Raw genomic sequence first — 55,785 nt, 5'->3', positions numbered from 1 at the left:
CAGGATGCCCTTTTTGCGGTCGCCCTTGCTGGAGGAGAGCGCCCCCACGGCTGCGCCGGTCGCCGCACCCGCCAACGCGCCCCAGGCGCCCTTGGAGGTCTGGGATTCACCGGTATAGGGGTTGGTGGTACAGCCAGTGATGGCGACGGTCAGGGCAAGTGCAGGAACCAGTTTCTTGAAATGCATGAAAAAACCTCTGAAAAAGAACGACTCTAGCCGATGGCCGCGCATTCTAACCCAGAGAGGCGCCAGAGTGTGACGCGCGCATTGCGAAGATGGGCAGGGGGCAACACGCCCCCCTGCCCCTAGCGACTTACCCGGTGCAGGCCGTCTTCGGACGGGCCCGCATCAATATTTGATATCCCGGGCCTTGTCTCGCCCCTCCTGCTTGTTGTCACGATGCTCCTGGCGGCAGTCGGCATTGCCCACCACCCCCTCACGACACTCCTGTTTCGCGTCACGGGACTCCTGACGGGTATCCTGACGCACATCGCGGGCGTCACGGCGCTCCTGGGCCTGCTTGGTGGCCTGTGCAGGCAGGGCGGCCAGCAAGGCGGTGGCGGCAAGCAGCGCCAATACGGACTTCTTCATGATGGCTCCTTCGCCAGACAACCTGAACCGGTCCGGCGTCTTTCAATGATAGGGGAGGGGCAAGATCCCGGTAGCGCAGACTCGGCCCTCGGGGGCGTCGTCTGTGCAACCTCGGACCTTCTTGCACAGGGCCGGCTTCCCCTCATGTTTGCCCTGACGAGCAACGTCATCCCCAGAGTGCAGCCGATCAGGCCGGGGAAGAGAGGGCGAACGGCGCTCAGTGACACGGGACTCCCTCGTGATGACGATCCCGATGGTGAACCCGTGTGACTGTATCCCGGCTGTACCAAGGGGCGAAAAGGCCCCTGGCCCGGTGCAACGGCAACATGCTCCATGGGTCTGGCGCGATGGAGCCCCCCCATATGCGGGTTGTCTCATAAGAGCCCATGACCCCAGAGTGGGTGACATTTCTCACGGAGCCATGACCATGTCGTCCCTTTCCCGCCCCGCGCTGCTCATCATCGACATCCAGGTGGGCCTCCTTCACGGCCCGGAAGCCCCCCATGCCGGGGCCGAGACCCTGGCCAACATCAATCGCCTGAGCCAGGCGGCCCGCAGTGCCGCTCTCCCTGTGCTGGCGGTGCGCCACACGGGCCCGGCCGGCAGCCCCATCGCCGCCGGCAGTCCGTTCTGGCAGCTTGCGCCTGAGCTGGTCGTCGGCGAGGCCGATCGGGTGTTCGACAAGCAGCGCCCCAGCGCCTTCCATGGCACCGGTCTTGATGGCTGGCTGAAAGAGGACGGCGTGCAGACCCTGATCGTCACCGGCATGAAGACCCAGTACTGCATCGACACAACCTGCCGGGCGGCGGCAGATCTCGGCTACACCGTAGTGCTGGTGAGCGATGCCCACACCTGCATGGACACGCCGCAACTGACCGCCCCCCAGATCATCGCCCATCACAACGCCACCCTGGCCGGCCCCTTCGTGCGGCTGATGAGCAGCCACGAGGTGTGCGAGGCGCTCGACCGCACCCTTGAGCCCTGCTGATTCAGAGCAAAAAAAGAAGGGAGGCTTGAGCCTCCCTTCTTCGTGCATTTCCCCTTCACGTCGCCGCTGCTTGCTGGCACTCGGCGTGGCAGGGGCAGGTCACCAGATGATCGTTCACCATGCCCACCGCCTGCATGAAGGCATAGCAGATGGTGCTGCCGACGAAGGTGAAGCCGCGCTTCTTGAGGGCCTTGGACATGGCATCCGACTCCGGCGAGGTCGCCGGAATGTCGCCGTTGCCCTGACGCTGGTTGACGATGGGGGCGCCGCCCACGAAGCCCCACAGATAATCGACGAAGTCGATGCCTTCCGCCTCCAGCGCCAGATAGGCGCGGGCGTTTTTGATGATCGACTGCACCTTGAGCCGGTTGCGAATGATGCCGGTATCCTGCATCAGCCGTTCCACATCCTGGTCGTCGAACTGCACGATGCGCACCGGATCAAAATCCGCATAGGCGCGATGGTAGCTCTCGGTGCGCTTGAGGATGGTGATCCACGACAGCCCCGCCTGTTGACCATCGAGGCAGAGCTTGGCAAACAACTCGCGGGCGTCATACACCGGCCTGCCCCACTGCTTGTCATGGTATTCGATGTATTCCGGGTCTCTGGTCACCCAGGCGCAGCGCAGTTCCATTTCCTCTCCCCTGTTTTTCATCGGCCATCGGCAGGCCGCTTGCGTCGGCGACATCATAGGGCAAGCGGCAACATAGCCCCACTAATCCCCTGTAATTTCGCCTATTATCCGACCATGCCAGACGGTATACTCCCTCGGTTCACATTCAGCAAATCTTGCTCTGATTTCATTTCGCGCGAAAAACACTATGCAAAAATTCGATGTCAAAACCTTTCAGGGCCTGATCCTGCAGTTGCAGGACTATTGGTCCCGCCAGGGCTGTACCATCATTCAGCCGCTGGATATGGAAGTGGGTGCCGGTACCTCCCACCCCATGACCTGCCTGCGCGCCCTGGGCCCGGAGCCCATCGCCTGCGCCTACGTACAACCGTCCCGCCGTCCGACTGACGGCCGCTACGGTGAAAACCCGAACCGCCTGCAGCACTACTACCAGTTCCAGGTGATCATCAAGCCCTCCCCCGACAACATTCAGGAACTCTATCTGGGCTCCCTGAAAGAGTTAGGTCTGGATCCCGAGATCCACGACATCCGCTTCGTGGAAGACAACTGGGAAAACCCGACGCTGGGTGCCTGGGGTCTGGGCTGGGAAGTGTGGCTGAACGGCATGGAAGTGACCCAGTTCACCTACTTCCAGCAGGTTGGCGGCCTCGAATGCAAGCCGGTCACCGGCGAGATCACCTACGGTCTCGAGCGTCTGGCCATGTACATCCAGGGCGTCGACAGCGTCTACGACCTGGTCTGGTCTGACGGCCCCCTGGGCAAGACCACCTACGGCGACGTGTTCCACCAGAACGAAGTGGAGCAATCCACCTACAACTTCGAACACGCCGATGTGGAGTTCCTGTTCCACTGCTTCGAGCAGTACGAGAAGGAAGCCCAGAACCTGCTGGCACTGGAAAAACCGCTGCCGCTGCCTGCCTACGAGCGCATCCTCAAAGCCGCTCACTCCTTCAACCTGCTGGATGCCCGCAAGGCCATCTCGGTCACCGAGCGTCAGCGCTACATCCTGCGCATTCGCACCCTGACCAAGGCCGTGGCAGAGGCATACTACGCCTCCCGCGAAGCGCTGGGCTTCCCTATGTGTCAGCGCAGTGAGAACAAGCAAGGTTAAGGAACGGACATGGCACAACATACATTTCTGGTAGAGATCGGTACTGCTGAGCTGCCGCCCAAAGCCCTGCGCTCCCTGGCCGAAGCCTTTGCCGACAACTTCAAAGCCGAACTGACCAAGGCCGATCTGGCCTTCGGCGACGTCGAGTGGTTTGCTTCACCGCGCCGTCTGGCGCTGAAGGTAAGCGAGCTGGCTGGCGAACAGCCGAGCAAGAGCGTCGAGAAGCGCGGCCCGGCCGTGGCCCAGGCGTTCGATGCCGAAGGCAAGCCGACCAAGGCTGCCGAAGGCTGGGCCCGTGGCAACGGCATCACCGTTGAGCAGGCCGAGCGTCTGGTCACCGACAAGGGCGAGTGGCTGGTTCACACCGCCAAGGTTGAAGGTCGTCCGGCCAAAGAATTGCTGGGCGAGCTGGTTAGCCAAGCACTGGCCAAGCTGCCGATCCCGAAAATGATGCGCTGGGGCGACAAGACCATCCAGTTCGTGCGTCCGGTCTTCACCGTGACCCTGCTGCTGGATGGGGATCTGGTGCCCGCCCACATTCTGGGTATCGACTCTGCCCGCACCATCCGCGGCCACCGCTTTATGGGCGAGAGCGAGTTCACCATCGACAACGCCAGCCAGTACCCGCAGATCCTGCAGGAGCGCGGCATGGTGATTGCCGACTTCATGGCGCGCAAGGCCAAGATCAAGGCTGACGTCGAAGCGGCCGCTGCCGCCTTCGGTGGCGTGGCCGATCTGGACGACGCCCTGCTGGAAGAAGTGACCGCACTGGTCGAGTGGCCGGTGGTGCTGACCGCCAACTTCGAAGAGAAGTTCCTGGCCGTGCCGGCTGAAGCGCTGGTGCACACCATGAAGGGTGACCAGAAGTACTTCCCGGTCTACGACAAGAACGGCAAGCTGCTGCCGAAGTTCATCTTCGTCACCAACATCGAGTCCAAAGACCCGAGCCAGATCATCAGCGGCAACGAGAAAGTGGTTCGCCCCCGTCTCTCTGACGCCGAGTTCTTCTTCAAGACCGACCTCAAGCAGACCCTGGCCTCCCGCCTGCCGCGCCTTGAAACCGTGCTGTTCCAGCAACAGCTCGGCACCGTCAAGGCCAAGGTCGAGCGCATCGAGACCGTTGCCGGCTTTATCGCCGAGCGCATCAGTGGTGGCGATAGTGCCGACGTGGCTCAGGCCAAGCGTGCCGGTCTGCTCTCCAAGTGTGACCTGATGACCAACATGGTCGGCGAGTTCACCGACACCCAGGGTGTCATGGGGATGCACTACGCCCGTCACGATGGCGAAGACGAAGCGGTTGCCGTGGCCCTCAACGAGCAGTACATGCCGCGCTTTGCCGGTGATGCCCTGCCGTCCGGTCTGGTTGCCTGCGCCGTCGCGCTGGCCGACAAGTTCGACACCCTGGCCGGTATCTTCGGCATCGGCATGCTGCCTAAAGGCGACAAGGATCCCTTCGCCCTGCGCCGCGCCGCCATCGGTGCCCTGCGCATCATGACCGAGAAGCAGCTGGATCTGGATCTGGTTGAACTGGTGGAAGAGGCGGTACGCGTCTACGGCGACAAGCTGACCAACAAGACCGTCGTCACCGACGTGGTCGACTTTATGCTGGGTCGCTTCCGCGCCGCCTATCAGGACGAAGGCATCGGTGCCGACGTGGTGCTGGCCGTACTGGCCCGCCGCCCGACCCGTCCGCTCGACTTCGATCGTCGCGTCAAGGCCGTCAGCCACTTCCGCACGCTGGATGCCGCCCTGGCACTGGCTGCCGCCAACAAGCGCGTGAGCAACATTCTGGCCAAGGTCGAGGTTCCACTGCCCACTACCGTCAAACCGGAACTGCTGGTCGATGCCGCCGAGAAGGCGCTGGCCACCCAGGTTGCCGAACTGCAAGCCGAACTGGCCCCGCTGTTCGCCGCCGGTGACTATCAGGCTGCCCTCACCCGTCTGGCCGCCCTGCGCGAGCCGGTCGACACCTTCTTCAACGAGGTGATGGTGATGGCCGACGACGAAGCCCTCAAGGCCAACCGTCTGGCGCTGCTGAACAACCTGCGCAACCTGTTCCTGCAAGTAGCGGATATCTCCCTGCTGCAGTGATGTTGGTTGGGTGAGTGATATAAAAAACGGCGCCGTTAAGGCGCCGTTTTGTTAGCAATAATAATTCAAAATGGAATTTCATCATTTAACCTCTCAACCTCTACAAAATATATTATCTGAGATGCTGCAACACCGAGAATATATTCAGCCACCTCTAATGTAGCAACGCCACCTTCTGCTCCACCATGCCCCACTCCATTTCCACCGCTGCGATAGGCATAAATCCCTTCTATTGTTTTTACCAATGCTTTGGGTATTTCATAGTCATTAGTTTTCAAAAACCATTTTGCCAAGTCACCTAAAGTTGCAGCTTTAGATGCGGGAAATAATGCTTTCCCGGCTGCCTCGACTGCACAAACAGCCTCTTTCACGCAATTCTCATAATCAGGAGCAGTAGGATTTCTGAAAAAATTAAGAGCTTTTGTATAGTGTTTTCTTGACTCATTTAACCTACTATCACCCATGACAACATGTGCTCTAGTTACTTTATCTTCGGTATGCCTGCGACCGCGGCGTCTCACAACACCATCAGAAAACTCAAATGCCAAATTCTCCTCAAGAATAAGACGTTCAATTTCACTTGCTATATATATTTGAACATCTCTTTTCTCTTTGACTAACTCTATATTTACATAACCCTGAAAAACATCCTGAGCTAGGTACTCATATATTCTTTCACAAAAATCAAATGCCTTATCCCACGCCAAAGAAAATAAAAGTTCCTCTACGTCAGATTTTGCTTTCTCAATGTCTCTGACTAATGATCTGTCATATAAAACAGGTTGAACTCTAGATATCCTTTGCAACTCCTTAGCTATAGTTGGCCAGCTTGGTATATATCCTTTCTCTTCCAGATCGTAAAGCATATGAAGAACAGCCACCTTGGCACTATCGGGAAAAGAATTATCTATATGTTGATATGCCCCACGATTTCTAGCTGAAAATGGTGCTTTTGTTTCTGTCACAACAATCACCTTCCTATATTGCACGCTGAATATTAAGTCCATTCGTCTGACAACAGAATAATCTGTTTTATCATAAAGTTAACTCTTTTATGATTGGTTATTGACGCTCGTTGCTTGATTAGATGGTAAGAATCTGTAGGTTCGATTAGCCGTCAGGCGTAATCGGACGTTCGCGTAAATGAATTCACCCGCTATCACGGCCACCCATATTTCCACTCCGGCTGGCCGCCGCAGGCTCACAGGAACAACCGAAACAAAAGCATCTCGTTCGTCCGATTACGCTGCGCTAATCGAACCTACGGGGCGACGGAAGCCTACGGAGTATGCTGCTTGGTATTGATCGGTCATTGTCGAATCCATCATGGCCCCGACTTTGCCACACAATCCTCTACCCGATACCCGCCAGCCCCAAGGAATAACCTCTGCCGGCGAGAGAGGAGCTGTTATCCTTTGAGGCAATCTCTCGCGACCCCACGCCTTGAAAGGAACGTCATGGACATACCTGCCGCCCCGTCCTCCCCCCTCTGCCAGCAGTGTCATGAGCAGGTGGATCTCGACTTCGATTTCACCATGGCCTTCCAGCCCATCGTCGATTGCAGCCAGCGCACCCTCTTCGGCTATGAGGCCCTGGTGCGGGGGCTCAACAACGAGCCGGCGCAGAGCGTGATTGCCCGGGTCAACGACGGCAATCGCTACCGCTTCGACCAGCTGTGCCGGATCAAGGCCATCGCGCTGGCCGCCCGGCTCGATATGCGGGGCATGCTGAGCATCAACTTTCTGCCCAATGCGGTCTATCGCCCGGAGCGCTGCATCCGCACCACCCTGCAGGCGGCCCGCGAGCATCTCTTTCCCATCGAGCAGATCATGTTCGAGTTCACCGAGGTGGAACAGGTGCAGGACAACCGCCATATTCGCGGCATCGTGGATCACTATCAGGCCCTTGGCTTCAAGACGGCGATCGACGACTTTGGCGCCGGTTACTCGGGCCTGAGTCTGCTGGCCGATTTTCGCCCCGACATCATCAAACTCGACATGCACCTGCTGCGCGGCATCGACCAGGACCCGATCCGTCAGGCCATCGTTCGCCACTGTCTGGCGCTGTTTACGGAGTTGCAGATCACCCCGCTGGCGGAAGGGGTCGAGACCCGCGACGAGATGGCCTGCCTGCGGGAGATGGGCGTCAGCCTGATGCAGGGCTATCTGTTTGCCCGCCCCGGCTTCGAAACCCTGCCCGAAGTGGATTTCGCCAGCCTGTGAGCGGCGCTGGCCATCTCCCTTGGTTGGCGTTCATTCGGGCAAGGCGGGACGGGAGGCGGCCTGGAGGATGTCCACGGGCGGACGGCAGAAAGCGCTGGACCGGGCAACCCCCTGGGCTAGGATGGGACTGTCACCCTTTGCAACCACCGCTCTGACAGGGACACCATGGCGCAGGTTTCAGGATACCGCTTCTTCGCTCTTTCACTGCTCTTGCTGCTGGCCTTCCAGGTATGGGGGGCGCAAGGCAGGGGCAACATCACACTGGTGAGCTCCCTTGAAACCAGGGAGTCCCCCTATGGTCGCTGGCTCGATCTCATCTATCGGGATGCGTTCGCCCGCCTGGGCTATGACTTCCAGTACCAGGGCTACCCCGGGGGACGGGCCCCCCTGCTGGCAGAGCAGGGACAGGTCGATGGCGAGATCCACCGCGCCGCCAGCTACCAGCAGCAGACCCGCACCCTCCAGCGCGTGCCCGAGCCCCATTTCGCCGTCTCCTATCAAGCCTATGCCCACCAGCCCGGGATCCAGTTGCAGGGGTGGCACAGCCTGCAGGGCACCGGTTATCGGGTCGAGTTTCGCCGTGGCGCCAAGCTGCCGGAGATGATGCTGGGCAAGGTGGTGGCACCGGACCGGCTCTTTGCCATCGCCACCGCCGAGCAGGGGATGGGCAAGCTGCTCAAGGGGCGCAGTGACCTCTATGTGGAGCAGACCCTGATTGCCAGCCAGGCCCTGGCCGCCCTGACGCGCCAGGACCCGGGCTATGCCGGCATCTACTCCGCCGGGGTGATGGAGCTGGCCGATTCTTACGTCTATCTGCACGAACGGCATCAGGATCTGCTGGCCCCCCTTGCCGGCGTGATCCGGCAAATGAAGCAGGACGGCACGGTGGCGCGCTATGAGCAGCAGGCCATGGCGGCTGAGGGCACCAGCCAACCTTAACGTCCTCTTTTTCCGCAAGCCCTCCCGCGCCCTGACCATGCAGGAGACCCGGGGCGATCAATTCTGTCGCAGACTCATGGCCGCAGCGGGCACCCTGTTCGTCAACACCACGTTGACAAAAACGCCCCCTGTATCAGGGAACTCGCCATATAAAACCCCATCGACCTTGTGTTCATCTGGCTTGTGGCCAAAAGGCACCATGTCCGTCTGTGCATACCCCAAATCTTGCAACATCCCCCGCTCCGACCGCCCCATCATTTCGATGGAGTCGCGTCATCGTTCAGGCATATCTTCCCCTCGAGGCCCGTGCCAGGGCCCGATCACAGGAGCAATACATAATGAAAAAAGCAGTAACGGCCGCCTTGCTGGCCATGATGATGGCGGCCTCGGTTCAGGCGGCAGACAAGGTGACCACGGTGCCGGTGCACTTCGCCAAAGGCGCGCACAGCGCCAAGGTTGACGGCACCTTCTCCGGTTATGACACCATCAACTACACCCTGGGCGCCAAAGAAGGCCAGACCATGACGGTCGCCATCACCGGCAGCACCAATGCCAACTTCAACGTCTTCGCACCGGGCGCCATCCCGGGTCAGGCCGAGGCACTGGGCGGCGGCAACGTGGACACAAAATGGCAAGGCACCCTGCCCAAGTCGGGCAAGTACCTGATCCAGGTCTACCAGATGCGCGCCACCGCCCGTAAAGGCGCCAAGGTCCCCCACTCCCTGTCGGTCGGCATTCAGTAACCGACGCCAATATTGCCTGTGTGACAAGCAAGAAGGAGCCCATGAGGCTCCTTCTTTGTCATTGTGTGCTGGCACTGCGACCCGGGTAACGGCTCAGCCCTTGTAGGCGGGCAGCAGGTCCACCATGTTGAGCAGGTGGAAGGCGGCGGTCAGCACGCCGAACAGGATCACCAGGACGATCATGAAGAGGCCGCCGGGGGCGCGGAAGCCCTCGCCACCGTCTTCGCGCCGGGCCGCCCGCACCTTCCAGGCCAGCAGGGGCGGGATGATGCAGGTCCACAGGGTCGCTACGGCGCCCGCATAGCCGATGGCCACCAGGAAGCCGAACGGGAACAGCAAGGAGAGCACCAGGGGCGGCAGGAAGGTCACCGCCCAGGACTTGGCGCGGCCACCCCGGCTATTGTCGAACTTGAACAGATCCGCCAGGTAGTCGAACACCCCGAGCCCCACCCCGATGAAGGAGGAGAGGATGGCCGCCATGGAGAAGGCGTTGAGGGCGCTGGCCACCGCCTTGGACTCGATCACCGAACCGAGAGCCTTGAGCAGGGCATCCACGTTGCCCCCCTCTGCGATCACCGGGCCGAACTCGCTGCGGGGCAGGTTGCCAAAGACGCTCACCAGCCAGATGAGGTAAAACGCGAGCGCGATCAGGGTGCCCCCCAGAATGGCGCGGCTGGCGCGACGCTCTTCACCGTAGTAGGCGCGCATGGAGGAGACCGAATGGTGGTAGCCGAACGAGGTGAGCGCCACCGGCAGCATCACCAGGGCATAGGGGGCGTAGCTCACTTCGCTGCCCACCCGGTCGAGCAGCAGATCGAGGCGCACGTTCATCGACAGGCCCGAGATGCCGAAGGCAAAGCTCAGCCCCATCAGGATCACCAGCAACACCGAGATGCGGTCCACCGCCCGGGTGGAGTGCCACACCAGCAGGGAGAAGGCCAGGGTAAAGAGCACGGACGCCCACTGGCTGCCCATCCCCGTCATGCCGTCAATGATGAGACCGGCCGAGGTGATGTAGGCATAGAGCAGGATGCCGCCGACGAAATAAACGCTGAGATTGTTGAGGGCGTTGACCTTCTCCCCCAGCAGATCCCGGGTCACGGTATCGAAGGAGACGCGCAGAGGATAGCCCCGATAGGACTCCAGCAGCATCCAGCCGGAGACCGTCATCACCACCATGGTCAGTGCCACCGCGAGCATGGACCAGAGGGTCCAGGCGCCCGCCCCCGCACTCGGCAGCCCCAGCATGCCGGCCCCCACACAGACGCCGGCAATGATGCATGCCCCGCCCACCAACGATGGTTTCTGTTCCATTACTCCCCCAAACGGATTGTCGACTGGTCACGGCACACCGCCGTGCTTCTCCTGCGTTCGCCACTGCTGGCGCCGGGGGACTTTACCCTGCATGCCTTCGGGTATCAAATCCGGAGGGAAAATGGGGGGAAACGGGCCGGATCCTGCGCCCCATCCGTGGAATATGCTCGGGATGGGGCCAGGTTCAGCACACCAGGGTCAGCCGGTGTAGACGGGCAGCAGACCCGCCATGGCCATCAGGTGGAAGATGGCGGTAAGCACCCCGAAGACGATGACGGCCACCACCATGGGCTGGCCGCCGGGAGCCTTGAACCCCGCCTCGTCCGGGGCCAGCTCCCGGGACTTCTTCGCCAGCAGGGCCGGGATGATGCAGGCCCAGACGGTCGCCGCGGCCCCGGCATAGCCGATGGCCACCACGAAGCCGAACGGGAACATCAGGGAGAGCGCCAGGGGGGGCAGGAAGGTCACCGCCCAGGACTTGGTGCGACCGGCGCGGCTGTTGTCGAACCGGAACAGATCCGCCAGATAGTCGAACACCCCGAGCCCCACCCCGATGAAGGAGGAGAGGATGGCCGCCATGGAGAAGAGGTTGATGGCCTGGGAGACCTGCCTGGACTAGATCACCGAGGCCAGCGCCCCGAGCAGCACATCCACGTCGCCCCCCTTGGCGATGACGGGGCCGAAGGCGGGACGAGGCAGGTTGCCGAAGATGCTGAGCAGCCACAGCAGATAGAGCGCCAGGGCGATCAGGGTCCCCCCCAGGATCGCCTGCCTGGCTTTCTGCTCCTCGCCGTAGTAGGCGCGCATCGATGCCACCGAGTGGTGGTAGCCAAACGAGGTGAGCGCCACCGGCAACATGGCCAGGGCGTAAGGGGCGCGGCCCAGCTCCTCGGCAAAGGAGTTGAACAGCTTGGCGGTGTCGACCTTGCTGGCAAGCCCGGAGACCCCGAACACGAAGCTCAGCACCATAAAAACGATCAGGACGACCGAAATCCTGTCCACCGCCCGGGTCGAATGCCAGACAAACCAGGAGAACACCAGCACAAACAACACCGAGGCCAGCTGGCTATTGATGCCCAGCAGGCCGCCCAGGATGAGACCCGACGAGGTGATATAGGCATAGAGCAAAATGCCGCCCACGAAATAGACGGTGAGGTTGTTGAAGAGATTGATCCTGCGACCGAGCAGATCCTTGGTCACCGAGTTGAAGGAGGCAGTCAATGCGTAGGGTTTCAGGGCTTCCAGCAGCATCCAGCCTGAAACCGTCATGATGACCATGGTGAGAATGATGGCGAGGGTTGACCAGCTGGTCCAGGCCCCGGCTCCCGCGCTCGGCAGCCCCAGCATGCCGGCACCGACACAGACGCTGGCAATGATGCAGGCCCCTCCGATGACGGACGGTGTTGATGTCATGTGTGTCACTCCAAATCTTTCACAGAGCAGTGAAAAAAAAGGGCACAGAAAAATCTGTGCCCCTGACTCGTTATGCTTCTATCAATTTTTTCTGCGTCTTGCCGGCTGACGGGTCGTTATGCTCGACCTCTTTCAGTCTGGCGGTGAAGTGACGCAGCACGGCCGGCTCGTAAATGAAGTCCAGCCCCTTCACCCGGTGGGCGTTCTTCTTCACCTCGCCGAAGGCCTCGATGACAAAGTCCATGTGGGTCTGGGTATAGGTGGCACGGGGGATGGTCAGGCGCAGCAGCTCCGCCGGGCAGGGGTGCTGCTTGCCGGTGGCGGGGTCGCGCCCCAGCAGCAGGGAACCTATCTCCACCGCGCGGATGCCGGCGACCTTGTAGAGCTCGCAGGCCAGGGCGTGGGCCGGGAACTGATCCGCCGGGATGTGGGGCAGCAGCTTGCCCGCATCCACGAAGGCCGCATGGCCCCCTGCCTGCTGGCACACCACGCCGATGGCCTCCAGCCCGTCCACCAGGTACTGCACCTGGCCGATGCGATAGGCCAGCCAGTCCTGGCGCATGCCGTCCCGCAGGCCCACCGCCAGGCGCTCCATGGCGCCCCCTTCCAGGCCGCCATAGGTCGGGAAGCCTTCCTGCACCACGCACAAGGTGCGGCACTCGGTGTAGACGTCCAGCATGCTGTCATCCTTGAAGCACAGCAGCCCCCCCATCTGCACCATGGCATCCTTCTTCGCCGACATGGCGAGGCCGTCGGCGTACTTGTAGGACTCTCTGGTAATCTCCTCGATGGTCCAGTTCGCGTAGCCAGGCTCCCGCTGCTGGATGAAGTAGGCGTTCTCGGCGAAGCGGGCGGAGTCCATGATGACCGGGATGTCGTACTTTCTGGCGATCTCGTACACCGCCTTCAGGTTGGCAATGGAGACCGGCTGCCCCCCGGCGGAGTTGCAGGTGATGGTGCTGACGATGTAGGGCACGTTGGCGGGGCCCGCCTCCAGGATGGCCTCTTCCAGCTTCACCAGATCGAAGTTGCCCTTGAAGTCGGCGGTGACCGAGGTATCGAACGCCTCCCTGGTGTAGACGTTCTTCGCCACGCAGCAGTTGATCTGGGTGTGGCCCTGGGTGGTGTCGAAGAAGTAGTTGGAGAGGGCCACCATCTTCTTGCGATCCAGCCCCTTCTCCTGCTCCCGCTTCTTGATGAGCACGGGGATGTAAATCTGCTCGGCGCCGCGCCCCTGGTGAGTGGGGATGGTCAGGGAGTAGCCGAAGATCTCCTGCACCGCCTGTTGCAGGGCATAGTAGCTGCGGCTGCCGCTGTAGGCCTCGTCACCGCGCAGCATGGCGGCCTGCATGTCCTGGGTGATGGCGCCGGTGCCGCTGTCGGTCAGCAGGTCGATGAAGACGTCTTCGCTGTCCAGCAGGAAGGGGTTCATGCCCGCCCGGACAATGGCCTCTTCCCGATAGGCACGGGTGGTGCGTTTGACCGGCTCGATGACACGAATACGGAAGGGTTCGGGCAGATGCTTGAAGTTTTCCATAATATAAACACCCCAGATTTAAATATTCAGAATGAGTCTCTTCCCCCGCCGAAAATAGAATGTCCGGCAGGTGGGAAATATTGGTAAATAGGTGCACGACATCGCCTCGCCAGAATAAACAGGCGAAGACGGGTGCAGCTATTTCAGTTCAGGAATGGAGGCGGGCTCGTGACATGGCAGGCATGCCGCGCCGCCGCGGGGAATTACAGCGGGAAGAAGAACGCGATCTTATGGTCCAGGGTAAACCACTTGGGATAGCTGACCTTGATATTCATGTTGTTGCTCATCCAATTGATATTAACAACGCCAAATAACAGCACCCATTATGGTGGGGAGCGCTATATGATCAATTGCAATATGAGCAAAGTGGGATGGCGCTAACAATTTGGCGGGGGATTTTTATACAGCTTTTATCGCCAATCCGAAAGATCCCCCCATCATCCACCTTTTGCCCTTTCCCCCCTCAGTGGCTCAACCAGGGCAGCCGCTGCAACAGCTCGTAGCGGTCAGGGATCGGTGTCTGGCTGACCCAGAGATCCAGCAAGCCGTAGGAGAGCAGCGGCAACACCAGCAGCAACAGACAGAGCAGTCCCAGCAGTTGGCGGGGGGCGAGCCGGCGCCCCTGGGTGCCCAAGTGCAGCGCATCAGCCCGCTTGGGGCAGGCGGCCACGCAGCTCTGGCAGCTGGTGCACTCGAGACTGCGCACCGCGATAAGCTGGTGTACCTGGATGCGAGACGGGCAGGCCCGGCTGCACTTGTCGCAGTCGTGGCCCAGGCTTCGCAAGCAACGGGCCGGGTCACGGCGAATGCGCAGCGGGGTCAGCAGGCCGAGCAGGGCCATCCAGGCGCCATAGGGACAGAGGTAGCGACAGAACCCTTGCCGGAAGGTGGCGGTGAGCAGCAGCACCCAGCCAAGGCACAGGCCCGAGATCAGGGTCAGGTTGAAGAAGAAGGCCCCCATCTTCATGTCCGCCGCCTGATGGTAGGGGCTGGCAAGGTAGCCGGGCAGGGCGGCGGCGGGTACCGCCAGCAAGATGATGAAGAGCAGAAAACCGAGCACCAGAAACTTCTGGCCGCGCAACACGGCATCGAGCCAGCGCGGCGGGGTCCACTCCCCCGGCAACAGGCGCGAGCGCAGGCCGTGCAGCGACTCCCCCACCAGCCCGAGCGGGCAGAACCAGGCACAAAACGCCCGACCCAGCAGCAGGGCCGACAGGGAGAGCACCAGCACGGTGACGGTGGCCGCCGGGTGATGGGGGTCCGTCAGCCCCTGCCCGAGCCAGGCCCGCAGCCCGAGACCACCTGCGATGGGCAGGAAACCGTCCACCACGTCAGGGCGTACCAGCCAGGGGGTCATCCCCAGCCCCAACTGTCCGATATGAACAACATATTGAACCGCCACCAACACCCAACACAGCAGCAATAGCTGCCTGGTGGCCGTTCTGAGACGTTGACTGTCTATGTGGGCCAGCATGAGTAGGGGGCGATAGCGCAGCCAGAGCGCCAGAGTCGTGGCCACCAGCCCCAGTGCGAGCCAGAGTACCGAATCCGCCACCAGCAGCCAGAGCGCGGCGGCCAACAGCAGAGAGAGCGTCCAGCCCCAACCGCTGCGGCCCTGCCACAACAACAGAACCAGATAGACCAGACCCGAGGTCATGGTCAGGGCTTCCAACAGGCTCATGTTTCCCTCACTGTGCTCATCCGAATCGAGGGGGCAGGATAACCAACATCTGAGTTGATGATTTTGATCTGCATGGGCAGAGGGGGCATTTGCCCGCTCCGCCCCCTCAGCCTTAAACCCCGTTATTTGCGGCTGTGGAACAGCGGCTGGTCGGATTCGGCCTGCTCGGCCCAGAAGTGGATGTTGAAGCGGGCATCCTCCGACAGCTCAACCCTGTGCCAGTACTGGGGCGGGCTGGTGGCAAACTCCCCGGCCCGGATCACCAGGCTCACCTCGGGCTCCTCGGCCTGTTCGTCGGCAAAGCCGTGATAGGTGACTGTGCCCTCCATCACGCAGAGTTGGCCGAACACCCCGGCCGCGGTGTTGTGGTGGGTGAGCAGGGCCTAGGGCACATTCTCGCGGGTAAAGAAGGGAGTGGAACGGCGCACCACCCAGTGAGACGGGATCAGTTGCATGGCCATATCGGTTCTCCTCGTGTGGCCGGGTCGACCCGGCCGGTGCAATGAAAGGGGTTAACGGGGCAGCTGACGCAGCAGCGGGAAGGCGGCGCTCATCTGGTCACCCCCCACCACGAAGCCGCACAACTCGCCGGCTTGGTCGCGCGCCTCGGCCACCATGCCGTGGCTGTTCCAGCGGCACTGCCAGGCGAGATCCTCGCCCCGGGTGCGGCCAGCCAGTTGCAGCGGGTAGCGCGGCGTCTTCACCTTCACCAGCATGGGGGGCAGGGTCAGCGGGGTCGGTGTGCCGAGCAGGGTACGCGCCAGCGCATTGGCGCCCAGCACGATGGGTTGCAGGAAGGGGAGCAGCTGACCTTGCCACTGCACGCAATCCCCCAGCGCGAAGATATGGGGATCGCTAGTCTGCAGCCGATCATCGACCAGGATGCCGCGATCCACCTCCAGCCCGGCCCCGCGGGCCAGGGCCAGATTCGGCCGCAGGCCGATGGCGGCGATCACCAGATCCTGCGCACTGACGCGCCCGTCGGTCAGGGTGACGCGCCAGCCATCCCCCGGCTGGGCATCCACCCTGGCGAGACCCGTCCCGAACTGCAGACTGACCCCCTGGCTGCGCAGCGCCTGTTGCAGTGGCTGGGTCAGGGTGGCGGGCAGCAGGGCGCTGAGCGGGCTATCGGCCAGATCCAGCAGGGTGACCTCGCGGCCATCGCTCGCCATGTCCATCGCCAGCTCGCAGCCGATAAGGCCGGCCCCCAGCACCAGGATGCGGCGGGCCTGGCGCAGTTGCGCCTCGGTGGCGGCGTACTCCTGCTGGCTGTTGAGGGTGACCAGGTGTTCGCTGCCCGGCAGATCGGGGCGCACCGCGCTCGCCCCGGTGGCCAGCACCAGCTTGCCGTAGGGGAATTCCCCCTGCTCGGTCAGCACCAACCGCCGGGCTGGATCGATGCCGAGCACCGGGCTGTGGGGCAGCAGCGCGATGCGCTGCTGCTCGGCAAAGTCGCTGCCGCTAAGACGGGTCATGGCTGCGGCGGCGCAGCCCCGGCTCACCACATGGCTCAAGTCCGGCTTGTTGTACTCGTCGCCGCTGTCGGCGGTGATGAGGCGGATGGGCTGCTCGGCGTTAAGCTTGCGCAGGCTCTTGACCAGCTGCTGGGCAGCGAAGCCGCTGCCGATCACCACTATCTCGTCGCGCTGGGGGATGGCACTCATACGCAAGCCTCCACGGCGCAGGGTTCAAATACCTCCTTGCCGATGCCGCAGCCGGGGCAGAGGAAACTGTCCGGCACCTGGGCCCAGGGGGTGCCCGGCGCCACCAGCTGATCCGGCTCGCCCTGGGCCGGGTCATAGACCCACTGGCAGACCGTGCAGAGCATGGCCTGGTCGTCATCCCATTCGGCGGCGGCCGCTGCGGCTTGCGGCTCAACAGCAGGCATCGCGGGGACGGGCGTCACGGTTGTCTGGGTTGTGGTGATCGGGCGGGGTGCGTCCAGCGGGTGCAACGCCCACTGACGGGCGAGCTGGCGGCCGTGTTCGCGGCATTCCGCCAGCGCCGAGCCATCCGGCCGCCACTTGGCCTTGAGGGAGAGGCTGATGTCAAAGCCTGCATCCATCAATCGGGTCTGGATCCGGTCCACCGCACCACCTGTCCAGCCGTAGCTGCCGAAGGCCGAGGCGCGCTTGTTACGGAAGCGCAGGCCGGTGATCTCTTCGAGCATGCCCGCCACCTTGGGCATCATGACGTTGTTCATGGTGGAGGAACCCACCAGTATCCCCTTGGAGCGGAACACCTGGGTCAGGATCTCGTTCTTGTCGTGGCGGGCCACGTTGTAGATCTTCACCGCCACACCGGGGTCCACCTCGTGGATGCCCTGGGCGATGGCGTCCGCCATCATGCGGGTGTTGTTGGACATGGAGTCGTAGAAGAGGGTGATGCGGTCTTCCTGATAGTGGTCGGCCCACTCCAGGTATTTCAGGATGATCTGGGTGGGATCTTCGCGCCAGACGATGCCGTGGGAGGTGGCCACCATGCTCACCGGCAGGTTGAAGCCCAGCACTTCCTTGATCTTGGCGGTCACCAGGGGGCTGAAGGGGGTGAGGATGTTGGCGTAGTAGCGCTGGCACTGCTCCATCAGCTCGGTCTGATCCACCTCGTCGTTGAACAGGTGCTCGTCGCAGTAGTGCTGGCCGAAGGCGTCGTTGGAGAACAGCACCGCATCCTCGGTCATGTAGGTCATCATGCTGTCGGGCCAGTGCAGCATGGGGGTCTCGATGAACACCAGCTGCTTGCCGTTGCCGATGTCCAGGCTGTCACCGGTCTTGACCGGGTGGAAGTTCCACTCCGGGTGGTGATGATGGCCGGTGATGGAGTCGATGGCGTTGTGGGTGCAATAGATGGGGGTGCCTGGGATACGGGCCATCAGCTCGGTCAGGGCGCCGGCGTGATCCTCCTCGGCGTGGTTGATCACCACGTAGTCGATGGAAGCGAGATCGATCTCGGCCGCCAGGTTCTGCACGAACTCACGGCTGAACTTGTGATCGACGGTATCGATCAGCACATTCTTCCCTTCGCGGATGAGGTAGCTGTTGTAGCTGGTGCCCTTGTGGGTCTTGTACTCGGTGCCGTGGAAGTCGCGTACCTCCCAGTCCCGTTGGCCGACCCAGTGAATGTTGTTCTTGACGTGAATGCTCATCAGGCAGTTCCTCGGATGCAATAGTGGATGTTCAACTGAACCAGCTATTGCAGCGGACGTGCCAAAATGTAACTCGTTGTTTTTAATGGCTTCGCATATCACTCGTTGTCATTAAGACACCACACCTTTATAGTCAAAATCACAAATACACTGTCATTTGGACAATCATCGTGATCTCGACCGACAGCCTGGCGCGCATCGCCCTCGACCTGCAACTCGGCATCTCTCATCAGGACCGCTTCCACCGCCTGATCCAGAGCGTTCGCAGCCTGCTGAACTCGGATGCCTCGGCCCTGCTGCGCTACGAGGGGGGCCAGTTCATCCCGCTGGCCATCGACGGCCTGATGCAGGACGTGCTGGGTCGCCGCTTCGCCCTCAAGGATCACCCGCGCCTCGAGGCCATCGCCCGCGCCGGGGATGTGGTGCGCTTCCCCGCCGACAGCGCCCTGCCCGACCCCTATGACGGCCTGCTGCCGGATCACGACGACTTCAAGGTGCACGCCTGTGTCGGCCTGCCGCTCTTCTCGGATCAAGCGCTGATCGGCGCCCTGACCATAGACGGCATGAACCCGACCCAGTTCGACGGCATCAGCGACGAGGAGCTGCGTCTGGTGGGGGCCCTGGCCGCCGCCGCCCTCGACAACGCCCTGCTGCTGGAGCGGCTCGCCCGCCAGAGCAGCGAGCCCCTGGTCCCCGGCACCCGGCCCGGCCCTGAGCAGCCGGAGATGATAGGCCACTCCCCCGCCATGGCCCGGTTGCGCCACGAGATAGACGTGGTGGCCAGCTCGGAGCTGAACGTGCTGATTTTGGGGGAGACCGGGGTCGGCAAGGAGCTGATCGCCAAGGCGGTGCATGGCGGCTCACCCCGCGCCCATGCCCCCCTGGTCTACCTCAACTGCGCCGCCCTGCCGGAATCGGTGGCCGAGAGCGAGCTGTTCGGTCACGTGAAGGGGGCCTTCACCGGCGCCATCCACAATCGGGCGGGCAAGTTCGAGCTGGCGGACAAGGGCACCCTGTTCCTCGACGAGATAGGGGAGCTGTCGCTTGCGCTGCAGGCCAAGCTGCTGCGGGTGCTGCAATACGGCGATCTGCAGCGGATCGGTGACGACACCCCGCTCAAGGTGAATGTGCGCATCCTGGCGGCCACCAACCGGGATCTGAAACAGGCGGTGGTCGAGGGGCAGTTTCGGGCCGACCTCTACCACCGGCTGAGCGTGTTTCCGATCCACGCCCCGGCACTGCGGGAGCGCCCAGGCGACATTCCCCTGCTGGCCGGTTACTTTTGCGAGCGCTGCCGGCTCGGCCTGGGGCTGGAGCAGCTGCGTATCCAGCCACAGGCGCTGCAACTGCTCGAGCGCCACGACTGGCCCGGCAACGTGCGGGAGCTGGAGCACGCCATCCACCGCGCCGCCGTGCTGGCCAGGGCCGAGCAGGGCAGCCCCTCGCCGACCCTGGAGCCCCACCACTTCAACCTGGGGCCGACGGGCTCATCCCTGCCCGCCGACACCGTCAGCCAGCCCGCCTCCCCGGCCATTGCCGGCCTCGGCCTTCGCGCCGCCACCGATCTGTTCCAGCGCCAGCTGATCGAGCAGACCCTGACGGCCCATGACGGCAACTGGGCTGCCACTGCCCGGGCACTGGATCTGGACGGCGGCAACCTGCACCGCCTCGCCAGGCGGCTCGGCCTCAAGGCCTGACGCCCCCAGATACGAGAGGGGCCCAAAAACAGAAACCCCCTCGCTGGCGAGGGGGTTTCTTGTTCATGGCACCCGTGGCGCCGTCAGCGCAGGGACTTGACCGAGCGGCGGACAATGAGCTCGGGCTGCACCGTCATGGACTCCACTTCCAGCTCCTTGTTGCGGATCCGGCTCACCAGTTGCTGCACCGCCAGCAGACCGAGCTCGGCCTTGGGGTGGCGGATGGTGGTGAGCGGCGGGCTGGAGAAGCGCGCCATCTCCACGTCGTCATAGCCGATCATGGAGATATCGTCCGGCACCTTGACCCCGGCCTCCCAGGCGGCGCAGATGGCACCGATGGCCATGGGATCGTCGAAGGCGAAGACCGCAGTCGGGCGAGGGGTGAGGGCCAGGATGCGCTGCATGGCATCGAAGCCGCTCTGGCTCTCGTAGTCCCCTTCGAAGATCTGCTCTTCTTTCAGGGTCATCCCCTGTTCAGCCAGGGCATCGCGCACCCCGTCCAGCCGTTGCTGGGTAGTCGGCTTGGCGAGATGGCCGGTGATGCAGACGATGTTGGTGTGGCCCTGCTCCAGCAGATGGCGCACCGCCAGACGCGCGCCGATGCGGGCGTTGTCGTTGATCACGTTGGCGAAATCGCACTCGTTGCCCCAGTCCAGCACCACTTGCGGCACGTTTTTGTGGATACGCAGCATGTCCCTGAACTGGGTGTCGATATCGGTCCCCAGCACCAGCAGACCGTCGACCCGCTTCTCCATCAGCATGCGCAGATAGTGCTGCTGGCGGGGCGGCTGGTTCTCGGTGTTGCACAGGATCAGGCTGTAACCCTGCTCGAAGCAGTAGGCTTCCACCCCCTGTACCACTTCCGCGAAGAAGGGGTTGGCACTGGTGGTCACCAGCATGCCGATGGTCTTGGTCGAATTGATCTTGAGACTGCGCGCCACCGAGTTGGGCGCGTAGTTCAGCTCTGCCACCGCCTCAAGCACTTTCTGGGTTGCGTCTTCGCTGACCCGACGGGTGTGATTGAGTACATGTGAGACGGTGGAGATGGATACGCCTGCGCGCGAGGCGACATCCTTGATAGTTGCCATCTCTGTCTCCTGAATAACAAAGGCGGAACAGTAGCAGATTTCCCGAATAAAGGCTTGGTTTTAACGGGCGCTGCCAGTGAATTATCAATGCTGGCTAATCTATGCGGTCATTTCTTTTTGCGCAAACGGATTTTGGTCAAAATGAGAGCGGACGCAGAATGAAATATCGTCAGTTTTTTACTCTGTAAATTGTCACCATGACAATTTGTTATCTGTATGTTGCACCACCTTTACAACATTAAACTCCGATAAACAGCAATAAACTGCGCGTTAGTTTCACAAAACCCCTCTCGCGCCTGCTCCGGTTAGTATCTTTAACATCTTGTTATTGCCCGGCGAGGAATGATAGAACCTTATCTATCGCCGGGCTGGCGGGACACAGGCTCGGTATGACGTGCATAAAATGAAACAATTCACTGATTAAGGGACGAATCAATGCATAACTTCAGTAAAATGGCAGTCAGAGCAGCGGTTTCTTTGGCTCTGTTTGGATCAGTTTCCATGGCCAATGCGGCGGATACCATCAAGATCGGCATCGCCGGCCCCCTGACCGGCCCGGTCGCCCAGTACGGTGACATGCAGTTCACCGGCGGCAAGATGGCGGTCGAGCAGATCAACAAGGCGGGCGGCATCAAGGGCAAGCAGATCGAAGCCGTCATCTATGACGATGCCTGCGATCCCAAACAGGCCGTGGCCATCGCCAACAAGGTGATCAACGACGGCGTCAAGTTCGTGGTCGGCCACCTCTGCTCCGACAACACCCTGCCCGCCTCCGACATCTATGAAGATGAAGGGGTCCTGATGGTCACCCCCGCCTCCACCAACCCCAAGATCACCGAGCGCGGTTACCAGCTGACTCTGCGCACCATCGGTCTGGACAGCGACCAGGGCCCGACCGCCGCCAAGTACATCATCGAGCAGGTCAAACCCCAGCGCGTGGCCGTCATCCACGACAAGAAACAGTACGGTGAAGGCATCGCCTCCAGCGTGAAAGCGGCCCTGGACAAGGCAGGCGTCAAGGTCGTGGCCTATGAGGGCATCACCGCCGGCGACAAGGACTTCTCCGCCCTGATCGCCAAGCTGCAAAAAGAGAACGTCGACTTCGTCTACTACGGCGGCTACCACCCGGAGCTGGGTCTGATCCTGCGCCAGGCTGGCGAGAAGGGTCTGAAGGCCAAGTTCATGGGTCCGGAAGGCGTGGGCAACAAGGACATCTCCGCCATCGGCGGCCCGGCTTCCGAAGGCCTGCTGGTGACCCTGCCGAACAAATATGACCTGGTGCCGGCCAACGCCCCCATCGTGGAAGCGTTCAAGGCCAAGGGTCAGGACTCCTCCGGTCCGTTCGTGTGGACCACCTACGCCGCCATGCAGGCCCTGGCGGCCGGTATCGCCAAGGCGGGCGAGGATGATCCGGCTGCCGTCGCTGCCGCCATCAAGGCCGCACCGATCGACACCGTGATGGGCCCCCTGACCTGGGCACCGAACGGTGACCTGAAAGGCTTCGAATTCGGTGTCTTCCAGTGGCACGCCGACGGTACCTCCACTCAACTCAAATAATCTGCCGGTCGGGGTGACGTGAGTCACCCCTCCTTTCTTTGCGGGCAAGTACACAGGGAACGCGGTATGTCCGAACACCTTCTTTATCTGGTTCAGCAGTTGCTGAACGGATTGACCATAGGCAGCACCTATGCGTTGATCGCCATCGGCTACACCATGGTCTACGGCATCATCGGCATGATCAACTTCGCCCACGGCGAGGTCTACATGATCGGCTCCTATGTCGCCTTCATGGTGATGGCCGGGCTCATGATGATGGGCATCGACAGCACCGTGCTGCTGCTGGGGGGCGCCTTCCTGGTCAGCATCATCATCACCGGCAGCTATGGCTGGTCCATAGAACGGGTGGCCTATCGTCCACTGCGGGGCGGCAACCGCCTGATCCCCCTCATCTCCGCCATCGGCATGTCGATCTTCCTGCAGAACATGATGCGGATGGCCCAGGGCTCGCGTGACATCGCCATGCCCACTCTGATCTCCGGGGGCTGGACCCTCGGCGGCGAGGATGGCTTCCAGGCCAGCCTCTCCTACATGCAGCTCATCATCTTCGTGGTGACCTTCGTCACCATGCTGGCGTTGACCCAGTTCATCGGCCGCTCCCGCATGGGGCGTGCCTGCCGTGCCTGTTCCGAAGACATCAAGATGGCCAACCTGTTAGGGATAGACACCCACGTGGTCATCTCCATCACCTTCGTGCTGGGGGCCGCCCTGGCCGCCGTCGCGGGGGTGCTGCTCGGCATGTACTACGGTGTCATCAACCCCTATCTCGGCTTCATGGCGGGCTTGAAGGCCTTCACCGCTGCGGTATTGGGCGGCATCGGCAGCATTCCTGGCGCCGTGATCGGCGGCCTGTTGCTCGGCGTGGTAGAAGCGCTCACCGCCGGTTACCTCAGCACCGAATACAAGGATGTGATGGCCTTTGCCCTGCTTATCTTTGTGCTGCTCTTCATGCCCACCGGCATCCTGGGTCGTCCGGAGGTCGAGAAGGTATGAAAAACCAATCTATGCATGCCCTCGTGCTGCTGTTCATGACCATCACTGGCATTCTCGGCCGTCCGGAAGTGGAGAAAGTCTGATGAAACGTCAATTTATCCATGCCTGCATCGCCAGCCTGGTGCTGCTGGTGCTCTCCTTCTGGCTGCTCGGCTTCAAGCTGGAGACCGATGGCTCCCGCCTGCTGGTGGTGAGCCGCCTCGATGTGTCGCTGGCCTGGCTGCTGGGGGGCGCCACCATCGTCTTCTGGTTCCAGATGCTGCGCGGCCAGATAAGCCGGCTGTTCCAGGCCTCCATCAGCGGCTTCTCCGTCGGCTTCACCAAGCTGGTGCTGCCAAGCCCCGAAGAGGCCCCCAAGCTCTATAACCTCACCGCCGTGCTGGTGCTGCTGTTTGCGGTGAGCTGGCCCTTCATGGCCTCTCGCGGCGCCATCGATCTGGCCACCCTCACCCTGATTTACATCATGCTGGGGCTGGGACTGAACGTGGTGGTGGGCCTCGCCGGTCTGCTCGACCTCGGCTATGTCGGCTTCTATGCGGTCGGCGCCTACAGCTACGCCCTGCTCAACACCTACTTCGGTCTGAGCTTCTGGGAGTGTCTGCCCATCGCAGGTCTGCTGGCGGCCACCTTCGGCTTCCTGCTCGGGTTCCCGGTGCTGCGGCTGAGGGGGGACTACCTGGCCATCGTCACCCTAGGCTTTGGCGAGATCATCCGCATCCTGCTCAACAACATGACCACCCTGACCGGCGGTCCGAACGGGATCTCCGGCATTCCGAAACCGACCCTGGGGGGGCTCGAGTTCAACCGCACCGTCAAGGATGGGGGCTTTGGCACCTTCCACGACTTCTTCGGCATCGCCTACAACGCCAACCACAAGGTGATCTTCCTCTACCTGATGGCCCTGGTGCTGGTAGTGGCGACCCTGTTCGTCATCAACCGCCTGCTGCGCATGCCGCTCGGCCGTGCCTGGGAGGCGCTGCGGGAAGACGAGATCGCCTGCAAGTCCCTGGGGCTCAACCCCACCATCATCAAGCTGACCGCCTTCACCATAGGCGCCTGCTTCGCGGGCTTTGCCGGCAGCTTCTTCGCCTCGCGCCAGGGCTTCATCAGCCCGGAATCCTTCGTCTTCATCGAGTCGGCCATCGTCCTTGCGATTGTGGTGCTGGGAGGCATGGGATCCCAGATCGGGGTGGTGCTGGCGGCCATCGTGATGACGGTGCTGCCGGAGCTCGCCCGCGAGTTCAACGAATATCGCATGCTGATGTTCGGTCTCTTGATGGTATTCATGATGATCTGGCGGCCGCAGGGACTGCTGCCCATGAGTCGACCCCATATGGAGCTGCGTAAATGAGCAACAATCAACCATTGTTGGATGTCTCAGATCTGTCGATGCGCTTTGGCGGCCTGCTCGCGGTCAACGGCGTCAAGCTGGATGTGGAAAAGGGGGAGGTGATCTCCATCATCGGCCCCAACGGGGCGGGCAAGACCACCATCTTCAACTGCCTGACCGGCTTCTATCGCCCGAGTGGCGGTGTCATTCGCTACAAGGGTGAAGAGATCCAGGGGTTGCCCGGCCACCTCATCGCCCGCAAGGGCATTGTGCGGACTTTCCAGCACGTGCGCCTGTTCAAGGAGATGACAGCGGTGGAAAACCTGCTGGTGGCCCAGCACAGGCATCTCAATACCGGCTTCATCGCCGGCCTGTTCAAGACCCCCTCCTTCCGCCGTGCCGAGAAAGAGGGGCTGGAGCAGTCCGCCTTCTGGCTGGAAAAGGTGGGCCTCAAGGATCTCGCCAACCGCGCCGCGGGCAACCTGGCTTACGGCCAGCAGCGCCGGCTCGAGATCGCCCGCTGCATGGCGACCCGGCCCGAGCTCCTGATGCTGGATGAACCGGCCGCAGGCCTCAACCCCAAGGAGACCGACGAGCTCAACGAGCTCATCTCCAACCTGAGGGACGAGTTCGGGGTCTCGGTGCTGCTGATCGAGCACGACATGAAGCTGGTAATGGAGATCTCCAACCGCATCTTCGTGGTCAACCAGGGCACCCCGCTGGCCCACGGCAAACCGGACGAAATCCGCAGCAATCCGGCGGTGATCAAGGCCTATCTGGGCGAGTCGTAAGGACAAAAAGATGTTAGAACTTCGCAACGTATCGACCCACTACGGCAAAATTCAGGCGCTGCACGACGTCAGCGTCGAGGTGAAAGAGGGGGAAATCGTCACCCTGATCGGCGCCAACGGCGCCGGCAAGACCACTCTGCTGATGACCCTGTGTGGCGAGCCCAAGCCAAGCAGCGGTTCCATCTGGTTCGAAGGAGAGCAGATAGACTCCCTCACCACCGCCCGCATCATGCGCAAGGACATCGCCGTGGTGCCGGAGGGGCGCCGCATCTTCGCCCGCCTCACGGTGGAAGAGAACCTGCTGATGGGGGCCTTCTTCGTCGACAAGGCGGAGCAGCGCGGCCTGCTGGATCAGATTTTCACCCTGTTCCCCCGCCTGCACGAGCGGCTGGAGCAGCGGGCAGGCACCATGTCCGGCGGCGAGCAGCAGATGCTGGCCATCGGCCGCGCCCTGATGAGCAAGCCGCGCCTGCTGCTGCTGGATGAACCCTCCCTGGGACTCGCGCCCATCGTCATCCAGCAGATCTTCGACACCATAGAGCAACTGCGCCAGAAGGGGATGACCATCTTCCTGGTGGAGCAGAACGCGAACCAGGCGCTCAAGCTGGCGGATCGCGGCTATGTGCTGGAGAACGGCCGGGTGGTGCTGCAAGACACGGGAGAGGCCCTGTTGGCCAACCCCGCCGTCCGCCAGGCCTATCTCGGCGGCTGAGGATGCAGCAACCATCGTCACCCTTCCCCTGCCGCGCTCCCCGAGCCCGGCAGGGGAACAGCCCCCCGCCGAGGAGCACATCGTGAGCCGAGCGCGGGCGACACAGGATCAGCACCACTTCTGGCACGATCCCGCCCTGCCCTTCATCGAGGCGCGGGCGGTGCAGGATGGCCGGCGCGTCTGCTACGACAAGCACAGCCACCCCCACTTCTCCATCGGCGCCATCACCGGCGGCCACAGCCACTACCTCAACCAGCGCAGCCTGCAAGAGGTCGGCCGCGGCAGCCTGGTGCTGATGAACCCGGAAGAGGTGCACGCCTGCAATCCCGTCGCGGACCAGCCCTGGTCCTATCTGATGTTCTACATCGACAACCTCTGGTTGCAGCGCCAGCAGGAGGAGGCCGGGCTCGGCAACGCGTTTCGCCCCTTCGACATGACCGCAAGCCGGGATCCCCTGCTCTACCAGGGGCTCTGCCGGCTTCATCGGCAACTGGTGGAGGAGCCGGATCCCCTGGCTCGCGAAGTGGCCTGCCACCTCTTCAGCCGCCAGCTTCTGGCCAGGCTCACCCCGGCCAAGTGGGATGACCGCCCTCCCCAGCACCTGCAGCGAGCCGCCGAGCTGATGCAGGACGAGAGTGCCTGCGCCCTCACCCTGGCACAGCTGAGTGCGGTGGCCGGGCTGACCCCTTCCCACTTCGTGCGCGCCTTCAGCCGCCACTACGGCATGACGCCCCATTCCTACCTGCTCGATCAGCGCATTCGCCACGCCCGCACCCTGCTGCGCCAGGGGCAGCCCCTGGCGGAAGTGGCCCTTGCCAGCGGTTTTGCCGATCAGGCCCACTTCCAGCGCCAGTTCAAACGCCGGGTGGCCGCCACCCCGGGCCAGTACAGAGCGCAGCTCGCCCCTCAGGACGAGCGCACCAGATAGGCGGCGCTGAGCAGCAGCAAGAGCGCCATGGCCCGATTGAACCAGCGCAACCGGCGAGGAGAGACCAGCCACCCCTGCAATCGGCTGCCCGCATAGGCCCAACAGGCGATGGAGCCGAGGCAGATCACCAGATAGATGCCGGTAAAGAGGGCGATCTGGCGCATGCCGCCCGCGATCCCATAGGCTCCCATCCCCATGCTGGCGGCGAGCCAGGCCTTGGGATTCAGCCACTGCATCAAGGCCCCGTACCAGAAGGCGGGGGGCACGCCCTCCACTTCCTCCACCTCGCCGCTGTCCACCAGCAACTGCCAGGCCATCCAGCCGAGAAAGAGCACGCCGCCCCAGTGAATGGCCCCCAGCGCCACAGGCCAGCGGGACAGAGCGCCGCCAAGACCCAGCCCCATCAGCAGGAGCAGCAGGATGAAGCCGAGGGTGGCCCCCACCACGTGGCGCAGGCTGGCCGTGAAACCGTACCGGGCGCCGGTGCCAAGGGCGACCAGATTGACCGGCCCCGGGGAGATGGACATGGCCAGGGCAAACCCGGCCATGGATAACAGCAGACTGAATTCCATGGATGATGCTCGTTCAATTGAGGGAAGCCCGAGCCTACCCGGCCCGGGCGGCACGATATTGAAGAAAATTGCGATCCCCTGGATGCCGCCCCCATTGCACACTTAGCGCAAACCGCCGCTTGCGGTAAACTGCCCTTCAACCCTCCATTTTCAGGACATCTCAATGGACCAGTTTGCCCATATCAGCGCCCATGATGCCCACCAGAAGCTGAGCGCAGGCGAAGCCCGTCTCGTGGACATTCGCGATCCCCAATCCTTCGAGACGGCCCACGCGGTCGGCGCCTTCCACCTCACCAACGGCACCCTGGTTCGCTTTATGAACGAGGTGGACTTCGATACCCCCGTCATCGTGATGTGCTATCACGGCAACAGCAGCCAGGGGGCGGCCCAGTACCTGCTGCAACAGGGCTATGACGAGGTCTATAGCCTGGATGGCGGTTTCGAGGCCTGGCGCAGGGAGTTCCCCATCCAGACGGGGGACGCATGACAGAGGCGGGTCGCTCCTCCTCGACCGGCATGATCCAGCTGCTGGTGCTGGGCGACGCCCGCATGGCCCAGGCGCTGGTGGATTATCTCGCCACCCTGGGCATTCCGTGCGAGCTGACCCAGTCCGAGCTCGGCGTCTCGGTCTGGCTGGCGGACGAGCGGCGCCTCGCCCAGGCCCAGCAGGAGGTCAAACGCTTCCTGAGCGAACCCAATCATCCCCGCTACATGGAGGCCTCCTGGCAGTCCGGCCATGCCGATGCCCGGATCGACTACAGCAAGGGGATGACGGATCCGGTCACCGATTTCCTCCACCAGGCGGGCCCTCTGACCCTGGTGGTCATCATCGCCTGCCTGGCCATCTACGCTCTGGATGCCATCGGCCTGCCCATCTTCGACGAGCTCGCCTTCCACCCCACCCTGGCCCAGTTCACCGACTGGCAGGCCTGGCGCTACGTCACCCCGGCCTTTATCCACTTCTCGGTGGTGCACCTGGTGTTCAACCTGTTGTGGTGGTGGTATCTCGGTGGCCAGATAGAGCAGCGCCTCGGCAGCGGCAAGCTGTTCATCCTGCTCATCGTCGGGGCTGCCCTGCCCAATATCGCCGAGTTCTTTGCCAGCGGCCCGCGCTTTGGCGGCCTCTCCGGGGTGGTCTATGCCCTGCTCGGCTACAGCTGGCTGCGAACCAGGCTGCAACCGGATTGCGGCCTCGCCATGCCGCCAGCCCTGATGGGCTTCATGCTGGTCTGGCTGGTGCTCGGCTTCCTGGACATGCTCGGCACCCCCACCGCCAACATGGCCCATTTGGTCGGCCTGCTGGTCGGTCTTGCCCAAGGCTGGCTGGACAGGCACCACAGGCCGGAGTGAGGCCTGGTTGCCGGCAACGGCTCGGCAACCAAAGCGACCACCAACATGGCTCACCTGGCGGGTCTGCTGGTCGGCCTTGCCCAAGGCTGGCTGGACAGGCACCACAGGCCAGCCTGAGCCGATTTGCCATAAAAAACGCCGCCCCAAGGGGCGGCGTTTTTATTGGTCGGCCGGCTTACTGCTTGAGCAGGCTACCGTCGGTCACCTTGACCGCGGTACCGCCGCTTGCGAAGAAGCTGCCGAACTGGGTCTGCATCTCGGTGGTGACGGCGCCGGTCGGATCGAAGTTCTCGTCCGGTGCCAGCAGCGAGCTGTGACCCCCGGCCACGAAGCGGGCCGCTCTGTGGTTGGCGGCGCCGGTGGCGGTCAGCGGTTGCAGGGCCAGGACCTTGAACAGCGGCTCGGTGCCACCCAGGGGGGCGGTGGCGATGCTGTTCGGGATCACCCGATCCGACAGGCTCAGGGCGCCGTCGCCGACGATTTCGGTGGCAAACAGCGGGAAGTCCGCCGCGATACCGCTCCCCAGGTTGATGGGGTCGGCCGAATCCAGCACCGACTGCGCCGCGAAGCTGTAGCTCTGCAGGGTATTGGCCGCCGTGGCCTGGGTGGCCGCATCCTGGCTCGGCAGGAACTCGTTGACGAAGCAGGTCGGCACTGCCGTCTTGCAGTTCGGGGCGTAGGCGGTGAAGGCTGCCTTCAGGGCTGTACTGCCAGCGGTCAGCACGCTCATCTGGATGGTCGGACCGAAGGTCGGCGAGTTCAGCAGCAGCGGCGCTATGCCGCCACCCGGCATGGCCAGGCCGCCAGTGGTGAACTGGAACAAGGGGTCGATGGCAGGATTCAAAGGCTGGTTTGCGACCGCCAGCAGGTTGGCACCCGAGATGGCCCCCAGGGAGTGACCCAGGAAGTGCACCTTGAGACCGGCACCTCCTAATTTGGAAGGCTGGCCATTGGAGGAAAAGCCCTTGGCATTGGCCAGACCGACAGCCAGACGCAGGCCCAGCAGATCCGCCACACTCTGTTTCAGGTTGTCGCGGGCCACGGTCAGGTAGCTCAGGTTCAGGTAGGGGGTCGGGTTGTCGGAGGTGGTCACCGAGTCCATGCTGCCGGTCAGGGCGAAGCCGCGTTCACCGTGCAACGGATGGTCGATCACCACCACGGCCACGTTCTTGCTCGCCTGGGCACCGGCACCGATCTGGCCAAGGGCCAGGGCGTAGGCGTTCTCCTTCACCGAGGTGACGCCGTGCTGATAGATGATCACGTCGGTGATGGTCTTCAGGTCATTGGTAGCGGCGAAGATCCGCATCGGGACGGACTGCACCTCTTCCAGTGCCGGCAGCGGGTTGAAGCGCCCGATATTCATCTCGGGATCCAGCGCCTTGCCGCCGGAGGTGAGGGTCACCCCGATCAGCTTGCTCGCCTCCGCCAGCAGCTCGGCCTGACGGCTCGGATCGGCGATGAGTTCGCCCAGCAGGGCCGGATCCACGCCCGCCCCCACCAGGCCGCCGATCACTTCGGCATCCTGGGCCTTCAGGGCGTTCGCGATGGCGTAGAGGCTGGGGATGGCACCGTGCCAGGACTGGGTCTTCGCCTTGTCCCAGGAGCCGGCGGTAGCCGGGGAGGAGAGGAAGTAGGGCAGCTTGACGGTGCCGCTGTAGACGGTGGTACCCAAGGCCAGATTGTGGAGTGGAGTGCCGTCACCAAAAGCGGCGGCAATCGCATCCTTCTGCTCCTGGGGCAGGAAGTTCTCGGCGTCCAGCTGGGTCAGGAAGGGGCTGCCGCCGCTCACCGACAGGGTATAGGTGCCAGGCAGGCTGGTATTGCCCAGGGCGTCCTGCTTCCACAGGGCGGCGGCGTCCAGGGTCGGGCTCTTGAGCACGGATGCGGCCGCCCCTTTCACCGCCACCAGCACGTCGGCGCCGGACTGGGTACCGAACCAGTCGGAGAAGATCACGTGGTCGCTGGTGATGCCGGTGGCTGCCTTGAACAGCCCTTCCTGCAGCGCAATCAGGCCGCTGATGGTCTGCTCCTGGGCGTTGCTGCCGGTGCTGGTCTTGTAGTTGCTGTAGTCGCTACCCGGTCGCAGGGGGGCACCCGTGCTGTCTTTGAGGGTATCGGTCGCCACTATCATGTAGTAGGAAGAGGGGTTGAGCGGCTTGAGCGGCACCAGATTCAGCTTGCCGGTCGTCTCGGCCACCACGAAGTCCACCCCGTAGGTCAGCACCTTTTTCACGCCGCTCGGACGCAGGGCCGCACTGTCAAACTCCAGCTCCATCAGGTAGAGGGGTGCCACGGAGGCTGCGAATTCAGCAGCGGCCGGCGCCTTGACCTGGATGCCGGAGGCCGTCACCGGCACTATCTGGATCGCCTGGGTAGTCGACCAGCCATCCAGGGTGGAGAGGGCGGACACCGGGTTGGAGAGATCCGCCGTTTCCGTGGAGAATTTCAGGGTACCGTCGGTCGCACGGGCTGCCAGGGCGCTGGGTCGGACTGCATTGGAGCCGCTCAGCAGATAATCGAGATAGCTTGAGGTATCGCCTGTGTTGTCGTCACTGCCACCACAACCGCTCAGCAGCGCACTGACGACGGCCGCGTAAATTAGCTTTTTCTTCATATCCTTATCTCTTTTATGTTGTTATCCATGATGAGCCTGACGGGGTAGGGTTCAAACCCGACCGAATCATATTAACAGCAACGCAACAATTAATAAGCCTCTGGTCAGTCATCTGATCTGATTTTTTTGTGTACACCATCAAGGAATTGGAATTGATTCCCGGTGTCACAGGGTAGCAGCCAGGGTGCATCAACCAGACCCGACCAGAGCCCGATGGGATCCATGGCGCAAAAAGCCGCCCCGATCTCGGCAAAGGGGACGATTTGTCGGTAGAATGGCGCCATTGCTTAAGGAGACCCCCATGATCGACCCGAAAAAACTGGAAGAGATCGCCAAACAGATACACAACGCCCTGCCCCCCGGCATTCGCAGCATGGGTGAAGAGGTGGAGAAAAAGACCCGTCAGGTCTTGCAGGCCCAGCTCAACAAGCTGGATCTGGTGAGCCGCGAGGAGTTCGACGTGCAGACCAAGGTGCTGCTGCGCACCCGGGAGAAGCTGACCGCCCTCGAGGCCAAGCTGGCCCAGCTCGAGCAGCAGCTCGCCGCCAAGGGCGAATGATCCGGCGTGACCCGCCGTAGATAGCACAAACCCCAGCCTGGCTGGGGTTTGTCGTTTTTATGGGGACAACGAGTTTCTCATCCCCCCTTCTCTCGCAAGACGATAAGGGGGCAGATCGACGCACTGCGGTTGGCCGTGGTCAGATAAACTCGTAGGCATCGCCGAAGATGCGCTCGGGCTCGGCGCCCAGCACCTTGAACTCTTCCCGCGCGGCACCGGCCATCTCGAAGCGGCCCGCCACATAGATGTCGTAGTCATGCAGGCTGACGAAGTCATCCATGATGGCCTTGTGCACCAGCCCGGTCCTGCCGGTCCAGTCGCTCTCGGGCTCCTGCACCACGGGAATGAAGGTCAGCGGCGCATAGTCGCGCTCCCACTGCTGCATCTGCTCCAGCTCGTAGAGCCAGTGCGCCTGGCGTACCCCCCAGTAGAGGAACACCGGACGCTTGCTGCCGCTGCCGATCAGGTATTCCAAGATGGCGCGGGCATAGGAGAAGCCGGTGCCGCCCGCCATCAGGATCAGCGGTCGGGGGGATTCGTCGCGCAGGAACGCCTTGCCGGCGGCCAGCTCGACCTCGATCTCTCCCTGCTCGCGCATGCGGGCCAACACCTGACCGGCATAGGCATTCTCGGGAGTGGCACCGATCTGCAGCTCCAGCACGCCGGAGCGGGTCGGCGAGTTGGCGATGGAGAAGGGGCGCTTGTCCGAATCGCTCATCACCACCAGCAGATACTGGCCCGGCTTGAAGCTCACCTCCTGCTGCGGCGCCAGCGCCACGTGCCAGATGGTGTCGACATATTCGCGCAGTTCCTCTACGCGGCACTTGATACGTTGCATTCTTGTCCTTGTGAGGGGCCTGCCCGGCCCGCTTCGCTCATGGTTTCACTGTTTTTATGGCGACCAGTTGGTGGTCAGGTCCGTCGAGCATACCCAATTCGGCACGGCAATACCGCACTTTTGCGTCACAATGGCCGCGCCGCATCGGGGATCCCTCAGTCGAGGATCTTCAGCTCGTCCCAGATGGCATCGATCTTCTGCTTTACCGCCTCGTCCTGGACGATGGGCTGACCCCACTCCCGGTTGCTCTCCCCCGGCCACTTGTTGGTGGCATCCAGCCCCATTTTGGAGCCGAGCCCGGAGACCGGCGAGGCGAAGTCCAGGTAGTCGATGGGGGTGTGCTCGATCAGGGTGGTGTCCCTGGCCGGATCCATCCGGGTGGTGATGGCCCAGATCACGTCCTTCCAGTCCCGGGCATTGATGTCGTCATCGCAGACGATCACGAACTTGGTGTACATGAACTGGCGCAGGAAGGACCAGACTCCCAGCATCACCCGCTTGGCGTGGCCAGGGTAACGCTTCTTGATGGTCACCACCGCCATCCGGTAGGAGCACCCCTCCGGCGGCAGGTAGAAATCCACGATCTCGGGGAACTGCTTCTGCAACAGCGGCACGAACACCTCGTTGAGCGCCACCCCGAGCACCGCCGGCTCATCGGGCGGACGGCCGGTGTAGGTGCTGTGGTAGATGGCATCCCGGCGCATCGTCATGTGGGTGATGGTGAAGACCGGGAACTCGTCCACTTCGTTGTAGTAGCCGGTGTGATCGCCGTAAGGCCCTTCGGGGGCAATCTCCCCCGGCTCCAGATAGCCTTCCAGCACGATCTCGGCGCTGGCGGGCACTTCCAGATCGCAGCTCAGCGCCTTCACCACCTCGGTACGGCTGCCCCGCAGCAGACCGGCAAAGGCGTATTCGGAGAGGCTGTCCGGGACCGGCGTCACCGCGCCCAGGATGGTCGCCGGATCGGCGCCCAGCGCCACCGCCACCGGGAAGCGTTCGCCCGGGTGGGCCTCCTGCCACTCGCGAAAATCGATGGCGCCGCCCCGGTGATCCAGCCAGCGCATGATCAGCTTGTTCTTGCCGATTTTCTGCTGGCGATAGATGCCGAGGTTCTGCCGCTTCTTGTAGGGACCGCGGGTGATGGTCAGACCCCAGGTGACCAGGGGCGCCACATCCCCGGGCCAGCAGTGCTGGATGGGGATCTGATCCAGATCCACCGCGTCCCCTTCCAGCACCACCTGCTGACAGGGGGCCGAAGAGAGCCGCTTGGTCGGCATGTTGAGCACCTGCTTGAAGATGGGCAGCTTCTCCATCAGCTCCTTGAGCCCGCGAGGCGGCTCCGGCTCTTTCAGATAGGAGAGCCAGGTCCCCACCTGGCGCAGGGCGCTGACGTTGGGCTGGCCCATGCCCATGGCAACCCGGTCCGGCGTGCCGAACAGGTTGGTCAACACCGGCATGGTGTAGCCCTTGGGATTCTCAAACAGCAGGGCAGGCCCCCCCGCCCGCAGGGTGCGGTCGCTGATCTCGGTCATCTCCAGATAGGGGTCTATCTCGCGACTGATGCGCCTGAGCTGTCCGTTTTGTTCCAACTGCGCGATAAAATCACGCAAGTCCTTGTATTTCATGCAAGTACCCCAGCGGGATCAGGTGGTCCCGCATTATAACCCTGGCGGCGTATCCGGTGTACCCGTATCGGACCTCATGACGGACGAGGCGTGTCGCCGCTCCTGAAGCGTCAGCCGGTTTGCCAATTGACCCAGGAGCCTGGGCTCGTCCATCTGCAACAACAGGCCGGCCACCAGCCCGCCATACTGGTGCTTGCCGAGTTCGGCCAGGAGGAACTGCTGGGCCCCGTCCGGCAAGGGGGAGAGGCGGCTGAGCTGGTGCAGGGCGGGGACCATCAGGCGGCTGTTCTGGCTGGCGGCGATCAGCAGATCGCTCGCCTCCTGACCTGAATAAAAGCGGGAAATGGTGTGTAGCGCAGTCAGGCTATCGTGATCCACTGGCTGACGCCACAGCTTGAGGTAGAGTGCCGTCTCCCCGGTCTGTTCGATGAAGTGCAGCAGCAACTGGTTGTCCGGCAGGAAGAGATTGAGGGCGGCAAGCCGCTGCGCCTCCCGGCGCAGCACGGATACCGGCTGCCGATCGAGCACCGCCAGCAGGGCCTGCTGCTGCTGTGCCAGCTCGGGATTGCGGCTGTAGTAGACCTGCTTGAAGTCAAAGCGATCCTGCTCCAGCAACTGGCGATAGTTGTCCTGCCAGGCCAGCTGCTGCCAGTGGCTCAGCACCAGCCGGGCCTCGGCGGGGAAGTCATAGGCGGGTAGCTGCACCAGGAAACCGTCCACCTTCCCTTCCACCAGCCATTGTGGCGCCTTGGCCGCTTGTGCCCGTACCCAGGCCAGCAGCGCCGGGCTCGGTGCGCCCGATGACTTGAGCTCACCCAGCAACTGGAACAACAGGAACTCCCGCTGCCCCACCGACAGGGTCTCGAGCAACGAGTCCATGGCATCAAACTGTCCGAGCGCCATGCGGCCGTCCAGGTACGCCCGATGCCCCTCCAGTCCCTCGTCCGCCACCAGGGGAGCCTGCAATTGCGGCGGGGAGTCGGCATGCACCGGGGCCGCCAGCCACAACCAACCCATCCATATGAACAACACCAGCTTCATGACGTCCCTTTCCTTGTGACATCGAGGCTTCATACTACTAAGCCAGCCGTGAAATAGATAAACAAAAACCGCGACCTGGGCCGCGGTTTTGTCATTGAAGAGACTGTTACTTCTGTTGACGCTTCATGGAGTCGAAGAACTCGTCGTTGGTCTTGGTCGCAGCCAGCTTGTCGATGAGGAACTCGATACTGTCGATCTCGCCCATGGGGTGAATGATCTTGCGCAGGATCCACATCTTCTGCAGCTCGTCCGGGGCGGTCAGCAGCTCTTCCTTGCGGGTGCCGGAACGGGTGATGTCGATGGCCGGGTAGACGCGCTTCTCGGCAATCTTGCGCGAGAGGTGCAGTTCCATGTTGCCGGTACCCTTGAACTCTTCGTAGATGACTTCATCCATCTTGGAGCCGGTATCGATCAGCGCGGTGGCGATGATGGTCAGGCTGCCGCCCTCTTCGACGTTGCGCGCCGCACCGAAGAAACGCTTCGGACGGTGCAGGGCGTTGGCGTCCACACCACCGGTCAGCACCTTGCCGGAAGACGGGATGACGGTGTTGTAGGCGCGGGCCAGACGGGTGATGGAGTCCAGCAGGATCACCACGTCCTTCTTGTGCTCGACCAGACGCTTGGCCTTCTCGATCACCATTTCGGCGACCTGGACGTGACGGGAGGCCGGCTCGTCGAAGGTGGAGGCGATGACTTCGCCCTTCACCATGCGCTGCATCTCGGTCACTTCTTCCGGACGCTCGTCAATCAGCAGCACGATCAGCTCACAATCCGGGTGGTTGTAGGCGATGCTCTGGGCGATGTTCTGCAGCAGCATGGTCTTACCGGCCTTGGGCGGTGCAACGATGAGACCGCGCTGGCCCTTGCCGATCGGGGATGCCAGATCCAGTACACGGGCGGTGATGTCTTCGGTGGAACCGTTGCCACGCTCCATGCGCAGACGCTCGTTGGCGTGCAGGGGAGTGAGGTTTTCAAACAGGATCTTGTTGCGGGAGTTTTCCGGACGGTCGTAGTTGACGTCGTTGACCTTGAGCAGGGCGAAATAGCGCTCGCCCTCTTTCGGCGGCCGGATCTTGCCGGAAATGGTATCGCCGGTACGCAGGTTGAAGCGGCGGATCTGGCTCGGGGAGACATAGATGTCATCCGGACCAGCGAGATAAGAGCCGTCTGCACTGCGCAGGAAACCGAAACCGTCGGTCAGGATTTCCAGCACACCGTCGCCAAAGATATCCTCGCCGCCCTTGGCGTGCGCCTTGAGGATTGCAAAGATAATGTCTTTCTTGTGCGCCCGAGCCAGATTTTCCAACCCCATGGATTCGCCAAGCTGGACCAGCTCGGACACAGGAGTGTTCTTAAGTTCAGTCAGATTCATAGTGGTGAAAGTCTGTAAGCAAGGATTGAAATGAGGAGACAGTCTGCTGGATTGATGCTGATCGGATTTGACTTGCCAGGCTGGTAGTTAAGCAAAGAGTCAGGCAAAAAGGTTAGCAAACGAGCGATAAACTAGCACCAATCAGGGTGAGCGTCTAGGTGATAAAACACAAGGAGCGCATTATTGCAATGCGCTCCTTCTTGATTATTACAGGTTGCCGTCCAAGAACTCTTTCAGTTGGGTCTTGGACAGGGCGCCGACCTTGGTCGCTGCCACTTCACCATTCTTGAACAGCAGCAGGGTCGGGATACCACGAATGCCGTACTTGGGCGGAGTGTCGGCGTTATGATCGATGTTCAATTTCGCCACGGTCACGCGACCTTCATATTCCTGAGCAACTTCGTTCAGGATCGGGGCAATCATCTTGCACGGTCCACACCATTCGGCCCAGAAATCGACCAGAACAGGGCTGTCGGCGTTGATTACATCGGCCTCGAAGCTGGCATCGCTCAGCTGAACAATCTTGTCACTCATCTCCAACTCCAGTCAGTAATTAAGGCTTTATTGATGGTTCAACAAAGGCAATAGTTGCCCTATTTGAAATGATCCTGTTTATTATTGCAAGCCTAACCTGATAACCTACCGCCATGAGCAAAACACATCTAACGACCGAAAAATTCGCCCAAATGGGCCTCGAACCCGAAGTTCTGGCTGGTCTGGAATCAAAGGGATTTCACTATTGTACGCCCATCCAGGCACTCTCCCTGCCCCTGCTGGTTGAAGGTCATGACCTCGCCGGTCAGGCCCAGACGGGGACCGGTAAAACCCTGGCTTTCCTGGCGGCGACATTCAACTATTTGCTGACCCATCCGCTGACCAGGCCGCGCCTCGTCAACCAGCCCCGCGCCATCATCATGGCCCCGACCCGGGAGCTGGCCGTCCAGATCTATAACGATGCAGAGAGCATGTCCGCCTCCACCGGGCTCAAGCTCGGTCTCGCCTATGGTGGCGAAGGCTACGACAAGCAGCTGGCCGTGCTGGAACAGGGCGTCGACATCCTGATCGGCACCACCGGCCGCATCATCGACTACTTCAAGTCCAAGGTCATCGATCTCGGCAACATCCAGGTCGTGGTACTGGACGAAGCGGATCGCATGTTCGATCTGGGCTTCATCAAGGACATCCGTTTCCTGTTCCGCCGCATGCCCCCCGCTACCGAGCGTCTGAGCATGCTGTTCTCCGCCACCCTCTCCCTGCGGGTGCAGGAGCTGGCCTATGAACACATGAACCACCCGGAACATGTGCAGGTCGAACCGGAACAGATGACGGGCGTGCGGATCAAGGAGGAGCTCTTCTACCCCTCCAACGAAGACAAGATGTTGCTGCTGCTCTCCCTGATGGAAGAGGAGTGGCCCGAGAAAGCCATCGTCTTCGCCAACACCAAGCACGTCTGTGAAGACGTTCACGCCTGGCTGGAGAACGACGGCCACCGCGTCGGCCTGCTGACCGGCGACGTGCCGCAGAAGAAGCGGATGAAGATCCTGGAAGAGTTCACCAAGGGTACCCTGGATATCCTGGTCGCCACCGACGTGGCCGCCCGTGGTCTGCACATCCCCGACGTGACCCACGTCTTCAACTACGACCTGCCCGACGATGCCGAAGACTATGTCCACCGCATCGGTCGTACCGGCCGCGCCGGCAGAAGCGGTCACTCCATCAGCCTGGCCTGTGAAGACTATGCCTTCAACCTGCCGGCCATCGAGGAGTACATCCACCACCCCATCCCGGTCAGCAAGTATGACCGCGAGGCGCTGCTGGATGACGTCACCGCACCAAAACGGGTGTTCCGCAACCGCCAGCCGGTGAACCGCAACATGCGGGATCGCCAGGGCGGTGGCAACAGCAACAACCGTCGTCGTCCCCCCCGCAAGAACTGAGGGATCGGCCAAGTTGCACAACTCGCCTCTCTATGCCGCCATCGACCTCGGCTCCAACAGCTTTCACATGCTGGTGGTGCGCGAGGTCGCCGGTGCCCTGCGCACCGTCACCAAGGTCAAGCGCAAGGTACGCCTCGCCGCCGGCCTCGATGCCGATTTTCGCCTCAACCGTGCCGCCATGGAGCGGGGCTGGGATTGTCTGCGCCTCTTCTCCGAGCAGTTGCAGGACATCCCGTCCGACAACATCCGGGTAGTGGGCACCGCCACCCTGCGCCTGGCCACCAACGTCGACGAATTCATCAGCGAAGCGGAACGGGTGCTCAACCACAGCATCGAGATCATCTCGGGCGAGGAAGAAGCCAAGACCATCTATGAAGGTGTCTCCTGGACGTCGGCAGGGGAAGGCAACCGGCTGGTGATCGACATCGGCGGGGCCAGCACCGAGCTGGTGATCGGCGAGCAGAGCGAAGCCAAGCTGCTCAACAGCCTGCACATGGGCTGCGTCACCTGGCTCAACAACCACTTCGGTGATGGCGAGCTCTCCGAGACGCGCTTCAACCAGGCCATTGCCGCCGCCAAGGCGGTACTGGAGAAAGTGGCTGCGGACTACCGTGTCCTCGGCTGGCGCACCTGCGTCGGCGCCTCCGGCACCGTCCAGGCGCTGCAGGAGATCATGCTGGCCCAGGGCAAGAGCGAGCGGGTCACCCTGCCCAAGTTGCAAGAGCTGATGGGTCAGGCCATCGCCTGCGGCAGACTCGATAAGTTGCAGCTCGAAGGGCTGGCGGCCGAACGGCTGACCGTGTTCCCCTCCGGTCTCGCCATCCTGATCGCCATCTTCGAGACCCTCGACATCGAGAGCATGACCCTGGCGGGTGGTGCCCTGCGTGAAGGGCTCATCTACGGCCTGCTCGGCAACAATCACGATTGTGATGCCCGGGATCGCACCGCCGACAGCCTGATCAGCCGCTACCAGCTCGACAAGGAGCACGCCGAGCGGGTCCGCGACACCGCCATCGAGGCGTTCACCCAGTTGCAGCCGGCCTGGCGCCTCTCCAAGCGCTACGGTCGCCCGATCCTGCGCTACGCAGCCCTGCTGCACGAAATCGGTCTGTGCATCGAGTACAAGAAGGCGCCGCAGCACGCTGCCTACATCATCGACAACATCGACATGCCTGGCTTCACCCCCGCGCAGAAGAAGCTGCTGTCGGCCCTGCTGTTCAACCAGCGGGATGAATTCAAGCTGGAGCCGCTGGAGAAACAGGGCGCCGTCACCGGTCGCCAGGCGATCCGGCTGGCTCGCATCCTGCGCATCTCCCTCATCCTCTGCATGCGCCGGACCCAGGGCACTGTGCCCAGGTTCATGCTGCAAGCCGATGAAGATGCCCTGACCCTGACCCTGCCCAAGGGGTGGCTGGACGAGCACTACCTGCGCGCCAGCGAGCTGCGCCTCGAGGTGGAACGCCAGCAGAAGATGGGCTGGTCCACCCGGCTGCTGGAAGCCTGAGGCGCACACCCCATGGCCGATTACCAACCCATCAGCTGTGACCTGTACGACTGGCTGGAGATCGCCGCCAGCTGGCAGCTGCCCGTCACGATCACCGACCGGGATGGACGAACCTGGGCGGACAAGATCCGCACCATAGAAGCCAGCGATGGAGTCGAATATCTGCTGCTGGAGCGCGCTGAGCGCCTCAGCCTGGCGGACCTGGCGACCCTGGAACTCGTCTGGCAAGGGGAAGAAAAGCGGATCCACTTCGCCCCACCCCGCAGCCAATGAATAGCAAGAGGGCCAACCTGATCAGGTTGGCCCTCTTCGTTTGACGCTCAGATTCCCTGCCAGTCGCCACTCAACTCGCCAGCGCCGCCATCACATAGACGTCGAAGCGGTTGCTCTTGGTCTCGATGGCCATGCTGGGCTTGTGCTCGTTGAGCCAGCCCGCATAGTCGGGCCGCTTCACCACCACCCGCTTGTCAGCCATCCTGAGCGCCGCCGGCAGCAGGGCATCCGCGTCGAGATCCGCCCCCACCAGGGACTGGAACACCCGCATCTCTTTTTTCACCAGCGCCGACTTCTGCTTGTGGGGGAACATGGGGTCCAGGTAGATGACCTCCGGCCGCTCGGTCAGCGCCAGCAGGGTTTCCACCGCCGGGCCTTGCTGCAGTTGCATCCGCTCGCGCACCCAGGGGCCTATCTCGGGATCCTGCCCCGCCCGGGTCAGACCGTCCTGGAGCAGGGCCGCCACCACGGGGCTGCGTTCGATCAGGGTCACCTTGCAGCCGAGGGAGGCGAGCACGAAGGCATCGCGCCCGAGCCCGGCGGTGGCATCCACCACGGTCGGCATGGCTCCCGACTTCAATCCCACCGCCTTGGCGATGGACTGGCCGCGCCCGCCACCGAACTTGCGCCTATGGGCCACCGCCCCTTCCACGAAGTCCACATAGACGGCCCCCAGCTTGGGTTCGTCCAGCTTGCGCAGCTCCAACCGCGATGCGGTCAGCACCAGGGCGAAGGGCGCGGGAAACGCCACGTCGGCAAGGCGCTGGCGCAGGGCGTCGAGCTCGCCATCGCGGGCGGGCACTTCACTGAAAACCTGAATATGGGGCATAACATGGACTCATCACGGCGCAGAAGCCGGCATGATAGCAGAAGCGGGGGGTCAGCTCACCGTGGTCAGATTCGCCAGGTTCATTCCCTGACGGTTGAGGCTCAGGTACTCGGTCAGATCGTCGAAGGGCAGCGGGCGGCTGAGCAGATACCCCTGGGTGAAGGCGCACCCCTTCTGGCAGAGGAAGTTGAGCTGCTCCCGGGTCTCCACCCCTTCGATCACCACCTGCATGCCAAGGTTGTGCACGATGTTGATGATGCCGTCGAGCAGCAGGCGGTCCTGCTCGTTGAAGGGAATATGGCGTACGAAGGAGCGATCGATCTTCACCAGATCCACCGGGAAGGTACGCAGGTAGTTCAGTGCCGAGTAGCCGGTGCCGAAGTCGTCGATGGCCAGCTTGCAACCCGCCTCGCGCAGGGCATCGATCCGCACCCTGTGCTGATCGCTGGTCTCCATCAGCAGGGACTCGGTGATCTCGATGATGATGTCCGCCGGATCCAGCTCGAAGTGGCGGATCACCCTGAGCCACTCGTTGGCCTCCGGGTCTATGGTCTGGAACTCCAGGGTGGAGCGGTTGATGGACATCTGCAGATCCGGGAAGCCGGACTGCTGCAATCTGGCCAGATCCCGGCAAGACTGCCACAGCACCAGGGCACCCAGCCCCTGGATGAGCCCCGCCTCTTCCGCCAGCGGGATGAAATCCGCCGGTGAGACCTGACCCCAGTGGGGGTGATACCAGCGCACCAGGGCCTCCAGCTTGGCGACCCGGCCGCTGCGGTTGTCCCAGATGGGCTGGTAGGCCATGGTCAGCTGGCCCAGCTTGATGGCCTCCGCCAGATCGTGCTGCATCTGGTGGCGCTGGCTCACCTCTTCCCGCATGGAGGCGTTGTAGGTGCCGAGGGGACGTCCCTGGCGCTTGGCGACGAACAGGGCCTGCTCGGCATTGCGCAAGAGCTCGTCGCTGTCGCCGCCGTCATTGGGACAGAGGGTGATCCCCAGGGTGGCGGTCACATAGAGGTGCTGGTTGGCCAGCATGAAGGGACGGGCAAAGCCGCCGATCACCTGCTTGGCAAACACCTCGGCCTGACGGCGGTTGACGATGCCGGGCACCAGGAAGGCAAACTCGTCGCCGCCGATGCGGGCCACCAGGTCCTCGGTGCGCACCCGGCTCACCAGCCGATCCGATACCTCCCGCAGCAGGGCGTCGCCCACATGGTGATCCATGCTGTTGTTGACCGCCTTGAAGTTGTTGAGGTCGAGCACCATGAGGGCGAAGCGCTCCCCCCGCTCGCAGAAGCGGGCCAGACAGCGACCGAACAGCCAGCGGTTGGGCAGGCCGGTGAGGTTGTCGTAGTTGGCCTGGGCGGCGATCTTCTGCTCCGCCAGCTTGGTCTGGGAAAGATCGCTGAAGATGGCGATGTATTGACTGATCTTGCCCCCTTCCCGCACGGCGCTGATCATCAGCTGCTGGGGATAGAGCTTGCCGTTCTTGCGCTTGTTCCACACCTCCCCACGCCAGATCCCCACCCGCTCCAGGGCGTGGTACATGTCCGCATAGAAGGTCTGATCGTGCAGTCCGGACTTCAGCATGCTGGGCCGCTGGCCACACGCCTCCTCCTCGCTGTAACCGGTGATCTTCTCGAAGGCCGGATTGACCGAGATGATGCGGCTGTCGGCATCGCACACCAGAATGGCTTCGGATAGGTTGTCATAGACCCGGTGGGAGAGCTTGAGCTGCTCCGCATGGCGCCTGATGGGATCGATGTTCTCCAGCACCACCATGAGATAGTCGGGGTGCATCTGCTCGTTGCGGATCAGGGTCACCGTCACCCGTCCCCACAGGACGGTCCCATCCCGATGGAGATAACGCTTCTCCTGGGTAAACGCGGGACGCTCTCCCCGCTTGAGGGCGTCGTAGAGCGCAATACTGGTCTGCCAGTCGTCCGGATGGTTGATTTCGGCGACGGTGAGCTGTTGCAGCTCCTCCTGGCTGTAGCCGAGCATCTTCTCGATGGCCGGGTTCGCCCAGAGGATCTTGCCGCCCAGATCCACCTTGCCGATGCCCACGGGCGCATGGGACATCATGGTGTCCAGGAAGTGGTGATGTTCCGGTTGCGCCGGCTGCTCCTGGCTCTGGCGCTGCTGATACATCAGCGCCAGTTCACGACCGGCGAGCGGGGCCAGCAGACGCAGCAGGCCCACTATCTTCTCCATTCTCGGCATGGCCCGCTTGAACATGACGCTGCACAGGCCGATGGTCTCTCCCTCGGCGTTCTTGAGCGCGACGCCGGCATAGGCTCTCACCTCGCAGCGCTCCAGCACGGCGGCGTGGGGGAACAGCTGGCGGGTGCGATCACTGAACCAGGCTTCACCCTGTTGCATGGCGATCTCCCCCGGAGTGTCGGCGAGGGGGAAGCTGTAGGCGTTGATGTCGAGGGAGGCGGGATAGGCGGCATGCACGGTAAAGAACAGACCCGCCTGATCCTTGCCGGACACCAGGACGAAGTCAGCCCCCACCGCGTTGGCGATTTCACTCACAAAGGCATCAAAATATCCCTGACCACTCGAATGAGACAGGCTGGAGATGATTTGATAGACAGACTCGAGTGCTCGCCTCATGGCAAGGTTCTTTCTCTCCCTGGAAGGTAGAACCCGACTCTACTGAAGAGGCGGGGACAGTGCAAACATGCACTCCGCAAGATATTAAAAAGGCTTGGAAAAAGGGACCAAAAGGTCCCTTTTTCTATCAAAAATCACGTTTCGATCCCACTATGCCGCAAATGTGTACCTGCTTGAAGCTCCCGCAGTGGCGCGGCAGCTCATCCAATCGAGGCTCACTGTGGCGGCGGGACCTCACGCAGCGATACCGCTGTGACGCAGCAGCGCATCCACCTGGGGCTCCCGGCCACGGAAGGCACGGAACAGCTCCATCGGCTCCCTGGAGCCGCCCTTTTCCAGAATGTTCTTCAGGAAGGAGTGGCCCGTGGCCGGGTTGAAGATCCCCTCCTCCTCGAAGCGGGAGAAGGCGTCGGCAGAGAGTACCTCGGCCCACTTGTAGCTGTAGTAGCCCGCCGCGTAGCCGCCCGCGAAGATGTGGGAGAAGCTGTGCTGGAAGCGGTTGAACGCCGGAGGCGTCATCACGGCGACCTGACTGCGCACCTCAGCCAGCAGCGCAGGGATCTGATCCGCTCTGGTCGGGTCAAAGGTCTGGTGCAGACGGAAGTCGAACAGGGCGAACTCCAGCTGGCGCAGCATCTGCATCGCCGCCTGGAAGTTGCGGGCGGTCAGCATCTTCTCCAGCAGATCGGCGGGCAGCGGCTCCCCGGTCTCGTAATGGCCGGAGATGAAGGCCAGCGCCTCGGATTCCCAGCACCAGTTCTCGAGGAACTGGCTCGGCAGCTCCACCGCATCCCAGGCCACGCCGTTGATGCCGGCCACGCCGGCCACATCGATGCGGGTCAGCATGTGGTGAATGCCGTGGCCGAACTCATGGAACAGGGTGACCACTTCGTTGTGGGTGAACAGGGCCGGTTTGCCGTCCACCGGGCCGTTGAAGTTGCAGGTCAGGTAGGCCACCGGCTTTTGCAGGGAGCCGTCCTGACGGTAGCGGCGACCCAGGCAGACATCCATCCAGGCGCCGCCCTGCTTGTGCTCGCGGGCATAGAGATCCAGGTAGAAGCTGCCGCGCAGCTCGTCATCGGCGTCAAAGATGTCGTAGAAGCGCACGTCCGGATGCCAGGTGTCGATGCCGAGACGCTCGCGCACCTTCATGCCGAACACCCGCTTGACCACCTCGAACAGCCCCTTCACGACCCGACCTGCGGGGAAGTAGGGACGCAACTGCTCATCAGAGACCGAAAACTTGTGCTGTTTAAGCTTTTCTGCGTAATAGGCAAGATCCCAGGCCGCCAGTTCGTCCTGACCGTGCTGCTCGGCGGCAAAGGCGCGGATCTCCTCCAGCTCCGCCTTGCCTTGGGGCAGGGACTTGGCAGCCAGGTCGGTGAGGAAGTCCACCACCTGCTCCGGCTTGTCCGCCATCTTGGTCGCGAGGGAGAGCTCGGCATAGTTGGCAAAGCCCAGCAGTAGGGCCAGCTCCCGGCGCAGGGTGAGCAACTCGGTCATGATGGCGGAGTTGTCCCACTTGCCGGCGTTGGGGCCCTGGTCGGAGGCGCGGGTGGTGAAGGCCTCATACAGCTCGGCACGTAGGGCGCGGCTGTCGGCGTACATCATCACCGGCAGGTAGGAGGGGATGTCCAGGGTGAACAGCCACCCCTCCTTGCCCTTGAGTTCGGCCATCTGGCGCGCGGCAGCCTGGGCGCTCGCGGGCAGACCGGCCAGCTCGGCCTCGTCGGTCACCAGCTTGTGCCAGCCCTGGGTCGCGTCCAGCACGTTGTTGCTGAAACGGGAGGCGAGCTCCGAGAGGCGGGCCTGGATCTCGCCGTAGCGCTGCTGCGCCTCGGCAGGTAGACCGATGCCGGAGAGGCGAAAATCGCGCAGGGTGTTCAGGATCTCCTTGCGCTGGGCATCATCCAGCCGGGGGAAGTCATCGCTCTCGGAGAGGGCCAGATAGGCTTGATAGAGCCCTTCATGCTGACCGACATAGGTCTGGAATTCGGAAAGCAGCGGCAGGCAGGCATCGTGAGCCGCTCGCAGCGCCTCGCTGTTCTGCACGGCATTGAGGTGGCTGATGGGGGACCAGATCCGGGAGAGGCGGTCGTTGACCTCTTCCAGCGGGGCGATCAGACTGTCCCAGGTGTGAGGCTCCTTCTGGGCCAGCACATCCTCAATCTTCTGTTTGCAATCGGCGATGGCCTGCGTCACGGCAGGTTGCACCTGATCGGGCTGGATCTGGCTGAAGGGAGGCAGCGAGTCCATTGTCAGCAAAGGGTTAGTCATCTGCGGTACCTCTAAATGCTCTGCAGCCCCTGCCGTCCAGAAGCCTGCTTGGACCATCTAAGATGTAGGCAGAAACCCCATTTATCAAGCCTTTGCCGCCAAGAGACGGGCTTGTTGCCCACTTTTTCAGGCATTTTGTTCATAAAACCAGCACTTCATCTGCCAGAGACGACAATGCCGGCCCGAGGGCCGGCATTGTGAGGGCATGGACACTCCCCGCCTCAGCGTCGGGCGTCCTCTTTCAACCACTGGGCGACCCGCTTGGCGAAGTAGGTGAGGATGCCATCGGCCCCGGCCCGCTTGAAGCAGAGCAGGGATTCCATCACGCACTCCTTCTCCTTGAGCCAGCCGTTCTGGATCGCCGCCATGTGCATGGCGTACTCGCCGCTCACCTGATAGGCGAAGGTCGGCACGCCGAACTGATCCTTCACCCGGCGGATGATGTCCAGGTAGGGCATGCCCGGCTTGACCATGACGCTGTCCGCCCCTTCGGCGATGTCGAGGGCCACCTCGTGCAGGGCTTCGTTGCCGTTGGCCGGGTCCATCTGGTAGGTGGCCTTGTTGCTCTTGCCGAGGTTGGCGGCGGAGCCCACCGCATCGCGGAACGGGCCGTAGTAGTGGGAGGCGTACTTGGCGGAGTAGGCCATGATCTGCACGTTGACGAAGCCATTCTCCTCCAGCGCCGCGCGGATGGCACCGATGCGGCCGTCCATCATGTCGGACGGTGCCACCATGTCGGCCCCGGCGGCGGCATGGGAGAGCGCCTGCTTCACCAGGATCTCGGTGGTGATGTCGTTCTGCACATAGCCTTCGTCATCGATGATGCCGTCCTGGCCATGGGTGGTGAAGGGGTCGAGCGCCACATCGGTGATGACCCCGAGCTCCGGGAAGCGAGCCTTGAGGGCACGGGTCGCCCGCTGGGCCAGGGCATCCGGGTTGTAAGCCTCTTCCGCCATCAGACTCTTTCTCTCCAGCGGCGTCACCGGGAACAGGGCCACCGCCGGCACACCCAGGGCCACCAGTTCGGCGGCCTCTTCGAGCAGCAGATCGATGGAGAGCCTGTCCACCCCCGGCATGGAGGCAACGGCCTCTCGCTGACCCTCCCCCTCCAGCACGAACACGGGATAGATGAGATCGTCGACGGTCAGTACGTTCTCGCGCACCAGGCGGCGGCTGAAGTCATGTTTGCGCACCCGGCGCAGGCGACGGCCCGGGAAGGCCCCCGGAAGAGTTGTGGCCATGAATCACTCCAAAAGCGGAAGTTGGAAGAATGCGGCGGAGGTGGCCCGGGTATGGGCCAGCAAGGCCTCGGGCGCTTCACCACGGCAGGCCGCCACCACCTGGGCGATGTGCGGCAAAAAAGCGGGTTCGTTGCGTTTGGGCCTGGGTTTCAGATCCCGCGGCACCAGGTAGGGGGCGTCCGTCTCTATCATCAGGCGACCAGCCGGAATGCGGGCCACCTGCTCGCGCAGCAGCTGGCCACGGCGCTCGTCACAGAGCCAGCCGGTCACCCCGATATGCAGCCCCAGCGCCAGGCACTCGTCCAGCTCGGCGTCGGAGCCGGTGAAGCAGTGCAGCACGGCCCCCGGCAGGCGGGGCAACCAGGGGCGCAGGATCTCGACGAATTTGTCATGGGCATCGCGGCAGTGGAGAAACACCGGCATCCCGAGCTCGGCGGCGAGCGCCAGCTGGGCGTCAAACACCGCGTCCTGCACTGGACGGGGGGAGAAGTCCCGGTTGTAGTCGAGACCGCACTCGCCGATGGCCACCACCTGGGGCAGGGCCGCCAGTTCGCGCAAGGCGGGCAGGGTCTCCTCATCGACGCTCTTGGCATCGTGGGGATGCACCCCGGCGGTGGAGAAGCAGTAACCGGGCCAGCGGGCGGCCAATGCGGCGCTCTCGCGGCTGCCGGCCAGATCGGTGCCGGTCAGGATCAGGGCTTCCACCCCGGCGGCGCGCGCGCGTTCCACCAGGTCGGCCTGTTCGCCGGCGAACTGGCTGCTGGTCAGGTTCAAACCGATGTCGATCATGGAGTCAGGGGTTCCGGACAAACGAGGTGCATATCAGGCATTTGAAAACCAGCTACTCGATGGGGCCTTACCATACGCCTCGAACGGATGCATGAAAAGAGGAAGGGAGCCTCAGCTCCCCTCTTCCGTTTGTTGCTGCTCTTCGTCCTCTTTCTTCACGTAGAAGCGGGCGAAGAACAGACCTATCTCCCACAGGCCCCACATGGGGATCGCGAGCAGGGTCTGGGAAAATACATCGGGCGGCGTCAGCAACATACCGACCACGAAGACCCCGACGATGACGTAAGGGCGCTTCTCCTTCAGGCTCCTGGGGGTGGTCACCCCGGTCCAGCAGAGCAGTATGGTGGCCACCGGGATCTCGAACGCCACCCCAAACGCGAAGAACAGGGTCAGCACGAAGTCCAGGTAGCTGGCGATGTCAGTCGCCACCGTCACCCCGGCGGGGGCGGTACTGGTGAAGAAGCCGAACACCAGGGGGAACACCACGTAGTAGGCGAACGCCATCCCCGCATAGAACAGCACGGCGCTGGAGGCCACCAGAGGCAGGATCAGCCGCCGTTCGTGCTGGTACAGACCGGGTGCGATGAAGGCCCAGGCCTGATAGAGCAGATAGGGGATCGCCACGAAGAAGGAGACCACCAGGGTCAGCTTGATGGGCGTGATGAAGGGCGTCGCCACATCCGTCGCTATCATGCTGGTGCCTGCTGGCAACTGGCTGAGCAGCGGCTGGGCCACGAAGTCGTAGATGTTGTTGGAGAAGTAGATGAGCGCGATGAACACCAGCAGAATGGCGGAGATCGCGCGCAGCAGACGGGTTCTCAGCTCCACCAGATGGCTGATGAGGGGCTGTTCTGCCTGACTCATGGCTTCACCTCCCCTTTGGCTGCGGACTCGCTGGCGGGCACAGGCTCGCTCTCTCGCTGGCTGTTGACCGGTGGCACCTCTGGGGTCGCGGGCACCGAGGCCGCCACCGGAGTGGCTGGCTCAGCCTGGGCGGACTCCCGAGGCGGACAGATCTCGTTCTCCCCCTGATAGGGACGATTCACAGACTGGGCGGCCGCTTTCAACTGCTCGATGGATTCCTGCAGCTCGGGGCTCAGGTTGTTCATCTGCAACCGTTCGGCCTTCTTCAGATCGTTGTGCAGATCCTGCAACTTGAGCTCCTGTTCCAGCTCGGCCTTGACCGAGTTGGCGGTGCTGCGGATCAGCCTTATCCAGTGGCTGGCGGTGCGGATCGCGACCGGCAACCGCTCGGGACCCAGCACCACCAGGGCGACGACGCCGATGACGACCAGTTCCCAAAAACCGATGTCGAACATGGCTTAGGCCTGATCTTTGTCTTTCTGCTTGGCGGCTTCGGCGTTGCTGGCCGTCTCGTTCAACTGCTTGGTCGGGAACTCGGCATCTTTCTGCTCGGGTTTGGTGTCGGCCGGCTCATCGGAGAGCGCCTTCTTGAACCCCTTGACCGCCGCGCCCAGATCGCCACCGATACCGCGCAATTTCTTGGTGCCAAACAACAGCACGACGATGACTGCGATGATCAACAACTGCCAAATACTGATACCACCCATGACTTTCTCTCCGGATAGGCGCCCGATGGCGCAGGTTATTTAATGGGAACGGGTTCGCAACCAACCCAGCAGCCAGCATAACCCGGCGCCGGCGAGGCTGATTTGTCCCCACTCAATGTGTTGTTTCTGGGTCAGCAAGAATACACCCGCGAGCAGCAGGCTGGCTCCAACCCCTAAGAGGTAGCGGGCCTGCCCCTGACGGCGACTGTGGCGACGGAAATCGGCAAACATCTGGTCGAAGTGGTGCTGCTGATGGCGGGCCTGACGCAGGGTCTCATAGACCAGCTCCGGCAGCTCCGGCAGTTTCTCCGCCCAGAACGGCGCCTTCTCCTTGATGGCATTCCACACCGCCTTGGGGCCGACCTGCTCGTGCATCCAGTTTTCCAGATAGGGCTTGGCGGTCTGCCACAAATCCAGCTGGGGATAGAGCTGGCGACCCAGCCCTTCCACATAGAGCAGGGTCTTTTGCAGCAGCACCAGTTGCGGCTGCACCTGCATGTTGAAGCGACGGGCGGTGTTGAACAGATTGAGCAGCACGTGGCCGAAGGAGATCTCGGAGAGAGGTTTCTCGAAGATGGGCTCCAGCACGGTGCGGATGGCGAACTCGAACTCGTCCACCTTGGTATCGGGCGGTACCCAGCCTGACTCTACGTGCAGCTCGGCCACACGGCGGTAGTCGCGGTTGAAGAAGGCGAGGAAGTTCTCCGCCAGGTAGCGCTTGTCTTCCCGGTTGAGGGTGCCGACGATGCCGCAGTCGATGCCGATCCAGAGCGGATTCTCCGGGTGTTCGAAAGAGACGAAGATGTTGCCCGGGTGCATGTCGGCGTGGAAGAAGCTGTCGCGGAACACCTGGGTGAAGAACACTTCCACTCCGCGCTCGGCCAGCAGCTTCATGTTGGTGCCGTTGGCTTCCAGCGCGGCAATGTCGGAAACCGGAATGCCGTAGATGCGCTCCATCACCAGCACCTGCTCACGGCAATGGTCCGTGAACACCTCGGGCACATAGAGCGCCTCGGAACCGGTGAAGTTGCGGCGCAGCTGGATGGCGTTGGCCGCTTCGCGCATCAGGTTGAGCTCGTCGAGTATGGTCTTGCGATACTCCTCCACCACCTCGACGGGGCGCAGTCGTCCGCTCTGGGGCACGAAACGGGCCACCAGACGGGCCAGGGCCTGCATCAGGCGCAGGTCGGCCTCGATGACCGGCTCGATATCGGGACGGATCACCTTGATGACGATCTCGCGGCCGTTCTCCTTCAACCGGGCGGTGTGCACCTGGGCGATGGAGGCGGACGCCAGCGGCGTCTCGTCGAAGTCATCGAACAGGGCCTCGACGGGGCAACCCAGGCTCTCTTCAATCTGGCGACGGGCGGCCTGACCACAGAAGGGAGGCACCCTGTCCTGCAGCAGGGCCAGCTCTTCGGCAATGTCAGGGGGCAGCAGGTCTCGGCGGGTCGAGAGCATCTGGCCGAACTTGATGAAGATGGGACCCAGGGCCTCGAAGGCGAGGCGAATACGGGCACCACGGCTCATGCCTTGTTGCTTGTTCTTGAGCCAGAACAGACTGCGACGGGCCAGACGGCCAGGCCAGGGCTGATAACGAGCGGGCACCAACTCGTCGATGCCCTGTTCCAGCAGGATGCTGACGATGCGATAGAGGCGTTTGAACTCCTTCGGGGTCATCAGCTCACCTGCTGTTCGAGGCGGGCAAGCCGCAACTCGATCGCCTTCATCTGTTGGGCCAGCTCTTCGACATCGTCATTGAAGCTCGCCACTTCCAGCGGACCCGGGGCAAGCCTCGCCTCCTCGGTCAGATACTCGGCCACTTGACGCTGGGAACGGCACAACTCTCGCCCTACAAAACGGCGAGCCTGACGGGCACCACTGCACAGGGTGTGGGCCACCACGTCGCCGGTGTAGCGGGACAGCTCCTCTTCCCAGTCGATATCGAGCTCGCCAAGCAGGGCGCTGAATGCCTGCACCAGCTGGGGGTCACCGCTCAGGTCCAGCTTCTCCTCGCGGATGTAGCGGGTCAGGGCGGAAGGCTCCTTGAGCAGGCCGAGGGCGGTCAGGGAGAGGCTCAGCACCGCATCCGCCTCCCCTTCAAACCTGGCCAGCACATCCAGACGGCGCTCCGAGAAGACAAACCAGAGCGGCTTGAGCTCGCGCAGCTCCAGTTTGAGTACCTTGCCCGTCAGCTTGCGCAGCCGCTCCGGGCTCTGTTTGTCCAAGGCCAGCAACTGGTTGAGGCTGGTTTCGATCACCGCGGTGACCATGGCATCCATCGGCATAGGCGACCTTAAAACTTGTAACCGCGGTGCAGGGCAACCACGCCCTGGGTCAGGTTGTAGAACTCAACCTGTTCGAACCCGACATTCTCCATCATGCCTGCCAGGGTCTGCTGATCCGGGTGCATGCGGATGGATTCCGCCAGGTATTTGTAACTTTCGCTGTCATTCGCGACGATTTCGCCCATTTTCGGCAGCAATTTGAAGGAATAGAGATCATACAGCTTGGCGATCACTTCGCTCACCGGCTTGGAGAACTCCAGCACCAGCAGGCGGCCACCCGGCTTGAGCACCCGGAACATGGAGGCGAGCGCCTTGTCCTTGTCGGTGACGTTGCGCAGGCCGAAGCCGATGGTGATGACGTCGAAATGGTTGTCAGGGAACGGGAGCGCCTCGGCATTGGCCTGCACGTAGGAGACGTTGTTGGCCACCCCCAGGTTGCGCAGTTTGTCGCGGCCCACTTTCAGCATGGAGTCGTTGATGTCCGCCAGGACCACCTGACCGGTCTCACCCACGATGCGGGAGAACTTGGCGGTCAGATCCCCTGTGCCGCCAGCCAGATCCAGCACCTTCTGTCCTTTGCGGACACCGGAGCAGTCGATGGTAAAGCGCTTCCAGAGGCGATGGATGCCGAACGACATCAGATCGTTCATCAGATCATACTTGGCCGCTACCGAATGAAAGACACCGGCGACCAGGGTTTCCTTCTCGGTCGCTGCCACGGTTTTATAGCCAAAATGCGTAGTAGTAGTCTGTTCCGACATCCCTCAAATACCCATAGAGCAAAGAATGGCCGCCAGTTTACCAGAGCCGATGGCGTGCGGACACCTCAAACCCGGCTTGCGACCAACTGCATCCCCAGCACGACCATGGCCAGACAGAGGAACAGATTGAGACCGATATTGAGCAGCGCCTTCAGATAGGCCCCTTGCTGGGCCAGCACGACCGTGTCGAGGGCAAAGGAGGAGAAGGTGGTCAAGGCGCCGAGGATACCCACCATCAGCAATGGTTTCATCGGGTGTTCCACCACGTGACCATGGCTGATCAGCGCATAGGCAATCCCCATGATGAAGGAACCCACCACGTTGACCACCAGGGTGCCATAGGGAAAGTGGCGTCCCAGCAGCCATGCCATCAGCTCGGCGATGCCAAAGCGCAGGCAGGCACCGAAGGCGCCCCCGACAGCGACAAATAACCAGGTTTGCATCAAGCAGTCTCCAAGAGTGTCAGGTTGGCATTATGCAAAATGTCGGCAGCAGGGGACAGCCGGGCAATTAATCGACCCTGCTAGACCCTAGCGGCGAAAGTCTACCGATTCTGCATTCACAAGATGGAGGGTCGTCTCGGCCGGGCGAGTATCGGCGATGACTCTGCCATGGCGGATGGAATAACGCACCGGCACTTGGCGGCGCACCGCATCGAAACCATTCTCTGCAGGAAGGATCAGCAGGTTGGCGGGCTTGTCCACCTCGATGCCGTAGCGATCCTGCACGTTCAGGGTGCGGGCGCTGTGGCTGCCGATGAGCTTGAGACTGTCGTTGATCTGTTCATAGCCCATGATCTGGCAGACATGCAGCCCCATGTGCAGCACCTGCAACATGTTGGCCGTGCCCATGGGATACCAGGGATCGAACACGTCGTCGTGGCCGAAGCAGACGTTGATGTTCGCCTCCAGCATCTCCTTCACCCGGGTGATGCCACGACGCTTGGGATAGCTGTCGAAGCGCCCCTGCAGGTGAATGTTCACCAGCGGATTGGCGACGAAGTTGATGTCCGCCATCTTCAGCAGCCTGAACAGTCGCGACGCATAGGCACCGTTATAGGAGTGCATGGCGGTGGTGTGGCTGGCGGTCACCCTATGGCCCATGCTGCGCTCGTAGGCCAGGGTTGCCAGCGTCTCGATAAAACGGGACTGTTCGTCATCGATTTCGTCGCAATGCACATCCACCAAAACCTGATATTTCTCCGCAAGATCGAAGACGTAGTGCAGACTTTCGACCCCGTACTCCCGAGTGAACTCGAAATGGGGGATGGCACCGATCACGTCGGCCCCCAGCTTGAGGGACTCTTCCAGCAATGCCTTGCCGTTGGGGTAGGAGAGGATCCCCTCCTGTGGGAAGGCCACTATCTGCAGCTCCACCCACTCCTTCATCTCCTCCCTCACCTCCAGCATCGCCTTCAGAGCAACCAGATTGGGGTCGGAGACATCCACGTGGGTACGGACAAACTGGATGCCGTTCGCAATCTGCCATTTCAGCGTCTGGATGGCGCGCTGTTTCACATCCTCATGGGTCAGCAGCGCTTTGCGCTCGGCCCAACGCTCGATCCCCTCAAACAGGGTACCGGAGAGGTTCCAACTCGGCTCGCCAGCCGTCTGGGTGGTATCGAGGTGAATGTGCGGTTCGATAAAGGGGGGGATGACAAGGCCTTGCTCACCATCAAGCTCGCGGGCAGAGAGCAGCTGAGTGCTCATGGGCTCAATGGCCCGGATCACGCCTCCCTGACAGAGGATTTGCCACATCCCTTCCCTGCCCGTCAAACGCACATTCCTAATCAGCATGTTCTTTCCCCTTCGAAAGCGTGGTTGTCTTTGCCAATCCACAACTTAGCCCGGATCCCTTTAATAGAGAAGCGCCGCCCGGAAAGCATACGGGATAGAAAGGGAGGATATGTCAGCAACAAGAAGGTGCGACATTGCAGGACTGCAATTTGCGATGGATGGCCTGAAAAGCAGATACAAAAAAGCCTCCCGATTGGGAGGCTTTCTTATTTAATGGTGCTGATACCCAGAATCGAACTGGGGACCTCATCCTTACCAAGGATGCGCTCTACCGACTGAGCCATATCAGCACACTAACCGGTAAAGACCACGCTCAATGCGTAATCTAAAATTGGGTGCCTGGCAGTGTCCTACTCTCGCATGGCGAATGCCACACTACCATCGGCGCTACAGCGTTTCACTTCTGAGTTCGGCATGGGGTCAG

At 62.2% G+C, this 55,785-nt stretch carries 51 protein-coding genes, 1 tRNA gene and 2 pseudogenes (1 of these 54 only partly in view); 19 read left to right on the top strand and 35 right to left on the bottom strand.

Annotated elements, in window-relative coordinates; genetic code table 11:
- Together AB5Y68_RS19115 and AB5Y68_RS19110 are read right to left on the bottom strand one after the other, a co-directional pair.
- Positions 1–186 carry the 5' end (the start) of an OmpA family lipoprotein gene (locus AB5Y68_RS19115; RefSeq protein ID WP_010672405.1) on the bottom strand. The gene continues 471 nt to the left of window position 1, outside the view, so the window shows 186 of its 657 coding nt (coding positions 1–186); it begins with the start codon at positions 184–186; its stop codon lies beyond the left edge, outside the window.
- Between the two features lie 162 nt (positions 187–348).
- A complete protein-coding gene (locus AB5Y68_RS19110; protein ID WP_039041018.1) occupies positions 349–591 on the bottom strand; it encodes a hypothetical protein in 243 nt (80 codons plus the stop codon).
- 427 nt (positions 592–1,018) lie between these two features.
- On the opposite strand from AB5Y68_RS19110, the gene AB5Y68_RS19105 reads away from it, so the two are divergent.
- Positions 1,019–1,579, top strand: coding sequence for a cysteine hydrolase family protein (locus AB5Y68_RS19105; protein WP_039041017.1), 561 nt, complete (start codon positions 1,019–1,021; stop codon positions 1,577–1,579).
- A gap of 55 nt (positions 1,580–1,634) precedes the next feature.
- Here AB5Y68_RS19105 and AB5Y68_RS19100 read toward each other — a convergent pair whose 3' ends face one another.
- Positions 1,635–2,213 carry a DNA-3-methyladenine glycosylase I gene (locus tag AB5Y68_RS19100; protein WP_039041016.1) on the bottom strand — a complete coding sequence of 193 codons (579 nt, stop codon included), beginning with the start codon at positions 2,211–2,213 and terminating at the stop codon, positions 1,635–1,637.
- 187 nt (positions 2,214–2,400) lie between these two features.
- Here AB5Y68_RS19100 and glyQ point away from each other — a divergent pair, with 187 nt between their 5' ends.
- Positions 2,401–3,324, top strand: coding sequence for a glycine--tRNA ligase subunit alpha (gene glyQ, locus AB5Y68_RS19095; RefSeq protein WP_039041015.1), 924 nt, complete (start codon positions 2,401–2,403; stop codon positions 3,322–3,324).
- A gap of 9 nt (positions 3,325–3,333) precedes the next feature.
- Entirely contained in the window at positions 3,334–5,415 is a 2,082-nt protein-coding gene (gene glyS, locus AB5Y68_RS19090) for a glycine--tRNA ligase subunit beta (protein ID WP_039041014.1), read from the top strand.
- 65 nt (positions 5,416–5,480) lie between these two features.
- On the opposite strand, the gene AB5Y68_RS19085 is transcribed toward glyS, so the two are convergent.
- A complete protein-coding gene (locus AB5Y68_RS19085) occupies positions 5,481–6,380 on the bottom strand; it encodes a hypothetical protein (protein ID WP_152610207.1) in 900 nt (299 codons plus the stop codon).
- Between the two features lie 492 nt (positions 6,381–6,872).
- On the opposite strand from AB5Y68_RS19085, the gene AB5Y68_RS19080 reads away from it, so the two are divergent.
- Together AB5Y68_RS19080 and AB5Y68_RS19075 are read left to right on the top strand one after the other, a co-directional pair.
- Positions 6,873–7,637: an EAL domain-containing protein gene (locus AB5Y68_RS19080; protein WP_039041013.1), complete on the top strand. Its 765-nt coding sequence runs from the start codon at positions 6,873–6,875 to the stop codon at positions 7,635–7,637.
- Positions 7,638–7,802: 165 nt separating this feature from the next.
- Positions 7,803–8,576, top strand: coding sequence for a hypothetical protein (locus AB5Y68_RS19075; protein WP_219596321.1), 774 nt, complete (start codon positions 7,803–7,805; stop codon positions 8,574–8,576).
- 57 nt (positions 8,577–8,633) lie between these two features.
- Here AB5Y68_RS19075 and AB5Y68_RS19070 read toward each other — a convergent pair whose 3' ends face one another.
- Positions 8,634–8,810: a hypothetical protein gene (locus tag AB5Y68_RS19070; protein WP_368207479.1), complete on the bottom strand. Its 177-nt coding sequence runs from the start codon at positions 8,808–8,810 to the stop codon at positions 8,634–8,636.
- Between the two features lie 104 nt (positions 8,811–8,914).
- Between AB5Y68_RS19070 and AB5Y68_RS19065 the strand changes: the two genes are divergently transcribed.
- Positions 8,915–9,319, top strand: coding sequence for a hypothetical protein (locus AB5Y68_RS19065; RefSeq protein WP_010672394.1), 405 nt, complete (start codon positions 8,915–8,917; stop codon positions 9,317–9,319).
- 93 nt (positions 9,320–9,412) lie between these two features.
- Here the strand turns inward: AB5Y68_RS19065 and AB5Y68_RS19060 are convergent, their stop codons facing one another.
- The 8 genes and pseudogenes from AB5Y68_RS19060 to norV all read right to left on the bottom strand — a co-directional run bounded on the left by AB5Y68_RS19060 (position 9,413) and on the right by norV (position 18,409).
- Positions 9,413–10,633 (bottom strand): aromatic amino acid transporter, encoded by a 1,221-nt coding sequence (locus AB5Y68_RS19060; RefSeq protein WP_039041010.1) that lies wholly within the window; start codon positions 10,631–10,633, stop codon positions 9,413–9,415.
- 198 nt (positions 10,634–10,831) lie between these two features.
- Positions 10,832–12,046 (bottom strand): annotated as a pseudogene (locus AB5Y68_RS19055) (aromatic amino acid transporter).
- Positions 12,047–12,116: 70 nt separating this feature from the next.
- Positions 12,117–13,583, bottom strand: a complete 1,467-nt coding sequence (tnaA, locus tag AB5Y68_RS19050) for a tryptophanase (RefSeq protein WP_010672391.1) — start codon at positions 13,581–13,583, stop codon at positions 12,117–12,119.
- A 203-nt stretch (positions 13,584–13,786) separates the two neighbouring features.
- A complete protein-coding gene (tnaC, locus tag AB5Y68_RS19045; protein WP_223302601.1) occupies positions 13,787–13,858 on the bottom strand; it encodes a tryptophanase leader peptide in 72 nt (23 codons plus the stop codon).
- A 188-nt stretch (positions 13,859–14,046) separates the two neighbouring features.
- A complete protein-coding gene (locus tag AB5Y68_RS19040) occupies positions 14,047–15,264 on the bottom strand; it encodes a 4Fe-4S binding protein (RefSeq protein ID WP_039041008.1) in 1,218 nt (405 codons plus the stop codon).
- Positions 15,265–15,386: 122 nt separating this feature from the next.
- Positions 15,387–15,725: pseudogene (locus tag AB5Y68_RS19035) on the bottom strand (DUF1971 domain-containing protein).
- Between the two features lie 51 nt (positions 15,726–15,776).
- Entirely contained in the window at positions 15,777–16,928 is a 1,152-nt protein-coding gene (norW, locus tag AB5Y68_RS19030) for an NADH:flavorubredoxin reductase NorW (RefSeq protein ID WP_039041007.1), read from the bottom strand.
- On the bottom strand, positions 16,925–18,409 hold the full coding sequence (gene norV, locus AB5Y68_RS19025; protein ID WP_039041006.1) for an anaerobic nitric oxide reductase flavorubredoxin: 1,485 nt from the start codon (positions 18,407–18,409) through the stop codon (positions 16,925–16,927). Before norV ends, norW begins: the two co-directional genes overlap by 4 nt.
- A 170-nt stretch (positions 18,410–18,579) precedes the next feature.
- Here norV and norR point away from each other — a divergent pair, with 170 nt between their 5' ends.
- Positions 18,580–20,106, top strand: coding sequence for a nitric oxide reductase transcriptional regulator NorR (gene norR, locus AB5Y68_RS19020; protein ID WP_103255141.1), 1,527 nt, complete (start codon positions 18,580–18,582; stop codon positions 20,104–20,106).
- 83 nt (positions 20,107–20,189) lie between these two features.
- Here the strand turns inward: norR and AB5Y68_RS19015 are convergent, their stop codons facing one another.
- Complete coding sequence (locus AB5Y68_RS19015; RefSeq protein ID WP_010672385.1) at positions 20,190–21,194, bottom strand: substrate-binding domain-containing protein; 1,005 nt, start codon at positions 21,192–21,194, stop codon at positions 20,190–20,192.
- A 435-nt stretch (positions 21,195–21,629) separates the two neighbouring features.
- Between AB5Y68_RS19015 and AB5Y68_RS19010 the strand changes: the two genes are divergently transcribed.
- The 6 genes from AB5Y68_RS19010 to AB5Y68_RS18985 all read left to right on the top strand — a co-directional run bounded on the left by AB5Y68_RS19010 (position 21,630) and on the right by AB5Y68_RS18985 (position 27,505).
- Positions 21,630–22,751 carry a branched-chain amino acid ABC transporter substrate-binding protein gene (locus tag AB5Y68_RS19010; protein WP_039041003.1) on the top strand — a complete coding sequence of 374 codons (1,122 nt, stop codon included), beginning with the start codon at positions 21,630–21,632 and terminating at the stop codon, positions 22,749–22,751.
- A gap of 66 nt (positions 22,752–22,817) precedes the next feature.
- Positions 22,818–23,744: a high-affinity branched-chain amino acid ABC transporter permease LivH gene (livH, locus tag AB5Y68_RS19005; protein WP_368207476.1), complete on the top strand. Its 927-nt coding sequence runs from the start codon at positions 22,818–22,820 to the stop codon at positions 23,742–23,744.
- A gap of 82 nt (positions 23,745–23,826) precedes the next feature.
- Positions 23,827–25,095, top strand: coding sequence for a high-affinity branched-chain amino acid ABC transporter permease LivM (locus tag AB5Y68_RS19000; RefSeq protein ID WP_039041002.1), 1,269 nt, complete (start codon positions 23,827–23,829; stop codon positions 25,093–25,095).
- On the top strand, positions 25,092–25,865 hold the full coding sequence (gene livG / locus AB5Y68_RS18995) for a high-affinity branched-chain amino acid ABC transporter ATP-binding protein LivG (protein WP_010672381.1): 774 nt from the start codon (positions 25,092–25,094) through the stop codon (positions 25,863–25,865). Before AB5Y68_RS19000 ends, livG begins: the two co-directional genes overlap by 4 nt.
- Positions 25,866–25,875: 10 nt before the next feature.
- On the top strand, positions 25,876–26,577 hold the full coding sequence (locus AB5Y68_RS18990) for an ABC transporter ATP-binding protein (RefSeq protein ID WP_010672380.1): 702 nt from the start codon (positions 25,876–25,878) through the stop codon (positions 26,575–26,577).
- 82 nt (positions 26,578–26,659) lie between these two features.
- Positions 26,660–27,505 carry an AraC family transcriptional regulator gene (locus AB5Y68_RS18985; RefSeq protein ID WP_039041001.1) on the top strand — a complete coding sequence of 282 codons (846 nt, stop codon included), beginning with the start codon at positions 26,660–26,662 and terminating at the stop codon, positions 27,503–27,505.
- Here AB5Y68_RS18985 and AB5Y68_RS18980 read toward each other — a convergent pair.
- Complete coding sequence (locus AB5Y68_RS18980) at positions 27,484–28,077, bottom strand: LysE family translocator (protein ID WP_039041000.1); 594 nt, start codon at positions 28,075–28,077, stop codon at positions 27,484–27,486. The two genes, AB5Y68_RS18985 and AB5Y68_RS18980, sit on opposite strands and share 22 nt — an antisense overlap.
- A gap of 163 nt (positions 28,078–28,240) precedes the next feature.
- On the opposite strand from AB5Y68_RS18980, the gene glpE reads away from it, so the two are divergent.
- Together glpE and glpG are read left to right on the top strand one after the other, a co-directional pair.
- Positions 28,241–28,564, top strand: a complete 324-nt coding sequence (gene glpE / locus AB5Y68_RS18975; protein WP_039040999.1) for a thiosulfate sulfurtransferase GlpE — start codon at positions 28,241–28,243, stop codon at positions 28,562–28,564.
- Between the two features lie 29 nt (positions 28,565–28,593).
- Positions 28,594–29,427, top strand: a complete 834-nt coding sequence (glpG, locus tag AB5Y68_RS18970; RefSeq protein ID WP_039041020.1) for a rhomboid family intramembrane serine protease GlpG — start codon at positions 28,594–28,596, stop codon at positions 29,425–29,427.
- Positions 29,428–29,602: 175 nt separating this feature from the next.
- Here glpG and AB5Y68_RS18965 read toward each other — a convergent pair whose 3' ends face one another.
- On the bottom strand, positions 29,603–32,041 hold the full coding sequence (locus tag AB5Y68_RS18965; protein WP_039040998.1) for a VolA/Pla-1 family phospholipase: 2,439 nt from the start codon (positions 32,039–32,041) through the stop codon (positions 29,603–29,605).
- 301 nt (positions 32,042–32,342) lie between these two features.
- Here AB5Y68_RS18965 and AB5Y68_RS18960 point away from each other — a divergent pair, with 301 nt between their 5' ends.
- Positions 32,343–32,600: an accessory factor UbiK family protein gene (locus AB5Y68_RS18960; RefSeq protein ID WP_010672374.1), complete on the top strand. Its 258-nt coding sequence runs from the start codon at positions 32,343–32,345 to the stop codon at positions 32,598–32,600.
- Between the two features lie 139 nt (positions 32,601–32,739).
- Here the strand turns inward: AB5Y68_RS18960 and fre are convergent, their stop codons facing one another.
- The 5 genes from fre to trxA form a co-directional block, all read right to left on the bottom strand.
- Entirely contained in the window at positions 32,740–33,438 is a 699-nt protein-coding gene (fre, locus tag AB5Y68_RS18955) for an NAD(P)H-flavin reductase (RefSeq protein ID WP_010672373.1), read from the bottom strand.
- Between the two features lie 155 nt (positions 33,439–33,593).
- Complete coding sequence (gene ubiD, locus AB5Y68_RS18950) at positions 33,594–35,063, bottom strand: 4-hydroxy-3-polyprenylbenzoate decarboxylase (protein WP_039040997.1); 1,470 nt, start codon at positions 35,061–35,063, stop codon at positions 33,594–33,596.
- A gap of 33 nt (positions 35,064–35,096) precedes the next feature.
- Positions 35,097–36,104, bottom strand: coding sequence for a hypothetical protein (locus AB5Y68_RS18945; RefSeq protein ID WP_010672371.1), 1,008 nt, complete (start codon positions 36,102–36,104; stop codon positions 35,097–35,099).
- Between the two features lie 106 nt (positions 36,105–36,210).
- Positions 36,211–37,476 carry a transcription termination factor Rho gene (gene rho, locus AB5Y68_RS18940; RefSeq protein WP_010672370.1) on the bottom strand — a complete coding sequence of 422 codons (1,266 nt, stop codon included), beginning with the start codon at positions 37,474–37,476 and terminating at the stop codon, positions 36,211–36,213.
- 207 nt (positions 37,477–37,683) lie between these two features.
- Entirely contained in the window at positions 37,684–38,010 is a 327-nt protein-coding gene (gene trxA / locus AB5Y68_RS18935) for a thioredoxin TrxA (RefSeq protein WP_010672369.1), read from the bottom strand.
- 113 nt (positions 38,011–38,123) lie between these two features.
- Between trxA and rhlB the strand changes: the two genes are divergently transcribed.
- From rhlB to AB5Y68_RS18920, 3 genes are read left to right on the top strand one after another with little or no spacing between them, the layout of a single operon-like run.
- Complete coding sequence (gene rhlB / locus AB5Y68_RS18930) at positions 38,124–39,413, top strand: ATP-dependent RNA helicase RhlB (RefSeq protein WP_029313424.1); 1,290 nt, start codon at positions 38,124–38,126, stop codon at positions 39,411–39,413.
- Positions 39,414–39,426: 13 nt separating this feature from the next.
- On the top strand, positions 39,427–40,917 hold the full coding sequence (gene gppA / locus AB5Y68_RS18925) for a guanosine-5'-triphosphate,3'-diphosphate diphosphatase (RefSeq protein WP_010672367.1): 1,491 nt from the start codon (positions 39,427–39,429) through the stop codon (positions 40,915–40,917).
- 12 nt (positions 40,918–40,929) lie between these two features.
- On the top strand, positions 40,930–41,190 hold the full coding sequence (locus AB5Y68_RS18920; protein ID WP_039040996.1) for a Rho-binding antiterminator: 261 nt from the start codon (positions 40,930–40,932) through the stop codon (positions 41,188–41,190).
- Positions 41,191–41,260: 70 nt separating this feature from the next.
- Here the strand turns inward: AB5Y68_RS18920 and AB5Y68_RS18915 are convergent, their stop codons facing one another.
- The 14 genes from AB5Y68_RS18915 to AB5Y68_RS18850 form a co-directional block, all read right to left on the bottom strand.
- Positions 41,261–42,010 (bottom strand): class I SAM-dependent methyltransferase, encoded by a 750-nt coding sequence (locus AB5Y68_RS18915; RefSeq protein WP_039041084.1) that lies wholly within the window; start codon positions 42,008–42,010, stop codon positions 41,261–41,263.
- Between the two features lie 60 nt (positions 42,011–42,070).
- A complete protein-coding gene (locus AB5Y68_RS18910; RefSeq protein ID WP_039041083.1) occupies positions 42,071–44,638 on the bottom strand; it encodes a bifunctional diguanylate cyclase/phosphodiesterase in 2,568 nt (855 codons plus the stop codon).
- A 234-nt stretch (positions 44,639–44,872) separates the two neighbouring features.
- Positions 44,873–46,915: an oligopeptidase A gene (gene prlC / locus AB5Y68_RS18905; RefSeq protein WP_323903528.1), complete on the bottom strand. Its 2,043-nt coding sequence runs from the start codon at positions 46,913–46,915 to the stop codon at positions 44,873–44,875.
- 221 nt (positions 46,916–47,136) lie between these two features.
- Positions 47,137–48,156: a porphobilinogen synthase gene (hemB, locus tag AB5Y68_RS18900; RefSeq protein WP_039041081.1), complete on the bottom strand. Its 1,020-nt coding sequence runs from the start codon at positions 48,154–48,156 to the stop codon at positions 47,137–47,139.
- A 3-nt stretch (positions 48,157–48,159) separates the two neighbouring features.
- Positions 48,160–48,945, bottom strand: a complete 786-nt coding sequence (locus tag AB5Y68_RS18895; protein WP_010672361.1) for a TatD family hydrolase — start codon at positions 48,943–48,945, stop codon at positions 48,160–48,162.
- A gap of 111 nt (positions 48,946–49,056) precedes the next feature.
- Positions 49,057–49,809 (bottom strand): twin-arginine translocase subunit TatC, encoded by a 753-nt coding sequence (gene tatC, locus AB5Y68_RS18890; protein WP_010672360.1) that lies wholly within the window; start codon positions 49,807–49,809, stop codon positions 49,057–49,059.
- Positions 49,806–50,264 (bottom strand): Sec-independent protein translocase protein TatB, encoded by a 459-nt coding sequence (gene tatB, locus AB5Y68_RS18885; RefSeq protein ID WP_039041080.1) that lies wholly within the window; start codon positions 50,262–50,264, stop codon positions 49,806–49,808. Before tatB ends, tatC begins: the two co-directional genes overlap by 4 nt.
- 3 nt (positions 50,265–50,267) lie before the next feature.
- The gene (gene tatA / locus AB5Y68_RS18880; protein ID WP_010672358.1) at positions 50,268–50,516 is read right to left on the bottom strand and encodes a Sec-independent protein translocase subunit TatA; all 249 of its coding nucleotides are present in this window, start codon (positions 50,514–50,516) and stop codon (positions 50,268–50,270) included.
- 39 nt (positions 50,517–50,555) lie between these two features.
- Entirely contained in the window at positions 50,556–52,196 is a 1,641-nt protein-coding gene (gene ubiB, locus AB5Y68_RS18875) for a ubiquinone biosynthesis regulatory protein kinase UbiB (RefSeq protein WP_039041079.1), read from the bottom strand.
- Entirely contained in the window at positions 52,196–52,804 is a 609-nt protein-coding gene (locus AB5Y68_RS18870; RefSeq protein WP_029313421.1) for an SCP2 domain-containing protein, read from the bottom strand. Before AB5Y68_RS18870 ends, ubiB begins: the two co-directional genes overlap by 1 nt.
- Before the next feature lie 8 nt (positions 52,805–52,812).
- Positions 52,813–53,565, bottom strand: a complete 753-nt coding sequence (gene ubiE / locus AB5Y68_RS18865; protein WP_039041078.1) for a bifunctional demethylmenaquinone methyltransferase/2-methoxy-6-polyprenyl-1,4-benzoquinol methylase UbiE — start codon at positions 53,563–53,565, stop codon at positions 52,813–52,815.
- Positions 53,566–53,630: 65 nt separating this feature from the next.
- Positions 53,631–54,008 (bottom strand): fluoride efflux transporter CrcB, encoded by a 378-nt coding sequence (gene crcB / locus AB5Y68_RS18860; RefSeq protein ID WP_039041077.1) that lies wholly within the window; start codon positions 54,006–54,008, stop codon positions 53,631–53,633.
- An 87-nt stretch (positions 54,009–54,095) separates the two neighbouring features.
- Complete coding sequence (locus AB5Y68_RS18855) at positions 54,096–55,361, bottom strand: cytosine deaminase (protein WP_039041076.1); 1,266 nt, start codon at positions 55,359–55,361, stop codon at positions 54,096–54,098.
- Positions 55,362–55,575: 214 nt separating this feature from the next.
- Positions 55,576–55,651, bottom strand: a tRNA-Thr gene (locus AB5Y68_RS18850).
- Positions 55,652–55,785: the final 134 nt, after the last annotated feature.

This window comes from Aeromonas sp. R6-1 (genome assembly GCF_040908165.1).
GTDB lineage: Bacteria > Pseudomonadota > Gammaproteobacteria > Enterobacterales > Aeromonadaceae > Aeromonas > Aeromonas caviae.
This window is presented reverse-complemented; position numbering and strand designations above follow the sequence as displayed.

Excerpts from the sequence above, each read along its gene's own strand:
- crcB (WP_039041077.1), bottom strand. The coding sequence starts at position 54,008 with ATGCAAACCTGGTTATTTGTCGCTGTCGGGGGCGCCTTCGGTGCCTGC.
- AB5Y68_RS18910 (WP_039041083.1), bottom strand. The coding sequence starts at position 44,638 with ATGAGGCGAGCACTCGAGTCTGTCTATCAAATCATCTCCAGCCTGTCT.
- AB5Y68_RS18980 (WP_039041000.1), bottom strand. The coding sequence starts at position 28,077 with ATGGAATTCAGTCTGCTGTTATCCATGGCCGGGTTTGCCCTGGCCATG.
- ubiD (WP_039040997.1), bottom strand. The coding sequence starts at position 35,063 with ATGAAATACAAGGACTTGCGTGATTTTATCGCGCAGTTGGAACAAAAC.
- livG (WP_010672381.1), top strand. The coding sequence starts at position 25,092 with ATGAGCAACAATCAACCATTGTTGGATGTCTCAGATCTGTCGATGCGC.
- glyQ (WP_039041015.1), top strand. The coding sequence starts at position 2,401 with ATGCAAAAATTCGATGTCAAAACCTTTCAGGGCCTGATCCTGCAGTTG.
- AB5Y68_RS19060 (WP_039041010.1), bottom strand. The coding sequence starts at position 10,633 with ATGGAACAGAAACCATCGTTGGTGGGCGGGGCATGCATCATTGCCGGC.
- livH (WP_368207476.1), top strand. The coding sequence starts at position 22,818 with ATGTCCGAACACCTTCTTTATCTGGTTCAGCAGTTGCTGAACGGATTG.
- AB5Y68_RS18945 (WP_010672371.1), bottom strand. The coding sequence starts at position 36,104 with ATGAAGCTGGTGTTGTTCATATGGATGGGTTGGTTGTGGCTGGCGGCC.
- ubiB (WP_039041079.1), bottom strand. The coding sequence starts at position 52,196 with ATGACCCCGAAGGAGTTCAAACGCCTCTATCGCATCGTCAGCATCCTG.
- tatC (WP_010672360.1), bottom strand. The coding sequence starts at position 49,809 with ATGAGTCAGGCAGAACAGCCCCTCATCAGCCATCTGGTGGAGCTGAGA.
- AB5Y68_RS18960 (WP_010672374.1), top strand. The coding sequence starts at position 32,343 with ATGATCGACCCGAAAAAACTGGAAGAGATCGCCAAACAGATACACAAC.
- AB5Y68_RS19065 (WP_010672394.1), top strand. The coding sequence starts at position 8,915 with ATGAAAAAAGCAGTAACGGCCGCCTTGCTGGCCATGATGATGGCGGCC.
- AB5Y68_RS19010 (WP_039041003.1), top strand. The coding sequence starts at position 21,630 with ATGCATAACTTCAGTAAAATGGCAGTCAGAGCAGCGGTTTCTTTGGCT.
- glpG (WP_039041020.1), top strand. The coding sequence starts at position 28,594 with ATGATCCAGCTGCTGGTGCTGGGCGACGCCCGCATGGCCCAGGCGCTG.
- glyS (WP_039041014.1), top strand. The coding sequence starts at position 3,334 with ATGGCACAACATACATTTCTGGTAGAGATCGGTACTGCTGAGCTGCCG.
- AB5Y68_RS19040 (WP_039041008.1), bottom strand. The coding sequence starts at position 15,264 with ATGAGCCTGTTGGAAGCCCTGACCATGACCTCGGGTCTGGTCTATCTG.
- AB5Y68_RS18965 (WP_039040998.1), bottom strand. The coding sequence starts at position 32,041 with ATGAAGAAAAAGCTAATTTACGCGGCCGTCGTCAGTGCGCTGCTGAGC.
- AB5Y68_RS18870 (WP_029313421.1), bottom strand. The coding sequence starts at position 52,804 with ATGCCGATGGATGCCATGGTCACCGCGGTGATCGAAACCAGCCTCAAC.
- trxA (WP_010672369.1), bottom strand. The coding sequence starts at position 38,010 with ATGAGTGACAAGATTGTTCAGCTGAGCGATGCCAGCTTCGAGGCCGAT.
- glpE (WP_039040999.1), top strand. The coding sequence starts at position 28,241 with ATGGACCAGTTTGCCCATATCAGCGCCCATGATGCCCACCAGAAGCTG.
- tatB (WP_039041080.1), bottom strand. The coding sequence starts at position 50,264 with ATGTTCGACATCGGTTTTTGGGAACTGGTCGTCATCGGCGTCGTCGCC.
- fre (WP_010672373.1), bottom strand. The coding sequence starts at position 33,438 with ATGCAACGTATCAAGTGCCGCGTAGAGGAACTGCGCGAATATGTCGAC.
- AB5Y68_RS19105 (WP_039041017.1), top strand. The coding sequence starts at position 1,019 with ATGTCGTCCCTTTCCCGCCCCGCGCTGCTCATCATCGACATCCAGGTG.
- AB5Y68_RS18920 (WP_039040996.1), top strand. The coding sequence starts at position 40,930 with ATGGCCGATTACCAACCCATCAGCTGTGACCTGTACGACTGGCTGGAG.
- tatA (WP_010672358.1), bottom strand. The coding sequence starts at position 50,516 with ATGGGTGGTATCAGTATTTGGCAGTTGTTGATCATCGCAGTCATCGTC.
- AB5Y68_RS19015 (WP_010672385.1), bottom strand. The coding sequence starts at position 21,194 with ATGGCAACTATCAAGGATGTCGCCTCGCGCGCAGGCGTATCCATCTCC.
- AB5Y68_RS19080 (WP_039041013.1), top strand. The coding sequence starts at position 6,873 with ATGGACATACCTGCCGCCCCGTCCTCCCCCCTCTGCCAGCAGTGTCAT.
- rhlB (WP_029313424.1), top strand. The coding sequence starts at position 38,124 with ATGAGCAAAACACATCTAACGACCGAAAAATTCGCCCAAATGGGCCTC.
- AB5Y68_RS18990 (WP_010672380.1), top strand. The coding sequence starts at position 25,876 with ATGTTAGAACTTCGCAACGTATCGACCCACTACGGCAAAATTCAGGCG.
- hemB (WP_039041081.1), bottom strand. The coding sequence starts at position 48,156 with ATGGCCACAACTCTTCCGGGGGCCTTCCCGGGCCGTCGCCTGCGCCGG.
- prlC (WP_323903528.1), bottom strand. The coding sequence starts at position 46,915 with ATGACTAACCCTTTGCTGACAATGGACTCGCTGCCTCCCTTCAGCCAG.
- AB5Y68_RS19100 (WP_039041016.1), bottom strand. The coding sequence starts at position 2,213 with ATGGAACTGCGCTGCGCCTGGGTGACCAGAGACCCGGAATACATCGAA.
- norW (WP_039041007.1), bottom strand. The coding sequence starts at position 16,928 with ATGAGTGCCATCCCCCAGCGCGACGAGATAGTGGTGATCGGCAGCGGC.
- AB5Y68_RS18895 (WP_010672361.1), bottom strand. The coding sequence starts at position 48,945 with ATGATCGACATCGGTTTGAACCTGACCAGCAGCCAGTTCGCCGGCGAA.
- tnaA (WP_010672391.1), bottom strand. The coding sequence starts at position 13,583 with ATGGAAAACTTCAAGCATCTGCCCGAACCCTTCCGTATTCGTGTCATC.
- AB5Y68_RS19070 (WP_368207479.1), bottom strand. The coding sequence starts at position 8,810 with ATGTTGCAAGATTTGGGGTATGCACAGACGGACATGGTGCCTTTTGGC.
- AB5Y68_RS19000 (WP_039041002.1), top strand. The coding sequence starts at position 23,827 with ATGAAACGTCAATTTATCCATGCCTGCATCGCCAGCCTGGTGCTGCTG.
- AB5Y68_RS19075 (WP_219596321.1), top strand. The coding sequence starts at position 7,803 with ATGGCGCAGGTTTCAGGATACCGCTTCTTCGCTCTTTCACTGCTCTTG.
- norV (WP_039041006.1), bottom strand. The coding sequence starts at position 18,409 with ATGAGCATTCACGTCAAGAACAACATTCACTGGGTCGGCCAACGGGAC.
- AB5Y68_RS19110 (WP_039041018.1), bottom strand. The coding sequence starts at position 591 with ATGAAGAAGTCCGTATTGGCGCTGCTTGCCGCCACCGCCTTGCTGGCC.
- ubiE (WP_039041078.1), bottom strand. The coding sequence starts at position 53,565 with ATGTCGGAACAGACTACTACTACGCATTTTGGCTATAAAACCGTGGCA.
- rho (WP_010672370.1), bottom strand. The coding sequence starts at position 37,476 with ATGAATCTGACTGAACTTAAGAACACTCCTGTGTCCGAGCTGGTCCAG.
- AB5Y68_RS18855 (WP_039041076.1), bottom strand. The coding sequence starts at position 55,361 with ATGCTGATTAGGAATGTGCGTTTGACGGGCAGGGAAGGGATGTGGCAA.